We start from the raw sequence: 56,795 nt of genomic DNA, 5'->3' as shown, positions 1-56,795 counted from the left end.
CCTCGCGCAGGACTATCCAAGTCCTCCCGCGGAACGTTGAACGGGCCGGTACCGCTTCACTGGTACCGGCCCTTCAACGCGTCTGGGGTCCACTGTGGACACTTCAGGCTTCGAGCGCCCACCGCACGTAGCGCATCTTCGCGGTGAACCCGGCCCGCGCGAAAATCCCCGCCGCGCCAGTGGGGTTCGCCGAATCGACGACCAGGCTGGCTTGGTCGTACCCGTGCTCGGCGGCGGCACGCAACGCGGAACCGATCGCCGCGCTGGCGAGTCCGCGGTTCCGGTAGCCGGGAATCGTGCCGACCACCATGAAGTGCGCGTCGCGAATGCCGGTCGTCTCGGTGTCGGCTCCCAGGACAGGGTCAGCACGAGACTCACCGGAGCGCCGGTCTCCTTGTCCCGCAGCAGAAAACTGATCTCGGGCTGAAGCGTGTGGTTCGTGAACTTGTTCTGCCGCGCGTCCGCCGGCAACGGAGGCGCACCCCAATGGTCCACAAAGGACTCGTTGCGGACGAACCGGAAGTCCTCGTCGGTCCCCGCCGTCCGCTGTTCGAGCTGAAACCCGCGGGGAATCGCCGGTGCGCCGCCGCCGAGCAGATGCTCCATCCGCTGGAAATAGCGGGCCGGCGCGAACCCTTGCGAGCGGACAAGGTCCGGCACCCCGGCGATGTGCTCGGCTTTGTGGACATCGACCACGAGCTTCAGTGCCGGATGATGCACCGCGTGCAGGGTCTTCGCCGCGTCGATCCCCGCCTTCACCAGCGTCGTCCCGATCCCACGGCGGCGGTAGGCCGGATGGACCCCGCCGTCGAGCAAGACCCGATGGACTTCTTCCGCGAACGGCTTGTAGCGGATCTTCAGGTAGCCGACCATCTCGTCGCCGTCGAACACGGCGAGGCTGGCGCGTTCCAGATCGGCGTACGGGTCGATCAGCTCCTGCAGAGTGTCGTCCGCGGTGTAGTTCTCGCCGATCCGGTCGACCACCTCGATCGCGTTGAGCAGATCGGCCGAGGGCTGGGCGTCCGCCTTCGTGAGCGGCCGCCACGTGAGGTCATGCCTGCGCCGGACAGTAATCCGGCGTGCCCGGACTGTCGCCGGGTTTTCTAGAGCCGCCGCGACAACGGGATCCGCAGCGCCGCTTCGGTGCCCGGCACCCGGTTGCCCGCCTCGTCGGTCCGGACCTGGCGCAGCGAAAGCGATCCGCGCAGTTCCGATTCCACCAGCGTCCGCACGATCTGCAGCCCCAGCCCGTCGCTGCGCTCCAGAGAGAACCCGGACGGCAGGCCGCGGCCGTTGTCGCGGATCAGGATGTCCAGCCAGCGCGCCGACCGTTCCACGATCAGCTCGACCTTGCCCGGCCGGCCCTGCGGGAACGCGTGCTCGATCGCGTTCTGCACCAGTTCGGCGAGCACCATCACCAGCGGCGTCGCGATCTCGGCCACGACCACGCCGAACGACCCCTTGCGGGTCATGCCGACCTTCGATTCCGCGGTCGCGACCTCGCCGACCATCGGGAGCACGTTGTCGAGCAGTTTGTCCAGGTCCACGCGCTCGTCGACGGAGATCGACAGTGCCTCGTGCACCATCGCGATCGACGACACGCGCCGCACCGACTCGCCCAGCGCCAGCCGGGCCTCGTCGCTCGTCGTGCGGCGCGACTGCAACCGCAGCAGCGCGGCGACGGTCTGCAGGTTGTTCTTCACGCGGTGGTGGATCTCGCGGATCGTGGCGTCCTTCGACATCAGCGCGCGGTCGCGGCGCTTGACCTCGGTCACGTCGCGGACCAGCACCAACGCACCCGCCGGCTGTCCGGCCGGGCGCAGCGGCAGCGCACGGAACAGGACGACCGCGCCGCGTTTCGAGTCGGCCTCGGTGCGCGTGGACGGCTTGCCGTCGAGGGCCTCGAGGATCCGGTGCGACACCTCGGTGGCGTCGAACGGGTCGCGGATCAGCGACCGGGTGAGCGGGGCCAGCCGCTGCCCGACGAGGTCGGATTCGTGGCCCATCCGGTGGTAGGCGGACAGGCCGTTAGGGCTGGCGAACACGACGGTGCCGGCCTGGTCGAGCCGGACGAGGCCGTCGCCGACGCGCGGGCTGGTGTGCGTGTCGGTCTGGTTGCCGCCGGCGGGCGGGAAGGTGCCGTCCACGATCATCTGGCACAGGTCGCCCGCACTGCCGAGGTACGCGATCTCCAGCGGGCTCGGCACGCGCGGCGCGGCGAGGTTGGTCTCGCGGCTCAGCACGGCGATCACCTCGCCGCCGAAGCTCACCGGCACCGCTTCGCGGCGCATCGGCAGGTCGCGGTACCAATGCGGGTCTTCCTCGCGGCAGATCTTGACCTCGCGGATGGCCTTGGCCAGCTGCGGGTGCTCGTCCACGGTGAACCGGGTGCCGACGACGTCCTCGGGATGCGCGGTGGGCGCGGTGGTCGGCCGCGCGTGCGCGACGCACACGAAATCGCCGCCGTCGGGCTGGTGCTCCGCGGAAACCGGAACCCAGAGCAGGAAGTCGGCGAACGACAGGTCGGCCAGCAACTGCCACTCCGCGACGACGGTCTGCAGGTGGTCGGCCGCTTCGCCGGGGAGGCCGGTGTTCTCGGCGAGCAGGTCGGAAAGGGTCGACACGGCTACCGGCCGCCCTCGAATGCGGTGGGTTCGTTCATGCCTGCGCACCTCCTGAGTCCATCCAACCAGAGCGTAGGCGCGGGTGCCGCCGAGGAGCGCGGGGGCCGCATGACACACTGGAACGGTTGACCCGTTCCCGGCCGGTGTGTCGCACCCCGCCCCGGGACACTCAGCGGACACCCGAGGAGAGAACATGTCGAAGCGCGCCCGCAAGCGTCGCGACCGCAAGAAGAACGGCGCGAACCACGGCAAGAAGCCCAACGCCTGAGTCCGCGCCCGGACGTGACACGGCCCCCGCACCGGATCGGTACGGGGGCCGTTGTCGTGTGGTCAGTCGCGAGTGGTGCGCTGGTCCACGGTGATCTCGGTGCGCTCCACGGTGACGCCGCCCTGCGTGGCGACGGTCTGCCGGATGGACGCGCGCAGCCTGCTCTTCAGCTCCGCCGGGGCGAGGTCGCCGCCGCACTTGCGGGCCAGCAGGTGCTTGATCTGCTCGTCGATGCCGTATTCCTCGAGGCACGGCGGGCAGTCCTCGATGTGCCTGCGCAGTTCCGCGTCCCGCTCCGGACTGCATTCGCGGTCCAGCAGCAGGTAGATCTCGGCGAGGGCGTCCTCGCAGGGCATCTTCTCCGCGGGCGCGTCTTCCGAGCTCATCGCTTCGCCACCTCCTCGCGGGTCCCCCGGATGAAGCCGCGCTCGCGCGCGACGTCGGCCAGCAGGTCGCGCAGCTGGGCGCGGCCGCGGTGCAGCCTGGACATCACGGTGCCGATCGGAGTGTCCATGATCTCGGCGATCTCCTTGTACGCGAAGCCCTCGACGTCGGCGAGGTAGACCGCGAGCCGGAACTCCTCGGGCAGCTTCTGCAAAGCCGCCTTGACGTCGGTGTCCGGGAGATTGTCCATCGCCTCGACCTCGGCCGAGCGAAGGCCGGCGGAGGTGTGGCTTTCCGCGCGGGCGATCTGCCAGTCGCTGATCTCGTCCGTGGGCTGCTGCACCGGCTGCCGCTGACGCTTGCGGTAGCCGTTGATGTAGGTGTTGGTGAGGATGCGGTACATCCACGCCTTGAGGTTCGTGCCCGCCTTGAAGGACGCGAACGCCGCGTACGCCTTCAGGTAGGTTTCCTGGACCAGGTCCTCGGCGTCGGACGGGTTGCGGGTCATCCGCATCGCGGCCGCGTAGAGCTGGTCGAGCAGGGGCATCGCGTCGCGCTCGAAGCGCTCCGCGAGCTCCAGTTCGTCGGCCGCCGTCTCCGGCGCGGAGTTGGGGGTGCTCGGCAAACCGTTCCCTTCCCGTTCGGCGTCGATGCGCGTCTGCGCATACGGCAGCACCGAGTTTACGCGGGGGTTCGGGAAGCCGGTCCCGGGACGGCTCCTGCCGGGGCGGGGAGTGGCGAGCGTGGTGGTCACGCTGTCTACAACAGAGCGTGCCGACCGGGCATTCCCGGCGGGTTTCGTAGACTCGCCCGCATGGCGGGCAAGGGCACTCCGGCGACGGCGTTGCTGCAGAAGCAGAAGGTGGCGCACACCGTGCACACCTACGACCACGACCCCCGGGCGGAGTCGTTCGGCCTGGAAGCCGTGGAAGCGCTGGGCCTGGAGCCGGGACGGGTGTTCAAAACGCTGGTCGCGGACGTGGACGGGAAGCTCGTCGTCGGTGTGGTTCCGGTCACCGGCCAGCTGGACCTGAAAGCCCTCGCCGCGGCGGCCGGGGGCAAAAAAGCGAAGATGGCCGACCCGGCCGCTGCCCAGCGGGCAACCGGATACGTGCTCGGCGGGATCTCGCCGCTCGGCCACCGGAGCCGCCTGCCCGTCGTGCTGGACGGCTCGGCGCTGGATTATCCGACGATGTTCTGCTCCGGCGGCCGGCGCGGACTCGAGGTGGAACTGGACCCGGCCGAACTGGTCCGGCTGACCGGCGCGGTCGTGGCCGGGATCGCGGCGGGTTAAGCGGCCTCGGGTACTTCGAGGACGAAGAACAGGAAGCAGAGGAAGGCTTCCTTGTCTCCGAATTCCTCGGGGAACTTCTCGCGCGCGCCCTCTGCCGGGTACGGCTCGCTGATCACTGAGACACGGAACCCGGCCGTGGTGAACGCGTCGGTCATCGCGTGCAGCGGGCGATGCCAGTACGCGAGCACGCCCTTTTGTCCGTTGAAGGTGTACTCCTCGGACCAGCGTTCGACGGCGAAGTAGTTGCCCTCCGGGTGGGCCATTTTGTAAAGGATCGGGTGGTTCACGGCCAGGATCAGCCGTCCGCCGGGCCGGATGATCCGCCGCAGTTCGGCCAGCGGAGCGGTCCAGTCCTCCAGGTAGTGCAGCACGAGTGCCGAGATGACGTCGTCGAACACCTGGTCGGCGTAGGGCAGCGGCTGGCTGAGGTCGGCGACCCGGAGATCCGCGTCTTCGCCGAGTCTTTTCCGGGCCAGCCCGACCATGGTGGAGCTGAAGTCGAAGCCGCTCACGCGCGCGCCGCGGTCCCGCAGCGAGGCGAACAGCGGGCCGGCGCCGCAGCCCGCGTCGAGGATCCGTCTGCCCGCTACGTCTCCGGCGAGGTCCAGAATCGCGGGGCGGGTGTAGTAGGCGTTGATGAGACTGTGCTCGGTTTCGATCGCGTAGGCCTCGCCGAAAGTGTCGTAATCGTTGGCAGTCATGGAATCCACCCTGGCACGACCTCGGGTCAGGAGGCCGGTGCGCGCCAGTAGCGTTTCAGGACTTCCAGCTGAAGGGTGCACTCGACGGCGGTGACGTCGTCGCTGCCGGGGAAACCGCCGCTGACGAAATCGGCCAGGTCGTCTTCGCCGCGGAAGACGCCGTCGTAGACGAAGGTGGACGACGCCGCGGTGAGCGCGAGGAACCGCGTGGTCGGATGCGCGGCGATCGCGGCGCCGAGCCGGGCCGTCGCCGGCGGCGGACAGGAAATGCCGAGGACGGCCTCGATCCGGTACCCGAGCTTTCCCGGCTCGATCTCGACGCGAGGCCGCAGCAGCCCGGAACCGAACATCGCGGTCGCGACGCGCCGGGCCCGGGACTCGGAGATGTCGAGCACGCGAGCGACGTCCGAGTACGGCGTCCGCGCGTCATCGCGCAGGACCGCCGCGACTTCGCGCTCCAGCGGACCTAGCTCGGTGCCGGGTTCTTCCGCCGCTGCCCCCGCGTGCGAGGCGAGCGCTTCTTCCTGCTCGTTGGTCAACCTCCGCAGCCGCCACGCCGCGGAGCTGGTGAGCCTGCGCAAGGCCGACTCCGCGCGCACCGAACGGATGCCAGACACAGCGGGGATCTCGTCGAGCAACGCGCGGGCCGTCGCGGCGCGAGTCATCCCGTGGACCACGGCGTAAACCTCTCCACGCCCTGAAGCGAGCGCGACGTGCGTGGTGTCGTCGCGCCGCGCCAACGCCTTCGCGACTGCGCGCGCCCGGCCAGGCTCGGCACCGATCCACACATGCGCAGGCGGCCCCTCGGCGAGCAGCGACCAGTCGACCTCGCAGATGACGCGGAGCAGGCCGTCGTCCAGCATCCGGCTGTAGCGCCGCCCGATCGTGCGCGCCGAACTGTCCAGGACGCGGGCCAGCACGTCGAAGGGCGCGCGGGGCGCGTGCTGCAGCGCGGCCACCAGGTCGAGGTCGGTGTCGTCCAGTACGCCGTCGTCGGCCACCGAGCGTCCTCCTTCGGGTTCGTGCAGGCGCAGCCTACTCAAGCTGGATCCTGACTGAATCAGGCGTATTTCACATCTTGTTGCCGAAATACGGCGTCCCATGCCAGCTTGATGCATGAGACCCGCAGACCGATGGGGGTATCGAGCTTGACTCGGACGGAGAAAAGGTGACCGCATGACCGCCACGATCGCCTTGGGCTCAGTGACCGCGACCCGCGTCCTGGAGTACGAAGGAACCACCCGCCTGCCCGAAGCGATGTTCCCCGGCCTCGCCGAAGGAACGTGGCAGGCGCACGAATCCCGGTTGCCACCGGACTCCTGGGACCGCGAGTCCGGGCTGCTGCGCACCTGCGTGCAAACCTGGGTGCTGCGCAGCGGGGGCGCCACGATCCTGGTCGACACCGGGGCCGGCGACGGCAAGGACCGGCCCGGCACCCCGGCGTTTCACCAGCTGCGCACGGGGTTCCTCGACCGGCTGGCCGCGGCGGGCGTCGCGCCCGAGGAGGTCGACTTCGTCGTGAACACGCACCTGCACGCCGATCACGTCGGCTGGAACACGCGTCTCGACAACGGCGAGTGGCGCCCGACGTTCCCCAACGCGACCTACCTGCTGCCGCGCGCCGACTACGACTTCTGGGACCCGGCCGGCCCGCACCGGCCGAAACTGGCCCGCGCCAACGAAAACGTCTTCGCCGACAGCGTCGCCCCGGTCGTCCACAGTGGACAGGCCCGGTTGTGGGAGGACAGCTACGACATCGACGGCGACCTGCGGCTCGAACCGGCACCCGGCCACACTCCCGGGTCGTGCGTGCTGACCGTGCGTTCCTTCGCTGACCGGGCGCTGTTCGTCGGCGATCTGCTCCACCACCCGCTGCAAATCGCCGAACCCAGTCTCAGCAGCTGCTTCTGCGAAGACCCGGCACAGGCCGCGGCGACCCGGCACCGGCTGCTCGGCCGGGCCGCCGACGACCGCGCCCTGGTTTTCCCCGCACACGTCGGCGCAGCACCGGCCGCGGAAATCGTTCGCGACGGCTCGAAGTTCACCGTGACTCGATGGGGGTCCGACACATGACCGTGGTTTCCACCGCCTCCGGGCGAGTCCGGGGCACGGCGCGGAACGGGGTACACACCTTTCGCGCGATTCCTTACGCCGCACCGATGTCCGGTGCCGCGCGGTTCCAGGCACCGGCTCCGGCACCGAGCTGGGACGGCGTCCGCGACGCCACCCGGCCCGGCCCGACGGCACCGGCCGCGCGGCGCGATTTCGGCGGCATCGACCTGCGGCCGGTGCTGGGTTCGGGCTGGGTTCCCGGCGCGGACTACCTGTCGGTCACGGTCAGCACGCCCGACCCGGCGACCAGCGGGCTGCCGGTGCTGGTTTTCTTCCACGGCGGCGGGTTCACCGCGGGCACTGGGCAGGCCGAGCTCTACGACGGCGACACCTTCGCCCGCGACGGCGTCGTACTGGTCACCGTGCAGTACCGCCTCGGCGTCGCCGGATGGTTGCGGCTCCCGGACGCCCCGGCCAACCGCGGCCTGCTCGACGCGCTCGCGGCCCTGCGCTGGGTGGCCGGGAACATCGCGGCGTTCGGCGGCGACCCCGGCGACGTCACGGTGGCCGGACAGTCCGCCGGAGCCATGCTGGTCGACGCGCTGCTCGTCGCGCCCGGAGCCGCGGGCTTGTTCCGCCGGGCGATCAGCCAGAGCGGCAGCGGCGAGTGCGCTTTCCCCGTCGAGAAGGCCGACCTGATCACGCGGGCGACGGCCGACGCGCTCGGGGTGGCGCCCACCGCGGCCGCGCTGAGCGAACTGGACGACGAGCAGTTGGTCACCGCCCCGGCCGCGATGCCCGCAACGGCGATCGCCGGATTCCGCGATACATCACTGGGCAACAGCCCGTACAAGCCCGTCCTGGACGAGGAGACGCTGCCCGCCCAGCCCGCATCTGGCCCCACCGCCCCGGTCAGCCTCCTGATTGGCACCAACGCCGACGAGGCGAACCTCTACACCGCGAACCTCGACGAAGCCGGGCTCCATGCCGCGGCGGCCCGCCGATTCCCGGACCCCGCCGAGGCCATCGCCCGGGCCCGGGCGCACCGTCCCGGCGCGTCCCCAGCCGAACTGGCCGCGCACGTGATGACCGAGGCCTACACCGTGAGCAACCGGCTCCTCGCCGACGCGCACAGCCGGGCCGGGAATCCCATCCACGTCTACGAGTTCGCCTGGCCGCCGCCCGGCCCGGACCACCCGCTGGGGGCGTGCCACTGCGTCGAGCTGCCGTTCGTGTTCGACCACGCCGCTCTGCCGAACCTCTACGGCCAGTCGGGCCTGCTCGGCCGGGAACGACCGGATCCCGAGCTGGCCGCCCGCACCCACGCGGCCTGGGTCGCTTACGTCACGAACGGCGACCCGGGCTGGCCCGCTTACCGCCCGGACGCGCCCGCGATCATGCGCATCGCGCAAGACTGGTCCTTGAACACCTGATCCCGCACCGCCCACGCCCAGACTATCCGGCTCGATCGGCCGGAGCCGGCCCTCACCCCGAGTTGCCCACAGGCCAGCCAAGTTGTGGATAACTCCACAAAACCAGTCCTGAGCAGCAGAAACGCATCCTCGAACTATCCACAGCCAGCACCGTCACAGATGCGGCCGGACAACCCGTCCCAACCACTCGGCGGCGGCCCGCGCCACCGCGTCCAGATCACTGGACAACGTGTGGTCCCCCGCCACCACGACGATCTCGTGGTGCGGAGCAGCCGAAGGCCGCCCGAACGGATCCCGCTCTCCCTGGATGACCAGCGCGGGCACCTCGACCGCGTCCAGCTCCCCCTGCCGCGACTTTTCCGGCTTCCCCGGCGGATGTTCCGGGAAAGCCAAGCACAGCACCGCGACCGCCTGCCCGGCCGACGCCGTCCGGCAGGCCACCCTGGCGCCGGAAGAACGACCGCCGAACACCAGCGGAAGGTCGTCGAACCGAGCGGAAATCTCGTCCGCCACCGTCAGCCACGCCGTGTCCAGCTGCTTGGCCGGAGCCGGAGCCCGACGGCCGGCCACCCGGTACGGCTGTTCCACCAGCGCCACATGCATCCCAGCCGCCTTCGCCGCCTGCGCTACCGCCACGAGATCCTTCGCCCCGATGCCGCCGCCCGCGCCGTGGCCGAGCATGAGCACCGCGTCGCCGTCGGGCGCGCAATGCAGCTCGACTCGCGCGGGCCCGTGTTCGGTGTCGATCTCGAGCGTGGTCATGGCAGGTCGAACAGCGAGTCGACGGGCTGCCCGGTGTCCACCCGCCGCACCAGCTCGGGACCGTTGTTGCGGACGTTGTTCACCAGGCTCGACACCGGCCGCAGCTCCAGCGATTCGACGACCGAGGGCGGCGTCGGCACCATCAGTTCGTCCACTTCGGACCGGTCCGGGTCGAGCCAGCCCGCCCAGTTGTCGCGCGGCACGATCAGCGGCATCCGGTGGTGGACGTCGGTGAGCTGGCCCGCGGCGTCCGTCGTCAGGATCGAGAAGGTGATCAGCGGTTCGGCGTCGGCGTCGTCCTTCGGCCGCCAGGTTTCCCAGATTCCGCCGAACGCGAGCGATTTCCCGGAGGGATCCGTCATGTAGAACGGCTCCTTCTCCTTGCCCGTGCGCCGCCACTCGAACCAGCCGTCGGCGGGAACCAGGCAGCGCCGCGACGCCAGCGCGCGCTTGAACGCGGGCTTTTCCTTCGCGGTCTCCGCGCGGGTGTTGATCATCCGCGAACCCGCCGAGGGATCCTTGGCCCAGAACGGAACCAGGCCCCACCGCATGATCCGCAGAGAGCGTTCCGCCGGTTCGTCTTCGAGGACGAGCCCGTCGGCGTCGCGGGGATGCCGCTGCACCACGGTCACGACGTTCTTGGTCGGCGCGACGTTGTGGTCCGCCCGCGCCCGGCCCTCGGTCAGGTCGACCGCGGCGAACTCCTCGACCAGCTTCGCCGGGTCTTTCGTCGCGGCGTAACGGCCGCACATGCCAACCTCCTCGGGGTGCCTCGCGGCCATCGTCGCACGCAAACCAGGCCCGGCGCGACTGGCATGGGATCATTCGACCAGGCATGGAGCGACCGGGAGGACGTGGGCGGCTTGGGGCGAGGCGACTGGAGGCGGCTGGACGAATCCGACGTGCGGGTGCGTCCCGGCAAGGGCACCAGGCCACGCAGCAAGCGCAGGCCCGAGCACGCCGACGCGGTCACCGCGATGGTGATCGGCAAGGACCGCGGACGCTGGACGTGCGCGGTCGACTCCGACCCGGACCGCGTCGTGATGGCCATGCGGGCCCGCGAAATGGGCCGCGTGTCGGTGGTCGTCGGGGACATGGTCGGGCTGGTCGGCGACGTCTCCGGACGGCCGGACACGCTCGCCCGGATCGTCCGCGTCGACGACCGCACCAGCGTGCTGCGCCGCACCGCCGACGACACCGACCCGTACGAACGCGTGGTGGTCGCCAACGCCGCGCAGCTGCTGATCGTCACCTCGCTCGCCGATCCCCCGCCCCGGCCCGGCTTCATCGACCGCTGCCTCGTCGCGTGCTACGCGGGCGGCCTGGAACCCGTGCTGTGCCTGACGAAATCCGACCTCGCCAGCCCGGATTCGCTGCTCGCCGGCTACGCGGGCCTGGACGTCCCGGCCATCGTCACCCGGCACGACGAGGAACCCACGGGCCTGCGCGAACGCCTCGCCGGCCGGATCACCGCGCTCGTCGGGCATTCCGGAGTCGGCAAGTCGACATTGGTCAACCGCCTGGTGCCCGCCGCCGAACTCGCTACCGGCGACGTCAGCTCGGTCGGCAAGGGGCGGCACACCTCGGTGGCCGCGGTCGCGCTGCCGCTCGCGGGCGGGGGCTGGGTGGTCGACACCCCCGGCGTCCGGTCGTTCGGGCTCGCGCACGTAACCGCGGACGACATCGTGAACGCCTTCGAGGAGTTCGCCAAGGCCGCCGAGGAATGCCCGCCGAACTGCGGCCACCTCGGACCGCCCGAGGACCCGGACTGCGCGCTGGACGACGTGGTCGCCGACGGGAACGCCGGACCGGAGCGGCTGGCGTCGCTGCGCAGGCTGCTGGTGTCGCGAGCGGGCGGCGGCGGGGAAATTCGCGCCGAATCGTGACCTGGAAACGGTAACTTCGCGCGGCCGTCACCGATACGCAGGCGAGTGCCCCGGGCGGGGACGAACCGGAGCAAAATTCCTCCGTCCGGAGGGAACCTCTTCCCGCCGGACGGCGTCTCAGAAGCAACCTCGCGGAGTCACCCCGCCAGTGGCCCGCGCGCCGGACCGCAAGGACGCGGCCTTCCAGGCCGGCCGGCGACAACGCAGGGCAAAGACCGATTCCTTCCTAGGGGGAGAACCATGCGCAAGACCACGACGTTCGCTGTCGCCGCGGGTGCGGCGCTGGCGCTGGTGCTGACGGGCTGCGGCTCGAGCGCCGAGAACGGCACCGCGGTGCCGGCCGGGCAGCAGGCGAAGGACGGCGGGTCCGGCCTGGCGTCGCCGTTCAGCGACGCGCTCAAGCTGGCCGACGCGGCCAAGCAGGGCACGGAGAAGGCCAAGTCGGCGAAGATGTCGATGGACATGTCCATGGGCGGCCAGTCCATGCAGGCCGAGGGTTCGATGCGCTTCGACGGCGAGAACTCCGCCATGACGATGACCATGAACACGCCGCAGGGCACCACCGAGATGCGCTACGTCGACAAGACCCTCTACATGAAGGTCCCGGCCGCGCAGGCCACCCAGTTCGGCACCGACAAGCCGTGGCTGAAGATCTCGCCCGACGCCACCGACCCGATGTCGCAGTCGTTCAGCAAGGCCATGGCGCAGTCGACCCAGCAGAGCGACCCGACGCAGATCCTCGACCAGGTCTCCAAGACCGGCCAGATCACCGGGGCCGACCAGGTCGAGCTGAACGGCGAGAAGGTCAACCACTACAAGGTCGAGCTGGACGTCAGCAAGTCCATCGAGACCTACGCGAAGGGCCAGCCCGCCGAGGTCCAGGAGCAGATGAAGAAGATGCTCGCGGGCAAGAACATCAAGATCCCGGCCGAGATCTGGATCGACAAGGACCAGCTTCCGCTGCAGGTCACGATGGACCAGTCGGAGATGATGAAGTCGCTCGGCGCCTCGACCGGCTCGGGCGCCACGGGCGGCAAGATCACCGTCAAGTACACCGACTGGGGCAAGCCGGTCGACGTGGCCGCGCCGCCCGCCGACCAGGTCACCGACTTCGGCGAGGTCATGAAGAAGATGGGGCACTGATCCCCGGAGCTTTTCGCGGGCCCCGAGCCACTCCGGCTCGGGGCCCGTTTTTCGCGCGCTACTGCCGGTAGCACGCGTTCCCCCGAACGGGTCGGCCTCGCCCGCTGTGCTTGGCTGGAGGCACTTACGGCCGGTCAGAGAGGGTTTTCGGATGCACAGGACGGCCGTGGCAGGTGTCGCCGCGCTGCTGGCGATCGCCTCGGCGGGGTGTTCCAGCACGCCGGAACCACAGCGTTTCACCGACGCCCGCGCGCTCGCCGACGCCGCCTCGGCCGCGACCCTGGCCGGGCACACCGCGAAGTTCACCGCGGACGTCACCACCGGCACCGTGGTGTCCCACGGACAGGGCCAAGCGAAATTCGACCCGTCCGGAACGTCGCTGTCGATGACGACGGACTACGTCGGCGAACCGCTCGAACTGCGGCTTGTCGACAAAACGCTGTACGCGAAGGTCCCGGAAAGCGCGCGAGACCAGGTCAGCGACCACAAGGCGTGGGTGAAGGTGTCGCCGGACGGCACCGATCCGCTTTCACAGGTGCTGGGCGGCAGCCTGGCGCAACTGGCCGAGCAGAACGACCCGACGCGCACCCTGGCCCAGGTCCGCACGGCGGGGACGGTGGCCTCCAGCGAGCAGACCACCCTCGACGGAGCTTCGGCCGCGCACTACCACCTGACCGTCGACCTGGGGAAACTCGGTTCCGAACTGCCCGGCGGCCTTCCCGCCGAAGCACTGGCCCGGCTCGGCGACCGCGGCAAGACGGTCCCGTTCGACCTCTGGCTGGACCCGCAGCACCGGCCGATGCAACTCGTCCTCGACCTCACGCCGATCATGCAGGCCACCGGCCAGACCGGCGTCGCCACGGTCAAGGCGCACTACACGGACTGGAACACCCCGGTCACGGTCGACGCCCCCGCCCCAGCCGACATCGGCACCCTCACCGGCGGCTGATTCCGCCAGCCGCGGGATCGGCGTCGCCGGCCACCACGGCGGATCCCGCTAGACGCGCCTCAGCCGCGCCCATCGGGCCGCCGTAAGTCCCTGGTGCTGAATCGAAGTCCGTGAAGGAGCCCTTCCCGGACCGGCTAAAGCAGTTCGAGCAGGAAGGGCAACTCCTGCAACGCGTACCAGGCCAGCTCGTGGTCCTCGGCGTCGCCGAGGGCGAACTCGGCGTCCTCGTCGCCCAAATCCGCGGCGTCGATCACCGCCGCCGCGGCCGCCACCGCGTCTTCCGCTTCGGCCGAGTCCACGTGGATCGCCGCGATCTGGGACTTCGGCACCGGACCGGCGAGCCGCACGACGGCCGCGTCCAAGTCCGGCCGCAGCGTCGCGTCTTCGACGTCCACCGACACCACGGCTCGCCGCGGCTCGGCCTTTTCCTCGGCCGCGATCAGGCGCAGCGAAGCCCGGGCCGCGTCCAGCAATGCCGCGTATTCCAGTTCCTCGTCGGAACCGCTCGCGTACGCCTCGCGCAGAGCGGGCGTCAGCGCGAAACCGGTGCCGCTGCGAGCGCGGAACTCGCCGTTGGCCTCCAGGTCTCTCAGCATCGCGATCGTCGCAGGCAGATAAACCCTCACCAGTGCGCACCCTTCAGCTCTTCAAGCGCTTCTTCGATCATCCCGCCGAGCAGCCCGACGTCGAACGCGGCCTTGCGGTCGCCGTTGAGTCCGAAGTAGACCCCGCCGTGGTAGGAGGTGACCCCGATCGCCAGCGCCTGCGTGCGCATCAGCGGCATCACCGGGAACATCTCCACCAGTCTCGCCTCTCCGGCGTACACGGGCACCTGCGGCCCCGGCGAATTCGTGATCATCAGGTTGAAAATCCGTCCGGACAGCGATCCGCCGGCCCGCGCGCCGAGCGAATGCAGCGTCGCCGGTGCGAACCCGCTCACCTTCAGCAACCCGCGCGCGGCCACCGATCTTCCCGAGTTCAGGTGCTCGGCCATCGCGTGGCCGATGTGCTGCAGCCGCAGCACCGCGCTCGGCTCGCCGACCGGCAGGTCGATCAGGTACGCCGCGACCTCGTTGCCGACCAGCGCGGGCGTGGCGAACTCGGCGGTTTCGGCGTCGGTGACCGCCATCGGCACGAGCGCCCGCACGGTCTCGGTCGGCGTGAGGTTCTCCCCGCGCGACAGCAGCCATTCCCGCAGCGCACCGGTGATCGCGGCGAGGATCACGTCGTTGACCGTGCCGCCGTGGTCCGCGCGGATCTTGCGGAAATCCTCCAGCCGCGTGCGCACGACCGAGAACACGCGGCCGCCGGACACCCGGACGTTCAGCGGCCCGGGCGGAGCGGGCCGGGTGATCGTCGCCGCGACGCCACTGAGCGTCTCGACGGCCTTGCTCACCGTGGTCGCCGCGTCGCCGGCGACCGCGCGCACGTTTTCGATCAGCTCGCCGGGCCGTTGCACGGTCTCGCTCATCGCGTCGAGGACCAGCTGCGTGCGGCTCGGCTCGCGCCGCGGCACCCACCTGTCCTCGAACGGCTCGGGCGGTTCAGGGGTCTCGTCGAGGATCAGCTGGCCGAGGTCGATCGTGCCGACACCGTCCACAACGGACTGGTGCGTTTTCGTCACCATCGCGACCCGGTCGCCGGCCATCCCCTCGACGAAATACGCCTCCCAGAGCGGGCGTTCCGGCGCGAGCCGCCGCGACATCAGCCGCGCGACCAGGTCGAACAGCTGGTCGTCGCTGCCCGGCTGGGGCAGCGCGGAGCGGCGGACGTGGTAGTTCAGGTCGAAGTCGACGTCGTCCACCCACACCGGGCGCGCGAGGTGCCCCGGCACGGCGAGCACGCGCTGGCGGTAGCGGGGCAGGAACGCCAGCCGCGCGGCGACGAGGTCGAGCACCTGCTCGTAGGTGAATCCAGACGACGGCCGTTCGAAGATCGCCACGCCCCCGACGTGCATGGGCGTCGTCTGGTCCTCGACGTACAGGAACGAGGCGTCCAGCGCGGACAGGCGGTCGGGCATGAGCCGATCCTTACACAATGCGAGACTGGCCGGTGTGGGTGATGAGCTGGCGGGTTCGCCGAAAGACCGCTTCCTGACCGTCTACGGGCGCAAGCCCGTGCTGGAGGCGCTGGGCGATCCGGACCTGCGCGTGGACAAGGTGATCCTCGCCGACACCGCCCGCGGCCCCGCCGCCGCGGAGATCCAGCGCGCCGCTAAAGCCGCCGGGGTTCCGGTGCAGCGGGCGAGCGCGCATCGGGTGAAAGTGCTGGCCGGCAACGGAAAACAGGACCAGGGCGTACTGGCCGACGTCGTCGCGCCCCGGATGCGCGCCCTCGCCGCCGCCCTCGACGACCGCCGCCCGCCCGCCCGGCTGCTGCTCCTCGACGGCATCACCACCCCGGCCAACGTGGGCATGATCCTGCGCACCGCGACGGCCGCCGGGCTCGCTGGCGTGATCGTGCCGCGCCGGGGTGTCGCCGCACTGGACCCGATGGTGGTGAAGTCCTCCGCGGGTGTCGCCTTTCGCGCACCGATGCTGCGCTGCGGATCGGCCCGCGAGGCGGCGGAAATGCTGGTGGAGGCCGGGTACAGCCTGTTCGCGCTGGGTGCCTCGGCACCGACGTCGCTGTTCGACGTGGAGCTGCCGCAGCGGTCGGCGTTCGTGCTGGGCGGCGAAACCGAAGGCGTCGGCGAGGCGGTCGCTGAACTGGTGACGGAGTGGGTGTCGATCCCGATGCCCGGCGACGTCGAATCGCTGAACGTCTCCGCCGCGGCCGCGGTGCTGTCCTTCGAACTCGTGCGGCGCGGGGTCAGCTGAACAACGCCGCCAGTTCGTCGAGAGTTTCGGCGATGGTGCGGTGGTGCACGCCGACCATGCCCGCGGCGACGGCCCCGCGCACATTCCGCTCGGCGTCGTCCACGAACACACAGCGGGGCGCGGCCAGCCCGATCCGCTCGGCCGCGACGAGATAGATCTCGCGGTTCGGCTTGGCCACCCCGACCTCACCGGAGAAGACGAGCGCGTCAAAGTATCGCGCTAGCTCGGTTTTCATCTCTGGTGCGGCTCCTGGCGCGTTCGAGACCAGCGCGGTGCGCATGCCGTTCGCCCGGGCGTCGCGCAGGTACTCGTAGAGCAGCGCGGCGTCCTGGTCGGTGAGCACTCCGGCGTAGTCGACGAGCAAGCCTTTCAGCACTTCGCCAGCCTATCCGCTCTCGGTCGCGCAAGGTCTCCGCCGCGGCATCACCAGCGCGCTCACCGCCACCGCGACGAGGCCCCATTAGCGCATCCGAGAGATCCCGTGTGCGCCGTTCTGCCCTTTTCGCCGGATCAGGCACACAACGTCCCATCCTCCGGCCGCCGGGCGCACTAACCCGCGGGTGGACGTCCATGTTTCGGGGAGGGAACTCAATGACGAACCACAGCCTCCGGCCGCTGTCCGCTGTCCCGGAGGTCAAGGGCCGACGTACGCATCGCCGCACCGCGTGGCCGTCGCCGTACGACCTGCCGCCCGCTGGGCATCGGCTGCTGCGGCTCACAGACCCGCCCACAGGACGGCGGCTCACCCAGCGGCTCAACGCCATCCTCGAAGTCCTCGCGGGTCGGCGCGCGGCCGGGCAGATTCGCCCGCTCGTGGACGAGGCGTTGTTTTCCCGGCTCAGCAGTCAGGGACTGATGCCGGGCATCCGCCACCACGTCGCCGGGGATCTGCGGGTGTGCCGTCCGACCGAGACCGCGCTGGAAACCAGCACGATCATCCATTCCGGACCCCGCGTGCTGGCATTGGCGGCCCGGTTCGAGCGCACGCGGACGGGCTGGGTGTGCACGCGGTTTCACGTGCTCGCACCGCGCACCGAGGGGGTGCAGGCCGGACGGCCTTCGGTCGCCTAGCTGGGTTCAGGACAGCTGTCCTAACTCCTGGGACAGCCGTTCGGTGCGTTAACCGGCATTGAAGCCGATCAGCCGAGCGGGGCACCGCCGCCCGCGCAGGTCCACTGTGGACCCCAGACGACAGAACGGCAGCACGAGAAGTTCTCGTGCTGCCGTTCTCAGCCGTGCCGTCCACAGAGGACAGCATCAGGGACGCGTCAGCGACGCGGCCCCTTCTTGCCCTTCTTCGCCTGCGCCCGCTCAGCGGCCCGCCGCTCGCGACGGGTGCCGCCCGCGGCTCCGGCGTCCGAGTCGCTGGCACTGTCCGAATGGGACTCGACACCGCCGCCCTCGGACGGGCCGGACATGGTCAGTCCGGATTGGACACCGCCGCCGAGTCCCTTGCCGCGCAAGGCGGACGGGACCGAATCGGAGTCGGTGGCCGGGGGCTGCGGCGGGGCCGGGCGGGCGTGCTTGCCCTCGTTCTCGCTCTTGGCGCCGAAAGCCCCGGCCGCCGCCGCGGTGGCGGACGTGACGCCGCCCGGAAGCGCCGACGGTTCCGGCTGCTGCACGGTTTCCGGCTCGGCGCGCTCGACCTGCAGGTTGAACAGGAAGCCGACGGCCTCCTCCTTGAGCGAGTCGAGCATCGCGCGGAACATGTCGAAGCCCTCGCGCTGGTACTCGATCAGCGGGTCGCGCTGCGCGAGCGCCCGCATGCCGATGCCCTCCTTGAGATAGTCCATCTCGTAGAGGTGCTCGCGCCACTTGCGGTCCAGCACGGTGAGCATGACCTGGCGCTCGAGGCGGCGCATCGAGCCTTCCTCGCCGACCAGTTCGTCGATCTCGGCCTCGCGCTTGGCGTACGCCGCGAGCGCGTCGTCGACCAGCGCCTGGCTCAGGCTTTCCGCGTCGAGGTCGCCGTCTTCGATCAGGTCGTTCCAGTCGAGGCTCACCGGGTACAGCGTCTTCAGCGCGGTCCACAGCTGCTCGTGGTCCCAGTCCTCGGCGTAGCCCTGGGACGTGGCGCCCGCGACGTACGCCTTCACCACGTCGACGATCATGTGCTCGATCTGCTCGCGCAGGTCCTCGCCCTCGAGCACGCGGTGCCGCTCGGCGTAGATCACCTTGCGCTGCTCGTTCATGACCTCGTCGTACTTGAGGACGTTCTTGCGGGTCTCCATGTTGAGCTGCTCGACCTGGGTCTGCGCGCTCTTGATCGCCTTGGAGACCATCTTGTGCTCGATCGGCACGTCGTCCGGCAGCCGCATGGTCGTCATGATGCGTTCGACCAGCACCGCGTTGAACCGCCGCATCAGGTCGTCGCCCAGCGACAGGTAGAACCGCGATTCGCCGGGGTCGCCCTGTCGTCCGGAACGACCGCGCAGCTGGTTGTCGATGCGCCGCGACTCGTGCCGCTCGGTGCCGAGCACGTAGAGCCCGCCCGCCTCGCGGACCTCGTCGGCTTCGACGCGCGCCTCTTCCTTGATCTCCTCGAGCACCTTCGGCCACGCGGCCTCGTACTCCTCGGAGTTCTCGACCGGGTCGAGGCCGCGCTCGCGCAGCACCTCGTCGGCGATGATGTCCGGGTTGCCGCCGAGCACGATGTCGGTACCGCGGCCCGCCATGTTCGTGGCGACGGTGACCGCGCCCTTCCGGCCGGCGCGCGCGACGATCAGCGCTTCCTTGTCGTGGTACTTCGCGTTCAGCACCTCGTGCGGCACGCCCAGCTTGAGCAGCAGCTTCGACAGGTGCTCGGACTTCTCCACGCTCGTGGTGCCGACCAGCACCGGCTGGCCCTTTTCGTGCCGCTCGGCGATGTCCTCGGCGACCGCCTCGAACTTGGCCTGCTCGTTCTTGTAGATCAGGTCGGCGCGGTCGGCGCGGATCATCGGCCGGTTCGTCGGGATCGGCACCACGCCGAGCTTGTAGGTCTGGTGGAACTCGGCCGCCTCGGTCTCGGCGGTACCGGTCATGCCGGCCAGCTTCTTGTAGAGCCGGAAGTAGTTCTGCAGCGTGATCGTGGCGAGCGTCTGGTTCTCCGCCTTGATCTCGACGCCTTCCTTGGCCTCGATCGCCTGGTGCATGCCCTCGTTGTAACGGCGGCCGACGAGGATGCGCCCGGTGAACTCGTCGACGATCATGACCTCGCCGTCGCGGACGATGTAGTCCTTGTCCTTGTGGTAGAGCTCCTTGACCTTCAGCGCGTTGTTCAAGTAGCCGACCAGCGGGGTGTTCGCCGCCTCGTAGAGGTTCTCGATGCCGAGCTGGTCCTCGACGAACCGGACGCCCTTCTCGGTGACCGCGACGGTGCGCTTGCGGACGTCGACCTCGTAGTGGTACTTCGAGTTGATCAGGTTGGCCTTCTCGACCCGCTCGCGCGTGCCCATGGTGGTGGTGTCGATGCCCTGCATCAGCGGCGCGAGCCGGGCGAACTCGACGTACCACCGCGACGACTGGTCCGCGGGGCCGGAGATGATCAGCGGGGTGCGCGCCTCGTCGATGAGGATCGAGTCGACCTCGTCGACGATCGCGAAGTTGTGCCCGCGCTGCACGCATTCGTCGAGCGACCAGGTCATGTTGTCGCGCAGGTAGTCGAAGCCGAACTCGTTGTTCGTGCCGTAGGTGACGTCGGCGTTGTAGTGCTTGCGGCGCTCCTGCGGGTCCTGCTCCGCGACGATGACGCCGACCTCGAGGCCGAGGAAGCGGTGGATGCGGCCCATCCACTCCGCGTCGCGCTTGGCGAGGTAGTCGTTCGTGGTGACGACGTGCACGCCGTCCCCGGGGATGGCGTTCAGATAGGCCGCGAGGACACAGGTCAGCGTCTTGCCCTCGCCGGTCTTCATCTCGGCGACCTGGCCGAGGTGCAGCGCGGCCCCGCCCATGAGCTGGACGTCGTACGGCCGCTGGCCGAGCACCCGGTGCGCGGCTTCCCTCGCGACGGCGAACGCCTCCGGCAGGAGCTCGTCCAGGGATTCGCCCTTGCCGTACCGCTCGCGGAACTCGTCGGTCTTGGCCCGCAGTTCGGCGTCCGACAGGTCCTTCACGTCGTCTTCGAGGGTGTTGATGTGATCGGCGATGTTGCGCAGCCGCTTCACCATCTTGCCCTCGCCCGCGCGGAGCAGGCGGTTCAGCACCATCCGGTCGACCTCACTAGCTGATCATGATCGCGCCCAGGCCGTTCCCGGGCAGTAAATCGCCACGGCTGGCGCCCGTGTGCGCCGCCGCCGTCTCCCCCATCGTAGGGAACGCGGACTGGTCCGCGCACGCACGTCGTCGCAGAAGGTCACGGGAGGTTTCCACAGGTCCCGACGAAGGTCGTGCCGCGAGTCGCGCTCCGGGCACGGCGGCGGCCCACACGCGAACGCGTGCGGGCCGCCGGTGGAGTCGTTCCGGAGGGGTCAGCCCAGCCGGATCACGCCGTAGTCGAAGCCCTTTCGCCGGTAGACGACACTCGGCCGGCCGGCCTCGGAGTCGTTGAACAAGTAGAAGTCGTGGCCGACCAGCTCCATCTCGTAGAGAGCCTGGTCCACCGTCATGGGATCGGCGTCGTGTTGCTTCTCGCGGACGACGCGGCCGGGCTGATGGCCCAGGTCCTCGTCTTCCCAGCGCCCCTGCCGGGGAATGTCGCCCGCACTCGTCGCCGCGAAACCGTTCGCCATGGATTCGGTCGCGTCGGGTGCGTCCAGGACGGCCGTGCCCATGGCGGGCCCGGCGACGGCATCGGATCCGCCTGCCATCGACGTCGCCTCGGCGACGGACTCGGGACGGCTGCGTCCGTAATGCACACGCCTGCGGTCGTGTGTCCGCCGGAGCCGGTTTTCCAGCTTGGTGACGGCGGAGTCGAGCGCTGCGTAGAAGTCGGCTGCGCTCGCTTCGGCGCGAACAGCCGGACCGCGGCCCTTCCCGGTGATCTCGACGCGCTGGCAGCTCTTGGCCTGCCTGCGGTTGGGCTCGTGGAAGAGCTCCACGTCGTAGCGGATGACCTTCTTGTCGTAGCGCTCAAGGCGGGCCAGCTTTTCGCTGACAAGCGCCCGGTAATGCTCGGGCACCTCCACGTTGCGGCCCTTAACGACGATGTCCATACACGACCTCCCTCGCTGAGGAAACTGCGAGCTGTTGTGTGTTCTCACGGCACCGGTGCCGCAGCGGCTGCTGCACGGATTCGGCGGGCTGAAAAGAATTCGGCGACCGGATCACGACGTCTCGTGGCGGAAGCTCGAACGCGAACTCAGCGGGCCGCCGGCGCCAGGGACATGGGCTGCACACCTCCCTGCCTGCGGGTTTTGCTGATAGCGGAGCACGTTAGCTTCATCACGCCGTCCGCAACAGCCCCCGAGCCGGGGGATGTCACGATCCGGGAACTCGTCACGGCGCGCAGTGAATCATGCGTGCGCAGCCCGGAACCGCCGCTCGGAAGGCCGAGCGCGCGCGCCCAAGTTTCACGCGGACGGCTCAACCCAGCGGCACCTCGGACGCCGAGGGTGACCGGCCCGCCCGGCACAGCCGCCACCTCGGTGGACTGCCCCGACGCTGGGGTGATTCCGGCCTCGACCCTCATGTCCGGACAACGGGCGACGACGGCGGGAGGTTCCCTCTTGACATCACTCGTGTAGGTGACACCTGGCGGTAGTGGGCGGTGGAGCGTGATTGCCTCCCTGGCAAGAATGCGGGCGGAATTCTTCGGGCGGACGGTTCGGGGAATCGTTCCGTTTTCGGCTCAGGGCGCGGCGGAGGACCGGTTTCCGCGCCGCCGGATTTGGGTTTCCGGCGGCCGCCGGGTCTTGGCACGGCGGCGGATTCGCGGCGGGCGGACCGGACCAGGGCGGGTTCAGGTTTCGGACGTGGGGACAGGCTCCCTTCAGACTGTCGCCAGCAAGGCGAGTACCGCCACCACCGGCACACCCGCGTTTTTCAACGCCGTGACGCATGCGGCGGACGTGGCGCCTGTGGTGATCACGTCGTCCACCACCACGACCCGGGCGTCCGGCGGCGGACGACCGGCCGCGGCGAACCGCAGGCGGCCTTCCAGATTGGCCACGCGTTCCGCCCGGCTCAGGCCGACCGCGTCCCGTCCGCCCTTCACCACCAGGGCAGGCGCGACATACGCCCCCGTCAGCCGAGCTGCTTCCGAAGCGATCCGCTGGACGTGCGGGCCTCCGCGCACCCGCGAAGCGGTCCGTCGGCTCGGTGCCGGGACGAGGCACCACGGACTGGCGCGAGGACCGCCGGAAGGCAACGCCGTCAGCCCAGCCGCCAGCACGCGGCCCAAAAACGGGACTACGTCGCGACGTCGACGTTCCTTGCAGGCGATCAAGGTTCGCTGGGCGACCCCCGCGTAACGCGCCAAGGCATAGGCCGGAGCCAACCCGGCCAGCGGCGCGCGGAATACCGCAGTGGGGGACCCCCACGTCGTGGAGCATGCGGCGCACACGGGCGCGCCGCGGGTGTCACAGCCCGCGCAGTAGGTCGGCAGGAGCAGGTTCACCAGCAGTCTCAGGAACATGACTCCGAGTGTGCACCCGACCACCGACAGTTTCGGGCCGCGCGAACCCCGGAGTCCAGGAATCATCCCGGATAGAACGGATCCGCGTTCTGCATCGAGTGCGCCTGCGGCCGCCAGACTTCGCCCAGTTCGGTCGCCGTCCACAGCCCACCGGCGTCCGCGACCACGATCGGCCGGCTCGGAGCCGCCGCGACCGCACGCACCGGCGCGGTGAGGTTCGAGCTGTTGTAAGCGTCCATCCGCCTGCCGTCCACCGACAGCCGCTGAACCGGCTGTGAGGGCGAAGACGTCGCGGCGACGAGAGTGTCCGGCGTCGAACCCCAGTCCACATCCGAGACGTCCGAAAGGACGCCCGGCTGCAGCACCCGAGGCTCGCGCAAGGTGACCGTGTCTCCGCTGCGCACCACCGACGCCACGACCAGCTGGCCGTTCACCGTCGCGGCCACGCGAGCGCCGTCCCGGGAAAGCCGCAGGACGCCGATCGGCCCCAACGCCAGCAGGTCGTTCGCGTTGACGCTCTGGCGCAGCCAATGGCCGTTCGGGTCGAGCACCATCCGCGCGATGATCGAATGGTCGACGACCGTCCACACCTCGTTCGACGGCCCGGCTCCGGTCTGGGCCGGACGCCAGGTCGGACGGCTCAGCGAACCGCCGCCGAGGTCGACCGTCGGGAGGTCGCGGCCGAGATCGCCGATGCGCAGCCGCACGCGGTCGCCGTCCTGCTCGACCACCGCGAGGCGTTTGCCGTCGATCGACTGGGCCGCGCTCACCACCGCGTACGCGCCGTTGCCTGCCGCACCCGCGATCGGAGCGCCGTCGCCGAGCGAACGGATGCGCCCGCCGATCGTCATCAGTCCCTGCAGGTCCGAACTCGGCGACGAAGCGGCGTTGTACGCGGGCACGTCGCTGCTGCGCCAGTACTCGTGGCCCTGCACGAGCGGCGCGCCGTCGGCGAGCAGCCGGATCCGGGTGGACGTGACGGTCTGCATCGACAGCACGATCTGCGCGGCGATCAACGACCGCGTCTCGGGGCTGGCCCCGGCGAGCCCGGTCAGCTGCACGGTCAACGAGCCGTCGTCGTTGTTCTTGACGTTGTTTTCGAGCGACACCCCGTCGCCGAACAGGTTCTTCACCGCGCCGGTCAGCCCGGCGGACGGGCCCTGCAGGATCAGGTCCATCACGCGGCCCGGCATGCCCGACTGCGGTTTCGCCGGAACGTAGCGCAGGTCCGGCACGAAGGAGCCGGAGTCGGCCGAGTAGAAGCTCACCGAGACCGGGTTGTAGTTGCCGTCGAACTCGTCGTCGGTCACCAGCAGCACCGGCGGGGGCGGGCTGGAGATCCGCCATTGGCCGTCGGCCTGCTTGCGCACCTGGAAGGTCTGCTCGGCCGGGCCGCTGCCGGGGATGAACGCGGAGTCCGCGCTCAGGGTGCCGAGCACCGAACCGCGCACCGAAACCGTGCGGACGTTCGGGTCCGGCGCCGTCGACGACGGCGTGGGCGTCGCGGTGGGGCCCGTGCTGGCGGCGGTGTCGTAGACCGTGCTGAAGGTCTTGTCGATGATCGTGAACGAGCGGTTCGGCCGCCACGCGCCGCGCTGTTTGTCGTCGAGGAACGCCCGCGAGGCCGCGTTGCCCGACCGCGGATCGGCGTTGGCCTTGATGAACAGCCGCACGATGTCGAGGGGGTCGGCGTTGGCCGGCGGCTCCGGAGCGTCGTTGGCCTGCTGCGGGGCCTTTTCGGCGGACACCACGACCGGCAGCGATTCCTGCGGAACGTTCGCGCAGCTCACGAGCACCAGAGCGCAGGCGAGAAAGAGAAGCGCTCGCCTCACTGGCCGACCTCCTCCCGGTCCGGCCCCGGATCGGCGAGGATCGCCTCCGGCGCGGGATGCAGTTCGGCGACCGACGACGGCGAGAGCGTGATCTCCGAAACGGCGTCCGGCGGCGGCAGCACCAGCGGGCTGTCGGCGATCGGCACGCCCTGCCGGCGCGGCACCACGAGCCGGAAGCACGCGCCGTGTCCCGGTTCGCCCCACGCGTCGAGAACGCCGCCGTGCAGCCGCGCGTCCTCCTGGCTGATCGCGAGGCCGAGCCCGGTGCCGCCGGTGCGCCGGTTGCGCGACGGGTCGGCGCGCCAGAACCGGTTGAACACCAGTTCGGCCTCCCCCGCCCGCAGGCCGACGCCGTAGTCCCGGACGGTGATCGCGACCGCGGACTCGTTCACCGCCACCGTCAGCACCACCGGTTTGCCCTCGCTGTGGTCGACGGCGTTGGCCAGCAGGTTGCGCAGGATCCGTTCGATGCGCCGCGCGTCCACCTCGGCGGAGGCGTCCTCGTCCGGCAGCACCAGTTCGACCGCGCTGCCGGCGGTTCCGGCGAGCACCCGCACCTGCTCGACCGCACGCGTCGCGATCGGCCGCACGTCGATGTATTCGGCGGACAGCTCCTCGACGCCCGCGTCGAGCCGGCTGATCTCCAGCAGGTCGCCGAGCAGCGCCTCGAACCGGTCCAGCTCGTCGACCAGCAGTTCGGTCGAGCGGGCGAGGCCGGGCGGGAACTGTTCGCGGGACGCGTGCAGCACGTCGGCGGCCATCCGCACGGTGGTCAGCGGGGTGCGCAGCTCGTGCGACACGTCGGAGGTGAACCGGCGCTGCAGGCCGCCGAATTCCTCGAGCTGGCGGATCTGGTTCTGAATGCTGGCCGCCATGCTGTTGTAGGACACCGCGAGTTTGGCGAGGTCGTCCTCGCCCACGACGGCGAGCCGCTGGTCGAGGTCGCCGCCGGCGAACTGTTCGGCCGCCGCGACGGCTTGCCGGACCGGCCGCACCACCTGCCGGACCACCAGGTTCGTGATGCCGGCGAGCAGCAGCAACAACACGATGCCGGCGACGAACAAGGTGTTCTGCACGGTCGAGACGGTGGTCTGCTCGCTGGTGAGCGGGAAGAGCAAGTACAGCTGCAGCGGGCTGGCCGCGGTCGCGAGCGGAGTGCCGACGATCAGGTACGTGGTCCGTACGCCGTTCTCGTCGACTGTGTGCTCGAGCCGCGCGAGGTGGTCGGCCTCGACGAACTGGCGCAGCCGCTCCGGCACCGAGTTGAACGGCCCGACGTACACCGGGTCGGTGTCCGACTGACCGCGTCCGACGCTGGCCAGCACCGGTTCGAAGGTGCCCGCGGTGGAACCCGCGCGCGACGAGGAAGTGGTGGAGATCTTCTTGAGCGCGTTCTGCAACCGCGTGTGCAGCGCGTCCGCGGACTCGCCGCCGACGCCGACCAGTTCGCGCGCGGCGGTGTCGGCGAGCGCCTGGGTCTGCTCGACCGCGGCGCGGCGTTTGGTGTCCAGCAGCCGTTCGGTGATCTGGTTCTGCAGGACCATGCCCAGCACGAACACCACGGCCGAGGACAACGCGAGCGTCGAGATCGTGACGCGGAACTGCAGCGAGTGCTTCCACAACTCGTTGAACGCCACCGCGCGGCGGCGTGCGAAAACCACGCCCCGGGCCGAAAGCCGAGCCGCGGCGCGGGCGGCGGCGCGAAGCCGCCCCGCGAAACCGGTCATCGGCGGATCACGGCGGGCCGGCCTTGTACCCGACCCCGCGCACCGTCAGCACCACCTCCGGGTGCTCCGGGTCCTTCTCCACCTTCGAGCGAAGGCGCTGGACGTGCACGTTCACCAGCCGGGTGTCGGCCGCGTGCCGGTAGCCCCACACCTGTTCGAGCAGCACCTCGCGGGTGAACACCTGGCGCGGCTTGCGGGCCAGCGCCACGAGCAGGTCGAATTCGAGCGGGGTCAGCGGGATCGCCTTGCCGTCGCGGGTGACCTCGTGTCCGGGAACGTCGATCGCGAGATCGCCGATGGTGAGCGATTCGGCGGGCTCGGCCTCGGTGCGGCGCATCCGGGCGCGCACGCGGGCGACCAGTTCCTTCGGCTTGAACGGCTTGACCACGTAGTCGTCGGCGCCGGACTCGAGCCCCAGCACGATGTCCACGGTGTCGCTCTTGGCGGTGAGCATGACGATGGGCACGCCGGACTCGGCGCGGATCGCCTTGCACACGTCGATGCCGTTCATGCCGGGCAGCATGAGGTCGAGCAGGACCAGGTCCGGTTTCAGCTCCCGGAGCGCGGGAAGCGCGCGCGAACCGTCCGCGACCACCGCGGTGTCGAACCCCTCGCCGCGGAGCACGATGGTGAGCATCTCCGCGAGCGCCGGGTCGTCGTCGACCACCAAGACACGTGCCTTCATGACCACATGTTCGCACTACCGCCCGCACCCGTGCGCACGACCCGCGCGTTTGACCACCGGAAAGATCAAGATCACCGGCCCGGTTGGGCCATCCGGACGCGTCCGGCGCCCCGGTCGCGGGCGGATTCCCCCGCTCAGCCGAACAGATCGCAGCCGAGCGGTTACTGTTGCGCTATGCGGAACCAGGACTCGGGAAACGCAACGGGAAGCGCGGTGCAGTCCGTCGACCGGGCGATCAACGTCCTGGAGCTGCTGGCCCGCAACGGCGAAACCGGCATCACCGAGATCGCGGGCGAGCTGGGCGTGCACAAGTCCACCGCGTCCCGGCTGCTGAGCGTGCTGGAGGCGCACGGGCTGGTCGAGCAGCTGGGCGAACGCGGCAAGTACGCGATCGGGTTCGGCGTGGTCCGGCTGGCCGGCGCCGCGACCGGCCGCATGGACCTCGCGAAGCTCGGCAGGCAGACCTGCCAGGCGCTCGCCGAGGAACTGGGCGAGACGGTCAACATCGCGATCGCCGACGACGGGGTCGCGATCAACATCAGCCAGGCCCGCGGGTCGGCGGCGATCACCACGCAGAACTGGACCGGGCAGCGCACGCCGCTGCACGCCACGTCCAGCGGCAAGGTCCTGCTGGCGGCGATGGACGAGGCCGAGCGGAAGCGGATGCTCGCGCACGAGCTGGAGCAGTACACGCCGCGCACCACGGTCGACCGGGACGAGCTGGCGGCCGAACTGGACCGCGTCGCCGAGGACGGTTACGCGGCCTCCTTCGAGGAGCTGGAACTGGGCATGCACGCGGTCGCGGTGCCGGTGCGCGGGCCCGGCGGCGAGGTCGTCGCGGCGATGAGCGCGTCCGGTCCGTCCTACCGGCTGTCCAAACAGCGGATCCGGCAGATCGTCGCGCCGATGGCCGAGGCGGCCCGGGAACTTTCCGCTCAGCTCGGCTACTTCTCCGCGTGAACCCGGCGGCCGCGGCGGCTCTCTTGACAGCGCGCCCGCGATCCCGCAATTTGTGAGTTGCAGCAGACGGAACATCGATCTCCATCCGCAACGCGTCCGATCCCCGGCGGGGGCGTTCCGGCATGCCTGTCTCGTCCCGAGCCGGGCCGTCCGCGACGGCCGGCAGGCAGGAGGTACCTCGCGATGGCGGTGCGACCGCGGGTCGTTGTGCTCGGCGCCGGACTCCTCGGTTGCGCGGTCGCCGACGAGCTGACCGAACGAGGCTGGACGGACGTCACCGTCCTCGAACCGGAACCGGCGATCGCCTCGCCCGGGCCGGGACTGCTCTTCCGCACGCACGCCGACCGCACGGCGTCCGAGTTCGCGAAGTACACCGCGGAGAAGTACAGCGGGCTGACCGTCGACGGCGGCTGGTGCTTCCAGCCGGTCGGGAGCCTCGAACTGGCGACCACTCCCGAGCAGCTTTCCCGGCTGCGGCAACGGCTGGGCTGGGCGACATCGTCCGGCGTGCGCGGCTATCTGCGCGAACCGGGCGAATGCGCTCAGCTGCACCCGCTGCTCGACTCCGCGAAGGTGTCCGGCGGCCTGCACGTCCCCGGCGACGGGCTGGTCAAACCGCTCCGCGCGGCACACGCCCAAGCTCGCCGCGCGACGGAGCGAGGCGCGAAATTCCTTACTGGGCAAGAGATTGTGGAGATCGTGCGCACGGCGGGCCGGGTGACCGCGGTGGCGACCGCGACCGACCGGTTCCGTGCCGACGTGGTCGTCTCCTGCGCTGGAGTACGCGGACCGCGGTTCGGGCGGCTGGTCGACCTCGCCGTGCCGGTGGTGCCGATCGCCGTCGAGCACGCGCTGACCACGCCGCTGGCGCGTCTCGCCGGGGACAACGACCCGTTCACCGAGGCGGACAAGCCGATCTTGCGCGGGGCCGGGCTGGCGCTGCGCGAGCACATCGACCGGCTGGGCATCAGCGCGCTGGGTCCGGTCGACACCGACGCCGCGTTCGCTCCGGCGGGCTTCGAGGAGTCGTGGACGGCCGCGCTCGGCTTGGTACCCGCACTCGCCGACGCGAAGGTCGAGGAGGGCGTCCGGCACCTGGTCCCGGGTACGCCGGACGGGTTGCCGCTGCTGGGCGAGCATCCCGATCTCGACGGGTTCTGGATCGCCGAGGCGGTGGACTGCGCGTGGTCCGCCGGGGTCGCCCGGGAGCTGGCGCGCTGGCTCATCGAGGGGCAGGCGCACCTCGACCTGCACTCCGTCGACCTTGCCCGGTTCGATCGGCTGCAGCTCGCACCCGGCCGGGTGCGGGAGCGGAGCTTGGCGGCGGCGGGCCATCCGCGGCCAGCGCCGGAACTGCTGCGGACCACTCCCTGCTACGAGCGCGAAGTCGCGCTGGGCGCGGAGTTTCGCGAAGAAGACGGTTGGGCGCGGCCTCAGCGGTACACCGATGCCCGTGCGGAGGCCGTCGCGGCTCGGAGCCGGGTGGCGTTGTTCGACCTGACCCCGAGGCGACGGCTGGAGATCACCGGCCGCGGCGCGCTGCCGTTCCTGCAGACGATGACCACGAACCAGCTCGACCGGCCGCCCGGCTCGGTCACCACCACGTTGCTGCTCGGCGAAGACGGCGGCGTCCGCAGCGATCTCACCGTCGCCCGGCTCGGCGCGGAGCAGTTCCACGTCGCCGCGCATCACCACCGGGACGTCGCCTGGCTGCGCCGTCACCTGCCCGGCGACGGCTCGGTCCAGCTGCGCGAAACGACCGGCGGCACCTGCTGTCTCGGTTTGTGGGGACCGCTCGCCGAGCAGGTGCTGCCCGAACTGTCCACATCGGACTCCCGCGTTCGGCGGACGTATGTCGGCGACGTGCCGGTGACCGTGCTGCGCGTGTCCGACGTGGGCGAATCCGGCTGGGAGCTGCACACTGGCGCGGATCTCGGCCGGTCGCTGTGGGACACGCTCTGGTCGGCCGGGCAGCCGTACGGGATCGTCGCGGCCGGCGAAGACGCGCTGCGCAGCCTCCGGATGGAGGAAGGGCACCGAAGCTGCGGCATCGACGTGACCACCGAGCACGACCCGTACGAGGCCGGTCTCGGGTTCGCGGTGCGGATGGACAAGGGCTACTTCCTCGGCCGGGACACGCTTCTCCACCTTTCTCCAGCGACGGCGCGCCGGAAACTGGTGTGCTTGACCGTCGACAACTCGCGTTCCGTAATGCAGGGCCGGGAACCGGTGTACGTCGACGGCCGCCCCTCGGGATACGTCACGAGCGGGGCGTACGGCTACACCATCGACAAAAACCTGGCCTACGCGTGGCTTCCCGTCGCGGACGCCCGGCCGCGCACGCCAGTGGAAATCGAGCACTTCGGGAAACGGCTCGCGGCGCGGGTGGCCGCCGAGCCGTTGAGGGGCAGTGAATGACGCACTACGACGTGATCGTGATCGGTCTCGGCGGAATGGGCAGCGCGGCCGCCTACCGGCTGGCGCGACGGGGCCAGAAGGTGCTCGGGATCGACCAGTTCGCTCCGGTGCACAACCTCGGTTCGAGCCACGGCGGTTCGCGGATCACGCGGCAGGCGTACCTCGAAGGCCCGGATTACGTGCCGCTGCTGCTGCGCGCGCACGAGATGTGGGACGAACTCGAACGCGACTCCGGGCGGTCGCTGTTCACCCGCTGCGGTGCGGTGATGGGCGGACCGCCGGAATCGCGCACGATCGCGGGCAGCACGCTTTCCGCGGAGAAGTTCGACATCCCGCACGAAATCCTGGACCCGGCCGAGATCCGGCGCCGGTTCCCCACCATCACCCCGGCCGAGGACGAGGTGGCGTTGTGGGAACCGGGCGCCGGTTTCGTGTCGCCCGAAGGAAGCGTCGCCGCGCACCTGCGGCTCGCCGCGCGCCACGGTGCCGAACTGCACCACGAAGAGCAGGTATTCACGTGGACCAGCACGGAATCCGGCGTGCGCGTCGGCACCGCTTCGAGCTACTACACCGCCGAGCGGCTCGTGCTGTGCCCCGGCGCGTGGGCACCCGTGCTGCTCGCTGACCTAGGCGTCGGCTTCGAGGTGCGCCGCCAGGTCCAGTACTGGTTCGAACCAACGGACGTGCGGCCGTTCGCCGAGCATCCCGTCTACCTGTGGGAAACCGCTGAAGGCGACCAGTTCTACGGATTCCCCGCGCACACCGCACAAGGCGTCAAAGTCGCCATGCACCTTGGCGGCACGCCGTGCACCGCCGACACTGTCGACCGGCGGATCCACGACGACGAGGTACGCGAGGTCGCGGCCGTTGTCGGCTCCCGGATGCCGACGCTCCCGGCGACCTTTCGCCGCGCGGCGACCTGCCTCTACACCAACACCCCGGACGAGCATTTCGTGATCGCCCCGCACCCGAGGCATCCGCGCGTGGTGGTGGCGTGCGGATTTTCCGGGCACGGCTTCAAATTCGTGCCGGTGGTCGGCGAGATTCTCGCCGACCTGGTGGTGGACGGGGAGACGCGGCACCCGATCTCGCTGTTCGATCCGGCGAGGTTCTCGTGAGTGTTCATCGCGGTGAGAACCGCGATGAACACTCACGAGGCGAAGTAGTGCTCCTCAGCCAGATCCTCAAGCAGGCCAGGGTGTTCCGGCTTCCAGTCGAGCAGCTCGCGCGTGCGCGCGGCGGAGGTCGGGGCGTCTGCCTGCACCATCGGCGCGAGGAACCCGAAGTGCGTGGGGGCTTCCTCCGGCGTGATGGACTTCGCCGGGACACCAAGCCGCGCACCGATCGTCTCGGCGATCTGCCGGAGCGAGATGGCTTCGTCGCCGACCGCGTGCAGCATCGATCCGGCCGGAGCTTTCTCCAGCGCCAGCCGGTACAGGCGGGCCGCGTCGAGCGTGTGGCCCGCGGCCCAGCGGCTGGCCCCGTCGCCGACGTACGGCGAAACCCCGGCCGAGCGGGCCAACTGGATCATGGTCGGGACGAACCCGTGCTTGTCGAGCGAGCTGTGCACCGACGGCGGCAGCCGCACGACTGACGACCGGACGCCGCGTTGGGCGAGCCCGAGCACGTAGTTCTCCGCGTCGACTCGCGGGCCGCCGGGAAGGCGGTCCTCCTCGGTCGCGGTGCGGCCGAGCCCGGTGAGCATCAGGGTTCCGGAGGTCGAGACCAGTGGCTTGCCGGTGCCGGCGAGAGTTTCGCCAAGAGCCTCCAGCGCGGCGAAGTCCGCTTCGACCGCGCCGGCGAACTCGCCGCTGGCCATCAGGTCGTGTTTGAACGCCAGATGCACGACGCCGTCCGCCTCGGCGGCCGCTTCGCGCAGACCGTCGAGATCGTCGAGGTCGCCGCGCCGCACCTGCGCGCCGCGTTCGGCGAGCACCGCGGCGGAGGCGTCCGACCGGGCGAGACCGACCACCTCGTGTCCGGCGGAGAGCAGTTCGGGAACGAGAGCGGAGCCGACGTGGCCGCTGCCCCCGGTGACGAAAACCCGCATGGGATGTTCCTTCCACAGTTGATGACACCTGGTGACATCACCATACGCCGGATGTCATCTGGTGTCATCACCTAGACTGGACGGCATGGGCCGCTGGGAACCGAACGCACGCCAACGCCTGGCCGAGGCCGCGCTCGACCTGTTCGCCGAACGCGGCTACGACCAGACCACGGTCGCCGAAATCGCCGAACGCGCCGGGCTCACGAAACGCACTTTCTTCCGCTATTTCGCCGACAAGCGAGAAGTGCTGTTCGGCGGGCAGGAGGAACTGGCCCGGCTGTTCTCCGAAGGCATCGCCGCGACCCCAGCGGACGCCACGCCGTTCGAAGCGGTCGGCGGGGCACTGGATGCCGTCGCGGCGATTTTCACCGGCGAGCGGCTGGCTCAGGCCCGAGCCCGGCAGGCGGTCGTGGCGGCGAACAGCGAACTGCTCGAACGCGAATTGCTCAAGCGCGCCAAGATGGTCCAGGCCATGCACGACGCGCTCGCCGCACACGGGATCAGCGAGCCGACCGCCCGCGTCGCGGCGGAATTGGGCTGCCTCGCGTTCGGGACGACGTTCTTCCGCTGGGTCGACGCCGGAAATCGGCGGGAGTTCGGCGCGCTCGCGGCCGAAGCGCTCGACGAATTGCGCACCGCGACCGCGGCCCTGGGCTAAGCGAGCAGGGATTTCGCCAGCGTCGGCAGATCGACGCCGGCCACGCCGTCCAGCACCTGCCACGGCGCGAGCCACGAAGCCGCGGCCAGTTCGTCGTACACCGCGGCACAACGCTGCTGCAGCGAATCGTCCGACTCGAACGCGTCCCGCGCCCTGGCCGTGTCCGATTCCGCCCGGCGCACTGCCCGCTCGGCGGCGACCTCCGGGCTCACCCGCAGCAGCAGATGGGCGTCCGGCCGCGGCAACCCGAACCGCGTCACCTCGAGGTCCCAAACCCACTGCACCACAGCGCCATCCGCGTGCTCGCGCAGGCGCGCGGCGGCGTACGCGACGTTCGAGGCGACGTAGCGATCCAGCAGGACCACGTCGTTGGCCGCGAGCAGCCCGCGGATCTCGTCGGCCGCACCGGCGCGGTCGAGGGCGTAGAGCATCGCCATCCCGTACACCGAGTCGGCGAGATCGCCGTGTCCTCGATGCAGCGCTTCCCGCACCAGATCGGCGTGCACGCTGCGGCCGTAACGGGGGAAGGCGAGACTGCCGACGCTCGCGCCGGTGTCTTCCAGCGCAGCGGTCAGCCCCTCGGACAGCGTGCGCTTGCCCGCGCCGTCCAGACCTTCGATTACGACCAGTCGCCCCACACCGTCGAAGATACTGGGTGGCGTGCTCAGGCCGTCTCGCGGCGCGCGCGGACGTAGCCGAAGTACCCCGCCGGCACCGCGACCAGCAGCCCGGCGAGGCAGAACAGCGGAATCCATTCGTCGCCGTGCGGCTGAGCGGGCGTGCTCTGGCCGTCCCTCGGCATCACCTCGCCGCGCGGCACGATCGTGAGGTGGGCGTTGCCGGTGTCGGCGGGCTGCGCCGCGCCCGCGCCCGGAGCCGACACCGGCAACGCCAGGCCCGTGAACGCCACGAGAAACACCAAGCGTCCGACGTGCCTTCGGCAAGTGGCCGAGGACCACCGGACCTGCCCGGCAGTGCTCCCCACGTGATTCGGTTTCCCCAGACCCACGACGCACCTCCCGCCTAGACGTGGCCAGTGGTGGTCACAACGGTGAACCGGCCGATCACTCCGAGCAAGATGCCCGTCCGGCGACGAGGGTGTTCCGGGTCGGCGGTGGAACACGGAACGGTTACCCTTCCGTGGCCAAGCACACCAAACGGGGGCCGGACCCGTTACCGCGCGCTGCTAACGTGAACGTTCCGCGGCATTCACGCCCAGCGCACGGGCGGCGTTGAAGGGACAGCGGTGGCACGAGACGGGGATGGCCCACTGATCATGGAACCTGGCCGGCGCGGTGCGGGTGAACTGCCGCCCGAGCTCGGCGAAGCACTGCGATCCGGAGAATTCCACCACGCGCTGCGGCTCGCGATCGCGCATCGCGGCCTGTCGCTCGCCCGGCTGCGGGCACACCTCGCGCTCCGTGGCGTCCACATCGGACAGTCGACGCTGAGCTACTGGCAGCGCGGGCTGCGCCAGCCGGAGGTGCCGAAGGCGCTGCCGGCGGTCCGCGCGCTGGAGTCGGTGCTGCAACTGCCCGCGGACGCGCTCGTGGTGCTGATCGGCCCGCGCACCGCGCGCCCGCGCGGGCACCAGGCCGCGGCGTCGTTCCACGACCTGCGCTCGGGCGAGATGGGCGCGATCGTCGAGCAGCTGATGAGCGACCTCGGCGCGGCGCCGGCGTCGCGGCAGTCCAACTCCGACCTGGAAATGCTGTCGGTGCACGACCAGATCACCATCGACGAGCAGAAACACCAGGTGAAATTCCGGACCCGGCTGGTCACCCGCGCACGGCGGCACGGCCCGGACCGGTACGTGGCGGTCTACAACGGCGATCCCGGCTGCCGGATCGACGACGTCGAGCTGATCACCGCGGAAGGCTGCCGCGTCGGCCGGATCCGCCGGCATCCGGCGCGCGAGACGATGGCGACGGAGCTGCTTTTCGACCGGAAGCTCGCCGAGGGCGAGATCCACGTTTTCTGCTTCGAAATCCACGACAATTCCGCCGTGACGTTCCCCGGGTACTACCGGATGCTGCGCGACCAGTGCGCGAGCTATCTGCTGCAACTGCAATTCGCGCCGACCGCGATGCCCGCCCGGATCACCCGCGAGGTCCGCGCCCGCGACGACGCGCTGCCGGTCGAGGCGGAGGAATTGCCGTGCGACACCGGCGGCGTGACGAGCGGGTATTTCCGCGACACCGGCCCGGGGCTGGCCGGCATCGCGGTGGAATGGAACTGAGCTTTATCCGTCCACCCGCTGCGGCGTGCCCTTGGTGATCCGCACGAGTTCGTCGAACGTCGTCGGGAAGACGGCGTTCGGCGTTCCCGCGGCGGCCCACACCTGGCTGTACTGCCGCAACGCCTCGTCGACGACCGTCTCCAGCGGAGCCGGATGCCCGACCGGCGACACCCCGCCGATCACCTGCCCGGTGGCCGCGCGCACCTCGTCCGGCTTGGCCCGGCGGATCCGGCCGCGCCCGAGTCGCGCGGCGAGGGCCTCGACGTCCACCCGGTGCGCGCCACTGGTCAAGACCAGCAGCGGGGCGTCGTCGGCCAGGAACACCAGACTGTTCGCGATCGCGCCGACCGGACAGCCCAGCGCGTCCGCCGCCTCGGCCGCCGTCCGCGTGGACTGCGGGAGCGTCCGCGCCCGGCCCTCGACCCCCGCCTCGTCGAGCGCGTCCTGCACGTTCTGCACTGCCGACATCTGCACACCTCCAACTGTTCTGTAAACAGAACACTAGACTAGGCCGGGTGTCCACGTCACCCGCCCCGGACGGCCGCGCCCTCGCCGCGGCGGTCGGCACCCGCATCCGGACGCTGCGCACCCGCGCGGGCGTCGGCCTGACCGCGCTCGCCACCGACAGCGGCCTCGGCAAGGGAACGCTGTCAGAACTGGAAAACGGCCGCCGCAACCCGACTCTGGACACGCTGTTCGCCATCGCCACCGCACTGTCGATCCCGTTGAGCGACCTGCTCTTCGGAGACGACGGCGTAGCCGAAGCACACGGCGACAGCGTGGCCGCGACCCTGCTCGGCCGCTGGGAGGACCCCGACGGCGTCACCGAGGTGTACCGGCTGACGATCCACGAGCGGGTCCAGGTATCGCACCCGCACAGCCCCGGGGTCCGGGAAGTGCTGACGGTACTGACCGGAACGGCGGAGGTCGGCCCGGTTGACGCACCGGTGACGGTTTCCGCGGCGGGGACGCATACGTTCATCGCGGAAACGGACCATGTGTATCGCGGAATCGGCGGACCGGCTAGTGCGGTGTTGACGATGCGGTATCCGCATTAGCGGACGAGGAGCCCGTTGGCTTTCGCCGCCTCGGCCTGACGCGCGTCACGCGTCACGACAGTAATCGGCTGGCCGCCGGTCAGTTCGGCAGTTTCCCTCATTACGACAGCCAGATGAAGAGCATCCAGAGTGCGAATCGGATAGTTCTCGGCAACCAGTCGCTGCGCCGCCGAAAAAACCCGCTCCGGCCGGAAAGGGATCAGCACGAGCGCACCCTCCGGAGACGCGAGCCGGTCGAAATGCTCGAGGACGATCCGGGCGTCGGGGATCCGGCCAGCACGCTTCGCCGCAGTGAGCGCACTGGTGAACTCGATTCGGGTCAGTTCACTGCTGAACACCAGATCCGGCCCCTCGAGCAGCAGTTCACGCATTTCACGGTGACCAGGCTCGTCTTTGAGGTACGCGGTAGCCAACGCGCTGGTGTCAGCGTAGTAACACTCGGTCACCATTCACCCCGAGTCCAGTCGAGATACTCGCCAACGGTCGCTCCCCAGCCGCTGGAGAACTCTTCGATTTCGTCCAGCGACGCCACCCGGGCTGGAGGCTCGACATACGCGGCCTTGCCCTCGGCGATCAACCGGCGTTTCCACTCGGCTCGTGACTCGCCCTTCTGGACGACCCCTCGGAGGGCCTCGGTGACCAGGTCGTTCATGCTGCGCCCCTCAGCCTCGGCCCTGGCCTTCAGCCGAGCGTGCAGCTCGTCGTCGACGCGAGTGATCAATTGCTTCACTTCACCATGATAACACGCCACCCGTTAGAGTTATCACGTGTTTTCTTTTGCAGACAAAAACCGCCCCGAAAAGCATTTCGGGGCGGCTTCCGGGTCAGCGATCAGTAACGGTAATGCTCCGACTTGAACGGGCCCTCGACGTCCACGTCGATGTATTCCGCCTGTTCCTTCGACAGCTTCGTCAGCTCGCCGCCCAGTGCTTCCAGGTGGATGCGGGCGACCTTTTCGTCCAGCTTCTTCGGGAGGCGGTAGACCTCCTTGTCGTACTCCTCGGTCTTGGTGAAGAGTTCGACCTGCGCGATGACCTGGTTCGCGAAGCTGTTCGACATCACGAAGCTCGGGTGCCCGGTCGCGTTGCCGAGGTTCAGCAGCCGGCCCTCGGACAGCACGAGGATGCTCTTGCCGTCCGGGAACACCCACTCGTCGACCTGCGGCTTGATGTTCACGCGCCGGATGCCGGGGTAGCGGGCGAGACCCGCCATGTCGAGTTCGTTGTCGAAGTGGCCGATGTTGCCGACGATCGCCTGGTGCTTCATCCGCGCCATGTGCTCGACCATCACCACATTCTTGTTGCCGGTGGTGGTCACGTAGATGTCGCCCTCGTCCAGCACCGACTCCAGGCGCTTGACCTCGTAGCCGTCCATCATCGCCTGCAGCGCGCAGATCGGGTCGATCTCGGTGATGATCACCCGCGCGCCCTGGCCGCGCAGCGATTCGGCCGCGCCCTTGCCGACGTCGCCGTAGCCGCAGACCACCGCGACCTTGCCGCCGATCAGCACGTCGGTGCCGCGGTTGATGCCGTCGATCAGCGAGTGCCGGATGCCGTAGCGGTTGTCGAACTTCGACTTCGTCACCGAGTCGTTGACGTTGATCGCCGGGAACAGCAGCTCGCCCGCGGCCGCCAGCTGGTACAGCCGCAGCACGCCGGTGGTGGTTTCCTCGGTGACGCCCTTGACGCCCTGCCCGATGGCGGTCCACTTGCCCTTGTCCGCCGCGACCGACGCGCGCAGCAGCTCCAGGAAGACCTTCCACTCCTCGGGGTCCTCGTCGTCGGCGGGCGGAACCACGCCCGCCTTCTCGTACTCGGTGCCCTTGTGCACCAGCATGGTGGCGTCGCCGCCGTCGTCGAGGATCATGTTCGGGCCTTCGCCCTCCCACGTGAGCATCCGCTCAGTGCACCACCAGTACTCCTCGAGCGTTTCGCCCTTCCACGCGAACACCGGGACGCCCTTGGGCTCCTCGGGCGTGCCGTGCGGGCCGACGACGACCGCGGCCGCGGCGTGGTCCTGGGTGGAGAAAATGTTGCACGAGGCCCAGCGCACCTCCGCGCCGAGCGCCACCAGCGTCTCGATCAGCACCGCGGTCTGCACGGTCATGTGCAGCGAACCCGCGATCCGCGCCCCGCGCAGCGGGTAGACCTCAGCGTATTCGCGGCGCAGCGCCATCAGCCCCGGCATCTCGTGCTCGGCGAGGCGGATCTCCTTCCGGCCGAACTCGGCGGCGTCGAGATCGGCGACGGCGAATTCGATGCCGCCCCGGGTGTCGTGCCGCTTGACAACGCTTTCGGGGGTCATAGTGCGGTTCCTCCAAGGTTTGATGGCACCTGAACAGTACCGTTGTCGGCTCGACCCTGACTCGAACGGATGAGGAGAGAATCACCGTGCCCGCCCCGCTCCCCGGCCCTGACACCCGCATCGTCGAAATGAGGGTGTCCGGACTCGTGGGCACGAGCGGCGAGACGCTCCTCGACACGGTCCAGACCGTCGACGTCGCCGGCGACGGACTCGGCCGCGTGGTACGCCCGGCCGACCGGCTGCGGCGTCCGGCTCCCGGTCCGGTGGTGCCCGCGCTCGGCCGGTCGATTCCGCGCACCGTCGAAGGCTACCTGTGGAGCGGCATGACGTCCGGCGGCGTCGCGAAGGCCGCCTGGGCGCTGCTGTTCCCTTTCTCACTGGCCAACGTCGCGTTCTGGATGCTGCCGCCGGTGCACCGCGGCCGCTGGCTCGGCGGCCTGTGCCGCGGCCTGCTGCGGATCGCCGCCGTGCTGCTCACCATGCTGCTGGTCAGCCAGGTCGCGGCAGCGGTACTGGACCTCGTCGCGACACAATGTCTCGCCCCCGGGCGCGCCTGCCTCGCCTGGGTGACCCCCGAACTGCGCAACGGGCCGCTGCGGATCGGCGTCGGCGTGGCAGTGCTCCTGGCGCTGGTCTACGCCCTGCACCGGATCTCGTCCACGAACTGGCGGGTGCGCCCGCCCGCGCATCCCGGCCGCAAAGGCGTCCCGATGCGGTTGCGCGCCGATCCGGAAGCTCCCGGAATGTCCGCGACACACGCGGTTGCCGCGCTCGCCTGCATCTCCCTGCTCTTGCTGGGCGGACCATTCCACGTGCCCACGAAAATCCCGCAATTGATCGCGTGGATCTGCACCCTCGCCCTGGTTCTCGCGGTTTTGGCCGGAGGCGCGATCGGCAGCGACGCTGGTGCCGTCGCACGCCGGAGCCTGATCACTTTCGCGACGCTGCTGGTCATCTTCGCCACTGTGCTGGCCAACCCGGTCGGCAACCGGCTCCCCGGCGTCGACACCACCGTCGAAGGCCTCGGCGGCGCCTTGCTCGTAGTCACCCTGCTGTTCGCGCTCGCGCTGATCCCGTCGGCTCTGCTGGCCCGTCCAACCTGGCGCGACCGCCCGCGCCGGCTCCGCCCGTGGCTGGGCGGCTGGGCAGCGGCCCCGGTACTCGCACTGGCCGGCCTGCTCGGCGGCGGTTTCGGCGCCGGGCTGGCGATCGCCATCCGAAAACTGCTCCGCGCGGACAAACTCGCCCTGCCCACGACGTACGACCTGGTCACCGTCCTGTGGGGCGGCGGGCTCGGTCTGATGGCCCTGCTCGCCATCGCCGGGTACGCCATCGCCGTCCCGCTGCGCCGCCGCCGGCGCGGCATCCCGCCGATCGTCGAACTGATGGAACACGACGAACAGCAAGAACAAGACGCCGCGCGAGCGTGGGCACGCTCAGCCTGGGAACGCCGTCACCTGCACCACCTGGCTGTGATCGTCTCCCTGGGGCTCTGCGTCGGTGCGATCGCACTGCTCGTCGTGCGGTTCGGCTTCAACCTGCAGCCAGGCTGGTTCACCACGGCCTCGGCGATCGGTGTGTTCGCCCTGGGCGCGCTGGCCGCGGGACTGCTGCGAGTGGTCTACTCCGCCGCCCGCTCCCCCCAGCGAAGCCGGCACCTGGGCGCGCTGGCTGACCTTGTGTCCTTCTGGCCGCGCGCCGCCCACCCCGGGGTACCGCCTTGCTACGCCCTCAAGGTCGTCCCCGAACTGGCGTCGCGAGTCAAGGAACACCTCGCCGAGCCGGGTACCCGAGTGGTCCTGTCCGGTCTGAACCTGGGCAGCATCCTCACCGTGCTCACGGCGGCTCAACTGTGCGCCGAGCTCCCGCCAGACGAACGCGACCGAGTCGGCCTGCTCACCGCCGGATCCCCGCTGCAATGGGGTTACCAACGCGCTTTCCCCGCGGTCCTGCCGCAAGACTCGCTGGCCGACCTGTTCTCCTCGCTGGACGGCCGCTGGCGCGCACTGTGCCGAGGCACCGACATCTTCGGCGGCGGCGTCACCACCTGGCGCCACCAGACAAGCGGTGGCCACCTGCTCGGCGAGGGCTATCTCCCGGAAGGCAAATGGGGAGCCCTGGAAGCGACCCCAGACGACGCGGGGGTCCTGGTCCTGGGCGGCGACCACTGGGTCCCCGACCCGCTGCGAGCCCCTGACGGCCGCCGCCGCTGGGCCCCCGGAGTCCTCAAACACACCGAATACCTGGCCGATCCGGAGTGGGACAACGCCGTAGCGATGGCCGCGGGCCTGGGCCGCCCCAACGGCCGCGCCCGGACGCTGGGCGAACAAGGCTCCCTGTTCGGCGACCTTCCCCGCCCCCGCTGACGACGCCGGGTCTTCGGAAGAAGATTCCTTCCGAAGACCCGGCACGGACTAGCTGATCAGTTGGTCCCGCGGCGACGCAGCTTCAGCAGCGCGAGCAGACCGCCGCCAGCGACGATCAGCACGCCGGCGACCCAGAACAACCAGGCGTTGTCGAATCCGGTGTTGGCCAGGCCGCCGCCGGTGCCGTTCTGGTTGCCCGCCGGGACCACGGCCGGAGCGCTGGTCGTGGCGGGAGCGGAGGTCGCGCCGGCCGGGGCCGGGGAGGTCGCCGGAGCGCCCGGCGTGGTGCTCGGCGCCTCGGAAGTCGGCTGTCCCGGAGTCGTGGTCGGGGTCTCCGAAACCGGAGGCTTGGTCGGCGCGGTCTTGGTTCCGCAGGCGAACCAGTGGCTGATCGTCGGCAGCTGCTCGCCGCGGTTGATCGGCGAGCGCAGCTTCTCCCACGGCGGCGTGGCCGACATGCCTCGGCTGCCCGGCACGTACACGTTGAAACCGGGGCCGCCCTTGACCACGATCGCGGTGACCGTGACGCCCTCGCCCACTGCCGTGACGTTCAGGTACTGGTCCTTCTCCGTGCCGCCGGTGACGGTGAGGTCGCCCTCGCCGAGCAGGTCGCCGGCCACCTTCGCCTCGGCACAGGTGGTCGCGTTGCCCTCGACCGGCTTCGCCCGGCTGTCGTCCGTGGTGCAGGCGAGCGCAGAGGTCGCGGTGCCGAGCAGAGCGAGACCGGCCACGGCGGCGACGGTGAAACCGGCACGCAGTCTGGTGCTGATGGGCATGGAGTTACTCCTCAGAGGAAAATCCGAACGGGGGATAACACACGCGGAGAACTGCGACCCTCCGTAGGAACCCCGACCACTGTTCGTGCGAATTACCCGAGAGTGATTAACCCGTCAGAGGGAAGACGACGCGGAGAGTATCGCACCCGCAGTTGCCTGATCACCCTGGGTTCGAGTCGCCGCCCGAACCGAAATCGGCGAGTTGCGGACTCGTGACCACGCACGCGAAACGGCCCGCCGCCCAACCTGGGCGACGGGCCGTTGAACAGCGAAAACAGGTCAGTCGGCGACGGGCGGCGCGGGATCGGCGACCACCCCGCCCTGGTCGACACCCGACTGCCGCTTCCCGAGCAGCGAGTGCCGCCGGCTGTAGGCGAAGTAGATGACCACGCCGACCACCATCCAGACGACGAACCGCAGCCAGGTCAGCACGGTCAGGTTCAGCATCAGCCACAGGCAGGCCAGGATCGCCAGCGGCGCGATGATCCACACGCCCGGCACCCGGAACGCACGCGTCAGGTCCGGGCGGGTCTTGCGCAGCACCAGCACGCCCGCGGACACGAGGATGAACGCGAACAGCGTGCCGACGTTGACCATTTCCTCGAGCTTGTCGGCCGGGAAGAACGTCGCGCCCGCCGCGACCAGTGCGCCGACCACGAGGGTCGCGCGCTTCGGCGTCCCGCGGTCGCTCGTCTTGGCCAGCGAACGCGGCATGAGACCGTCGCGGGACATCGCGAAGATGATCCGCACCTGGCCGAGCATCAGGACCATGACGACGGTGGTGAGTCCGGCCAGCGCGCCGACGGAGATGATGTTCGCGGCCCAGTCGACGCCATTTGCGGAGAACGCGGTGGCGAGCGTCTTGTGGCTGCCGTCGCCCGCCTTGGTCGACAGATCGGTGTAGGGCACCATGCCGACGACCACGAGCGACACCGCCACGTACAGCACGGTCACGATCGCCAGCGAGCCGAAAATGCCGCGCGGCACGGCCTTCTGCGGGTTGCGGGTCTCCTCCGCGGTGGTCGCGACGATGTCGAACCCGATGAACGCGAAGAACACGATCGACGCGCCGGCCAGCAGGCCGAAGATGCCGAAGGAGCTGCTGGCGCCGCCCGCGATGAGCGAGAACAGCGACTGGTCGACGCCGCTCGACCCGGATCCGGCGGACTTGCCCTCGGGAACGAACGGCGTGTAGTTGCTGGCCTTGACGTAGAAGATGCCGAGAATGACCACGAACAACACGACGGCGACCTTGATGCCGGTGATCACCATCGAGAAGCGCGACGACAGCTTCGTTCCGAGCACCAGCAGCGTCACCAGCGCGGCCACGACGAGGAGCGCGCCCCAGTCGATGCCGAAGCCGCCGCCGAGATCGATCGACGTCTTGGTGCCCTTGCCGAAGATGTACTCCAGCACCGTCTGCAGATAAGACGACCAGCCCTTGGCGACCGCGGCGGCGCCGACGGCCAGCTCCAGGATCAGGTCCCAGCCGATGATCCACGCCATGAACTCGCCGAAGGTGGCGTAGGAAAACGTGTACGCGCTGCCCGCGACCGGGACGGTGGAAGCGAATTCGGCGTAGCACAACGCGGCGAGCGCACAGGCGATAGCCGCGATCACGAACGCGACGGACACGGACGGACCGGCGTAGTCGCCCGCTGTGCGCGCGGTGAGCGTGAAGATGCCGGCGCCGATGACCACCGCGACGCCGAAGACCGTGAGGTCCCAAGCGCTCAGGTTCCTGCGGAGTTTCGTCTCCGGTTCATCGGTGTCCGAAATGGACTGCTCGATTGACTTCGTGCGCCACAAACCAGTGCCGGGCAACGTTGACCTCCTGCGGTGACCTTCGTGGGGACCGGGCGCCACCCTAGCGTGTCAGTTGGGCGCCAGCTGTCCGGACAGCTCAGCGGGTCTCGCGGTCGAGGTCGGGCTCCAGGTAAATCAGCGTCGCGACGGGGACCTTCGCACGCACGCGAGCCTCGGCGTCGTCGATCGCGGTGGCGATCGCGGCGGTGTCGAGACCGGGCACGAGCGCGAGCTTCGCGGCGACGAGCAGTTCGTCCGGGCCGAGGTACTGGGTGCGGATGTGGATGACGCGCTCGACCTTGCCGGCGGCCAGTTCGTCCACAATGGTCGCGAGGTCCGTGTCGGTCGCGCCCTCGCCGATCAGCAGGCTCTTCATCTCGACGATCAGGATGATCGCGATCACGCCGAGCAGCACGCCGATGAAGACGGTGCCGATGCCGTCGAACACCGGGTCACCGGTAAGCACCGACAGCCCGACGCCGAGCAACGCGAACACGAGGCCGAGCAGCGCGCCGGAGTCCTCCAGCAGCACGACCGGCAGCTCGGGTTCCTTGGCCTGCCGGATGAACCGCCACCAGCTCGCGTTGCCCTTGATCTTGCGCGATTCGCCCATCGCGGTGAAGAAGCTGTAGCCCTCGAGACAGATCGCGACGAGGAGAATGACCACCGCGACGACCGGCGTCTCCAGCGGCTGCGGCTCGATGATCTTGTGAATGCCCTCGTAGAGAGCGAACGCCGCACCGAGCGTGAACAGCATGAGCGCGACGATGAACGAGTAGAAGTACCGGTCGCGGCCGAACCCGAACGGATGCTCCCGGGTGGCGCGCCGTTTGGACGTCTTCTGCCCGAGCAGCAGCAACCCCTGGTTCGACGTGTCAGCCAGCGAGTGCACCGCCTCCGCGAGCATCGACGACGACCCGGTGACCAGGAAGCCGACGAACTTGGCCACCGCGATCCCGGCATTGGCGGCGAGCGCCGCGATGATCGCCTTGGTACCCCCGCCAGCTGACACTTCCCGCTCCCCTGCTCCGCGCCCGAATTGCCCGGAGGGAGCCTAGAGGAGCCTTGGCGCCGGGAAGCGCTGGGTCCGGAAACCAGCCGGTCAGATCACAAGTCGCAAGCCCCGGCAGTGGCCCGGAACAGTTGCGAGCGCGCTCCGCCCAACGGACGCACCCGCACCGCCGGATCCGCTGCGGGCAGCCACACCGACTGTCCCCGCCGCAGTTCCACCTGTTCGCCGTCCGAGGCGACCACCAGCAGGTCTCCTTCGGTGCACAACAAAATCTGCGGCCCGGCCGAGTCGACCTCCAGCTCGGCGTCGTCTCCGGCCGCCCATTCCATTCGCGACAGTTCGAATTCCGGGGCGTCCGTGTGGTACACCGCCATCCGCTGGCCGGCGCATTCTCCGTGCTGCACCGGCATTTCGCCGCACGCGAAGTCGACCACGCGCAGCAGTTCGGGCACGTCCACGTGCTTCGGGGTGAGGCCGCAGCGCAGGATGTTGTCCGAGTTCGCCAGGATTTCCACCGCGGTGCCGTGCAGGTACAGGTGCAGGTTCCCGGCGGGCAGGTAGATCGCCTCTCCGGCACGCAGAGTCAGGCGGTTGAGCAACAGCGCGGCCAGCACGCCGGCGTCGCGCGGGTGCGCCTCGCCGAGTTCCAGGATCGTGCGGCATTCGGTCGCGAACTCGCCGTGGTCCTGGACGTGCCGGACGCACGCGTCGAGCACTTCCGGCAGCAGTTCGTCGAGCGAGGACTGCGGCAGCGTGATCCAGGTGGTGAACAGCGCGCGCAGACCGGCCGGGTCCGGTTGGGCTTCGAGCAGGCCGGTGTACTTGCCCAGCCCGGGCGTCTCGATCGCCTTGAGCAGCTTGACCGTCCGGTGCGGGTCGCGGAACCCGGCCAGCGCGTGGAACTCCGTCAGCGCGCAGACCAGCTCCGGCTTCGCCGTCGGGTCCGGGTAGTTGCGGTTCGCGGCGTCGCGCGGGATGCCCAGCTTCTCCTCGCGGGCGTGGCCTTCCGCGGCCTGCGCCGCCGACGGGTGGGCCTGCATCGACAGCGGTTCTTCCGCGGCGAGGATCTTCAGCAGGAACGGCAGCCGGTTGCCCCAGCGCCGTGCACACTCTTCGCCGAGCTGGCCGACCGGATCGGCGTCGACGAGTTCGAGCAGGCTCAGTTCGGTGCCGTCCGGGCCGAGCACGTGCGACGGGTCCCCTGGGTGCGCTCCCATCCACAGCTCGGCCTCGGGGTGCGGCGCCGGCACCGGACGTCCCTGCAGCTGCGGGATGGCCGTTCGCGATCCCCAGGCGTAGGGCCGTACGGCGTTGCGCAACAGCTCCACTGTCAACTCCCAATCCTTCCCGTCGGCGCTGGGCCGACGCACGCGGCGGCGGAACCGCCTGCCCGCGTTCCCCCCTGCTCCCTCAGGCGGAGGCCGGTTCGTATCTCCCGGCCCCGCCGATGCTGCCCGCCGCCAGCCCCAGGTACACCGCGGCCAGCTCGAACCGCAGCGCCAGCACCGCGGCGCGGACGATCTCGTCGGCCTCGATCTCCTCGGCGGGCGCGATCAGGTCCGCGCCGGGCAGGTACTCCTCGGCTTGGTACCGGGCCGCCTCGGTGGCCGGACCGGTCCGCACCGACAGCAGCAGCACCCGCGTCGCGACTCCACCAGGGGAGTCGTCCGGATCGGCGAAAATGTCTCGCTCCGCGCCGCCTGATTGGGCTGCCCGGCGCAAGGCCGGGCGGGCCAGCGCCTGCCGGTAGTCCTCCACGTCGCACACCAGCGCGGCATACGCGGCGAAGGCGTGCGCCGCGTGCTCGCCGACCGCCACCGCGACCGGGTCGAGCCCCCACAGCAACGGCACCCGGTCCGCGACCCGCAGCGCGAGCGCCTTCGCCGGGTTGGCGAACGACTCGCGTGCCAGGTAGTCCTTCTCCGCTTCGAGGTCGAGCTGGTCGGCGAGCTCCTGCACGTCGGCGACCAGCAGGCCGAGCGCGTTCGCGGTGAGCAGCCCGGCGGCCAGCCCGCGCGGGAACGCCAGCTCCGGCGGCACCGGCACGCGCGGCGCGAGCAGGACGCCCTTGCCCGCGACCGCCGCCGCGACCGGCCCCTCCGCCGGCGCGGACAGCACCACCGACGCGCCGAACCGGGCGGCGCGCTCCAGCGAAGCGGCCAGCTCGCGGTCTCCCGCGTCGTCGGTGTGCGCGAACACCACGTCCAGCGCGCCGATCCAGGCCGGAACCGATTCGGCCACCACGACCGGCACCGGGCACGACGGCGCGAGCAACGCGGCCAGCAGCCGGGTGAGCGTGCGGCTCACCCCTGGCCGGTCGATGAGCACGAGCGAACGCGGACGCCCGACGTCCAGCCGTTCGCTCAGCTCCAGTTCGGCCGCTGCCTCGGCGGTGGCTCGCACCTGCGCGCCGGCCATCGCGGCGGCGCGCAGCAACCCCGCGCGGTCGGCATCGGCCAGCCGCGCGGAGTCGTCGAGCAGGGAATCGTCAAGCATGGTCAAGCACTGTCGCCGTGATCAGCGTCGGGCCCGGCCGAGCCGGGCAGCGTCGCCTCGTCGAGCAGCAGCACCGGGATCCCGTCGCGGACCGGGTACACCCGGCCGCATTCGGTGCAGGTCAGCGCGTCGGCCTCGGCGTCGTCCGGCGTGCCGGGACGCAGCGGCGCGTGATCCGGCGACGGGCACGCGAGGATCTCCAGCAGCTGTGCGTCAAGCGTGATGGCCATGGTTCCTCCATACCACGCGTCGTTGGGGTGTTGAGGGCGCCTTCCGGACACAATCCGGCGCCAGCCGGTCAGGCCCGGACAATGGCCAGCACCTCGGCGGTGAGCGCCTCGACCGCGGCCCGGTCGGCGGCCTCCACGTTGAGCCGCAGCAGCGGTTCGGTGTTGGAGGGGCGCAGGTTGAACCACGCGCCGCCGGGCAGCTGCACGGTGAGCCCGTCCAGCTCGTCGATCTCGACGCCGGGCTTGTCCGCGTAGGCGTCCTTCACCGCGATCATCCGCGCGACCTGGTCGCTGACCGTCGAGTTGATCTCGCCGGACGCCGCGTAGCGCGAGAAGTCCTGGGTGAGCGCGGACAGCGGGCCGTTCTGCTCGCCGAGCGCGGCGAGCACGTGCAGCGCGGCCAGCATGCCGGTGTCGGCGCGCCAGAAGTCGCGGAAGTAGTAGTGCGCGGAGTGCTCGCCGCCGAAAATCGCCCCGGTACGAGCCATCTCGGCCTTGATGAACGAGTGCCCGACCCGCGTGCGCACCGGATTGCCGCCGTGTTCGGCGACGATCTCCGGCACGCCCTTCGACGTGATCAGGTTGTGGATGATCGTGCCGCCCGGCTCCTTGGCCAGCTCGCGCACCGCGACCAGCGCGGTGATCGCGCTCGGCGACACCGGCTCGCCGCGCTCGTCCACGACGAAGCAGCGGTCCGCGTCGCCGTCGAACGCCAGCCCGGCGTCCGCGCCGACCTCGCGCACCTTGGCCTGCAGGTCGACGATGTTCGCCGGGTCGAGCGGGTTGGCCTCGTGGTTCGGGAAGGTGCCGTCGAGCTCGAAGTACATCGGCACGATCTCGATCGGCAGGCCCTCGAAAACGGTCAGGACGGTGTGCCCGCCCATGCCGTTGCCCGCGTCGACCACGATCTTGAGCGGCCGGGAGCCGGAGAGGTCGACGAGGTTGCGCAGGTAGGCGGCGTAATCGCCGAGGACGTCGCGCTCGGAGACGGTGCCGCGCTGGCCGTCGAAGGCGGGAACGCCCTGCTCGACGGTGTCGCGGATCTCCGCGAGGCCGGTGTCCTGTCCGACCGGCGAGGCTCCGGCGCGGCACATCTTGATGCCGTTGTACTTCGCGGGGTTGTGGCTCGCGGTGAACATCGCGCCCGGCAGGTTGAGCGAACCGGAGGCGAAGTAGAGCTGGTCGGTGCTGGCCAGGCCGATCGACACCACGTCGAGGCCCTGAGAGGTCACCCCGTCGGCGAACGCCTCGGCCAGACCCGGCGACGAATCGCGCATGTCGTGGCCGATCACCACAGCCGGTGCCTCGGGTTTGATGAGCAGCGCGAACGCGGCCCCGAAGTCCCGGACGAGGGCGGCGTCGAGCTGGTCGCCGACCACGCCGCGAATGTCGTAGGCCTTCACGATGCCCGAAAGGTCTGGCACGCCTTCTCCCCGCCGCTAGTTCCGTGGCGACGCCCCTCGCGCCGCGGGCGAAAGCCTACCGGGCGGGAGGACAGCTCAGGCGCGCCCCGGGAGGACGCGCAGATGGCCGCGCCTGCCGGAGGGCCCTTCGGGCTCGGGCTGCACGGCCGGGACGTCGGAGCGGCCGGCCTCGCGGACCGCCTCGGCCAGCGCGGTCAGCTCGTCGGCGGACTGTTCCGGAGCGGCGAAGGCCCCCTCGTGGCGGACGACTTCCCAGCCCTTCGGGACGGTCAGCCGCAGCGCGTGGGCCTCGCAGAGATCGTAGGAATGCGGTTCGGAAGCGGTGGCCAGCGGTCCGACGACCGCGGTCGAGTCCTGGTAGGCATACGTGAGCGTGGCGACAGCGGGTTCGAGGCAACCCGTTCGCGAACATTTCCGTACGCTCCGCACGATCGGAAACGATAGCGCGTCGCCGCGAGCGAAGTACCGGCGACACGCGCGTCGTCCTGGCGACCGCATAGACTTGGGCGGTGGCGACGGCTCGTGACTACCGACAACGGCAGCGAATGCGGCGGGACCGGCATGGCCGGGGCCTGCGCGGGACGCTCTATCCGGCGTCCCTGCCCGCGGCCGCGAGCCGGGCGGAACGCTTCGACGCGCTGGTGCTGGACGCTCTGGAGCCGATCGAAGCGCGCTGGCGGCACGAGCTGACGAAACTGGACGTCGCAGTAGACGACGTACCCGAAGTCCCCCTGGACGGCCGAGCCCCGGCAGACGGCGTACTCCACGACGGCGCAGTCCCGCTGTCACGCCTGGTCCCGGCAGGAGTCGACCGATCCGGCCTGCCCACCCGAGCCCGCATCGTGCTGTACCGGCGCCCCCTGGAAGCACGCGCGAAAGACCCCTCAGAACTAGCAGACCTAGTACACGACGTCCTGGTAGAACAAGTCGCCGGCTACCTAGGCGTAGAACCAGACGTCATCGAAGGCGACTGACCCACACACGCACAACGAGGCACCCACACCTCCCCCGCACCCCGATACGAAGCCTCCCTGCGGTCTGGGGGTGCTTGTCAAGGCATCTTTCCCGCCTTGACAAGCACCCCCAGACCGTCAGCACAATCAAGCTTCGGGGTGCCCCACGCGAGGACCGGGCGCAATGTCGCCGCCAGGCGACGAGCCGCCCGCGACTACCCCACCCGCCTCCGAGACGGAATCGCAGTCAAAGCCGTAAACAACACCGCCGCCAACTGCACCAAAAGCAACAATCCCCGCTCAGTCCCCGGGAAAGTCACCGAGACCTCCGAAGGCTGCGCAGGCACCGACACCGCCACCTGATGCCCCCACGCAGGCACGATCGGCACGGCCTTCCCGTTCACACTCGCCTGCCACCCAGCCTCCTGCTCCGCGGCCAGCACCAGCAACCGCCCAGTCGGCCCTTCCGACGCCCGCACCCGCACATCCGGCAACTGCGCGGTCACCGGCGAAATCCCCGGATTCGTCCCCGGCGCGCCCCCGCCGGTCACCGCCTGTTTGGCCAGCTCCGGCGAGATCAACGCCACCTGTCCGGACTTAGGCAGCAACCGCAACGTCGGACGCCCGTCCGACATCGGCGCCGCCACCGCGGCAAGGTCGCTGGCCGCCGCGGCAAAAGCCCGCGCGTCCGTCCCGACCGGCAACACCACGTACTGGACCCCAGACGCCGCGGCAGCCGCGTAAACCCGCTTGAGCGCCGCGACATCCCCTTGCCCGAGCCCGCGCCGCCACTCGGTCAGCCGCTCCGGCGTGCCCTTGACCGGCGCGAGCTCGTCGTCGCCGAAGAGCGCCAGCCGGCCACCGGTCTGCCGCACCTGCGCGGAACTGACGTCCAGCACCGACCGCCCCGTCGCAGCGACATCCGCGGCCACCTCAGGCGCGAGCTGTGGACGCGGCCGTGCAGTCAGCGGTCCCTCCGAACCAGTCGCGAGCGCACCGGCAGCCAGTGCGGCCACCACCACAACGCCAGCCACGGCCAGCACCTTCGGCAACCACGCCGCGGGCATCGCCGAACCGCCGCGCTGCCAGGTAGCCAGCACTGCCCACAGCAGCCCGGCTCCGACCACGAGCAACGGAACCCCGGCGTACCCGGACGCAGGCGCACCGCCCTGCATCGGCGTCAGCTGCACCTGCCGGACCAGGACCACGCCGACCAGGCCGAGCACCGCGAGTGCCAGCCCGCCGACGACCTGTTTCCGCGGCCGGACCACGAGCGCGACGAGCGTCGCCGCGAGCACCACCACCCCGGTCGGCCAGGCCCCCGGACCGCCCGGCGTGAGGCCCGCGAGATCCGTCGTGGACGCGGGCGCGGCCGGACCGCCGAGGCCTTGCAGCAGCAGTTCCGGATGCCGCAAGAGCACGGTCGGCCACGGCAGCAGCAGCACCAGCGGCAACAGCACCACGATCCCGACCGACGCGACGCGGCGAGCCAGGCCCGAGGGCGCGGGCAGCACCACGAATCCGACCAGCAGGCCGACGAGCGCGAGCCCGTGCGCGAGCGGCGAGAACGCGCCGAGCAACGCGACGCCGAACGCGGACAGCGCCGAGACATGCAGCCACCGCGTGCCCGGCCGGGTCAGCAACCGGACGATGCCCGCGATCACGAGCGGCAGCACGAGGTGCACCACAACCACATCGAGCCGCCCCTGCGCGACCGACGCGGTAGCAGCGGGCAGCAACGCGTACACCGCGGCGACAGCGGCGCGCACCCAGCGGCGCACCGCGAGCTTGCGGGTGGCGACGTAGGCGCTGAGCGCGGCGAGCGGGATGTCGCCGATGAGCAGGATCGCCACGAGCGCGGCCGGACCGCCGATCGGAGCGAAGATCGCGCCGATCGTGCCAAGCACCGGCAGCGTCGCGGGGGCGGGCGCACCGGTGCCGCCGGCGATCGAGTGCCACGGCGACAGGTACGTCGACCAGATCTCGCTCAGCCCGCCGACCGGCAGCAGCTGGCCGCCCCACAGGTCGAGGCCGAGCCGGCCGCGGTTGAGCACCAAGGCCAGCGCCGTCAGCACGACGACCAGCACCACCGGCGGCGCGAAGATGGTCGCGGCGAGCACGCGTCGCCGGTTGACCTCCACGAACACCAGATCCGGTTCCGGCGCCGCCGGTTCCGGGCGAGGCGCCGGAGACGGGTGGTCCGAGACCTCTTCGACCGGTTCAGTGTCCTCTTCGGACACCGGAGCTTCCGGCAGCGTGACCGCGACGACCGTGCCCGGCCGGCGCAGCCCCCGGCCTCGAGTGCTCAGGCCGCGCAGCGCGCCTGCGGGCAACGCGTCCGGACCGACGGGCCGCGCGCCGGACGCGGCGAGCGCCTCCGGCGGGATCCATGCGGACTCCTGCTCGACGCTCTCCGGCACCGTCCCGAGCGCGACGTCGCTCTGCACGCCGCGCCGGACGAGCCCGACCACCCCGGCGCTGATCGCGTTGCGCAGCCTCGTGATCCGGCTCGTGAAGAGCCCGCGGACAGTTCCCGGCCGCGGCTGATCGCGCCGCCAGGCCCGCGCCGCGCGGAGATTTCCCTTGCCCCCGCACACGTATCCGAGCGCGGCCAGTTCCGCCCCGGCTTCGGTCGTGCGCCGCAGGACGAAGAACACGAACGCGCGCAGCACCAGCATGACCGGCAGCCGGACGAGCCCGAACCAGAACGACGGCGGCGAGCAGTTCACGAGAAAGACGCGCACGCCGTGCGAACGGTTGAGCGCGGCGAGCGGACGGCCGGCGGCGTCCGGGGTGCGTTGTCCGGTGGACAGCGCGCGAGCGTGCCGGACGCGCGCGGCGGGCACGGACAGCACGAGCGAGCCGGCCGCGTTGGCACGCCAGCCGAAGTCGAGATCCTCGCGCAGCAACGGGAAGTCCTCGTCGTAGCCGCCGAGGGTTTCCCAGAGTTCCCGCTGCACCAACGATCCCGCGCTCGGCACGGCGAGAACCTCGCTGGGTTCGCCGTCCGGCGCGGCCATCTGCTGGCGGTGCCCGGAGGCGTCGGTGGACAGCCCGGCCTCGACGATCAGCCGCGGATCGGTCCAGTCGGTGCCGAGCGGGCCGAGCACTTTCGCGGACGGGTTTTCCTCCGCGGCGCGGAGGAGCTGGGCGAGACAGTCGGCTTCGGGAGCGCAGTCGTCGTGCAGGATCCACAGCCACGATCCCGGATCGCCCCACCGATCGACCGCGTGCGCGACGGCCGCGGCGACCGCTTCCGCGAACCCGGTTTCACTCGGCAGAGTGACAACTCCGGACAGCACGGGTTCCTCGGCGGCCGCGCCCGGCTGCGCTGCGTCGGCGAGCAGTTTCGGGGTACGGTCTGTTGACCCGGTGTCCACGGCGAGCACGTGCCGCGGACGGACTGTGCTGCGCCGCAACGCGGAAAGCGCCAGCGGCAGCCATTCCTCGCCGTCGTGACAGACCACAATGGCCAGAACGGGCAACGTCCGCACAGCGGGCGGAACGACGGTGCGAGGCAAGAACGGCTCCTGCTCGGACGGGACGATAGGTGCGGTCACCCTACGGCCTGCACCGTCGCGCCGGCACCGGCCCACGCCGCGCGTCCGGCGGATCCCACCGCGTGGACCGGCCCAGGATCAGTCCCGGCCGATCGGGCAGGCACAAGCGAAATACCGCGAGCGCGCTCCAGCGGGAACCGGCGGCACCCGGTCCGGCCGCGAGATCCCCGGCACGCCGAGGTTTCCGCGGCAGAAGACGAAGATCACAAAGAGAACCACGGCACAGCACCGATTTTCCGACGCCGTGACGGCACTTCCGCCCTCACCGCATCGCCGAACCGGGCCGCGCGAATCCGTCGAATGTGCCCGGCGCCACCCCGGCGAGGACTCCCCATCCCGCCCGCGTCGCACCGGCCGCATCGCTCGCTCGCCGGCGCGGCAACGACTGCCGTGGCGGCGGGACGCACCCCCGGCCCACGGAGACCGGGGGGCCGAAACCCTTTAAACCGCGCGTTTCTTCAGCTTGCGACGTTCCCGTTCGGACAGTCCGCCCCAGATGCCGAAGCGCTCGTCGTGCGCCAGCGCATACTCGAGACAGTCGTCCTTGACCTCGCAGCCAAGGCAAATCCGCTTGGCCTCGCGGGTCGAGCCGCCCTTCTCGGGGAAGAACGCCTCCGGGTCGGTCTGCGCGCACAGGGCGCGCTCCTGCCAGTCCTGCTCCTCGGGGACGTCGAAAAGGTCGGTCAGATCCCCGAGCTGCTGCTCCGGGTTCTCTCCCCAACCCACGACGTGCCCCCATTCCCTGTTGTCCGCTTCCAACCGCACGTCCGCCTCCTCGCTCCTACGCACTCCCCAGGCTGGCGGTGGTGAAACGACACCCGCTGCCCCCTCCGACAGCGAATGACATCACTGTGATTACACCTGTGTAGGTCGGCCAGGTCAAGCCGAGTAGCGAGTTCGGGGGATCTCCGTGCCCGGGTGCGCAAGGGGACACGCCGAAGACTTCACACCGGGCATACGGAAGACTGGTGGGGTGCAGAGATCAGCAGTGCGCCCGAGCCCGATCTTCCTCGGCATCCTCGCCGTCGCCGTCGCCGGTGGTTTCCTGGCTGCATACGGTGATTCCACGACTCTTCTCAGTTCCCGCGACCCGATGTTCATCGCGGGCGTCGTGCTGCTCGTCCTGGGCGGCTGGATGGCTTCGCTGACGCTCCACGAGTTCGGGCACGCCTTCGTCGCCTTCCGCGGCGGGGATCACGAGATCGCTCACAAGGGGTACCTCTCGCTGGACGTCCGGCGCTACGCCGACCCCGTCCTGTCCTTTGTGCTTCCGCTGATCTTCCTGCTGATCGGCGGCATCCCGCTGCCCGGCGGCGCGGTGTGGATCAACCGCGGCTCGCTGCGGAACCGCGCGACCGCGTCGTGGACGTCACTGGCCGGCCCGCTCGCCAACCTCGCCGTCGGAGCCGCGCTGTGCCTGGCGACGATGCTGATCCCGATGGCGACCGGTCTTTTCTACGCGATGTCGTACCTCGCGCTGCTGCAGGTGATGACGTTCCTGATCAACATTCTGCCGGTGCCGGGGCTGGACGGCTGGGGTGCGCTGGAGCCGTACCTCTCCCCGCAGGCGCGGGCGTTCGGCGCGCGAGTGCGGCCGTGGGCGCCGCTGGCGCTGTTCGCGCTGTTCTTCCTCTTCCGGCCGTTGTCCGATCTGCTCTGGACGATCGCCGAGGGCATCTACGAGCCGCTCGGCGGCAACGCGACCGCGTCCGCCATCGGGCAGAAGGCGTTCCTCTTCTGGCGGTGACCGCTCAGGCCCACTGCCGGTGGGCCATGAGCCACGCGTGCGCGCGCTTGTACACCTTTTTGAGCCCGGAGCGCTCGCCGAGATAGTCGCCCGCCGCGCCGACCACCGGCAGCATCCCGAGTGCCCGGTGGATCCACCGGCCGCGCGGGCGCTTCTCGAGTTCGCCGGTGATCCCCCACAGCGACTTGCCGAGGTGCCAGAGCGTCCGCGCGACGGCTTTCGCCGTGACCTTGCCGTGCTTGCGGTGGGATTCGTCGAGTTCCTCGGTGAGCCGCGCGGTCTCACTGTCCTCTGCGGACTTCGCGGACTTGTCGTGCCCGGCTCCCGCCGCGAGGTCGGCGTCGATGTCGCGTTCGAACAGCACCGAGGCGATCAGCCGGACGCGGCTGCCGACGTCGGTCACGCCGTACTCCCCCGCGATCGCGCACAGCACCAGTCCCTGCGACGCGGCGCCGAGGGTGTCCTGCACCGGCAGCCGGTCGGCGAGCGCGCCGCCGAGTCCGGGAATCGACGTCAGCAACGAGGTGAGCCTGCCGACGCGATTGACCCACCAGCTCGCGCGCTGGTCGATGTCCATCGCCGCCCACCCCGCGGTGCCCGGCACCTTCACCGTCGTCAGCGCGTGGAGCATCTTCTTCTTGAAGCCGGCGTCGGCGAATTCGTCCTCGCCGCGCCGGGCACGCGCCTGCAAGCCGAATGGGTCCGCCTCGCGCAACGCGTCGAGCATCGGGGCGCAGGCGCGGACGAACGGGCGCAGAATCGCCACGACCTGACGGTCCGAAATGGCCTCAGCCACTCATCCCTCCCTTCGCCGCGGCCCGGCCGAGCCCGCCGCCGAGGACGAGCGCGGCGGGCAGCGCGCTCGCGCCGAGCAGAAGCAGCGCACGCCAGTCCTGGACGAGCACGACGTCGCCGCCCGGGCCGAACAGACCGACGCCGAACACGACGAGTACCCATACCAGCAACGGCACGAACGACAGCCCCGGCCGCACGAGCTTCCCCGCGGTCAGCACAAGCCACGGCGTGGTGACCGCCCCGACCACCGCGGTGATCGGCAGCGGCACCTCCCCGAGCGGGCCGACCCGGAGCGGGAGGAAGAACAGTTCGAGCAGCGCCAGCACGACCGCGTCGAGCGCCAGCAGCACCAGCATCAGCCACTGGTCGCGAGTGAGCGGGGCGGACACGGTCACCACCCGCCGAAGAGATCGGTCTCGGCGCCGCTGCCGTCGCCGTGGGCGAGCACGAAGTACTCGGCCGACGGGATCGGCTGCGCGATGCTGTTGGTCAGCGCGAAGTGCGGAACCGCGCCGTCGACCACGGTCAGCTGGGTTTCGTGCGCGCGCAGAGCCGCCAGCTTCGCCTGCCGGTGCGCGGAGATGTCGACCACAGTGGTGATCTTGCCGTCCGGAGTGGACGGAAGCTCGCCGTCGGCGGCCACCCGGAACGGTGATGTCCCGTCGGCGCGCAGTTCGGCGAGCCCGACGGTGAGCGCGGCCTCGGACTGGACCACGTGGAAGACCCGCTCGACCGACGGGGCGTCCGGAGCCGCCGCCATGGTGATCTCGTGCGCGCGGATGTGGTCGGGATGGCCGTAGCCGCCGAAGGAGTCATAGGTGACGACGACCT

The 56,795-nt window shown here is 70.2% G+C and carries 54 protein-coding genes and 2 pseudogenes; 18 read left to right on the top strand and 38 right to left on the bottom strand.

Annotation, left to right across the window (positions count from 1 at the left end; all coding sequences use genetic code 11):
• Window positions 1–103: 103 nt before the first annotated feature.
• From H5411_RS47745 to H5411_RS23575, 3 genes and pseudogenes are all read right to left on the bottom strand, one after another.
• The gene (locus H5411_RS47745) at window positions 104–310 is read right to left on the bottom strand and encodes a GNAT family N-acetyltransferase (protein WP_246369153.1); all 207 of its coding nucleotides are present in this window, start codon (window positions 308–310) and stop codon (window positions 104–106) included.
• A gap of 464 nt (window positions 311–774) precedes the next feature.
• Window positions 775–873 (bottom strand): annotated as a pseudogene (locus H5411_RS47740) (GNAT family N-acetyltransferase); the annotation flags it as partial.
• Window positions 874–1,103: 230 nt separating this feature from the next.
• Complete coding sequence (locus H5411_RS23575) at window positions 1,104–2,624, bottom strand: sensor histidine kinase (RefSeq protein ID WP_183124998.1); 1,521 nt, start codon at window positions 2,622–2,624, stop codon at window positions 1,104–1,106.
• 193 nt (window positions 2,625–2,817) lie between these two features.
• Here H5411_RS23575 and H5411_RS49360 point away from each other — a divergent pair, with 193 nt between their 5' ends.
• On the top strand, window positions 2,818–2,892 hold the full coding sequence (locus H5411_RS49360) for a 50S ribosomal protein bL37 (protein WP_098515123.1): 75 nt from the start codon (window positions 2,818–2,820) through the stop codon (window positions 2,890–2,892).
• A gap of 62 nt (window positions 2,893–2,954) precedes the next feature.
• Here the strand turns inward: H5411_RS49360 and rsrA are convergent, their stop codons facing one another.
• A complete protein-coding gene (gene rsrA / locus H5411_RS23570) occupies window positions 2,955–3,278 on the bottom strand; it encodes a mycothiol system anti-sigma-R factor (protein ID WP_101437845.1) in 324 nt (107 codons plus the stop codon).
• Complete coding sequence (locus H5411_RS23565; RefSeq protein WP_183125018.1) at window positions 3,275–3,901, bottom strand: sigma-70 family RNA polymerase sigma factor; 627 nt, start codon at window positions 3,899–3,901, stop codon at window positions 3,275–3,277. Before H5411_RS23565 ends, rsrA begins: the two co-directional genes overlap by 4 nt.
• Window positions 3,902–4,090: 189 nt before the next feature.
• Here H5411_RS23565 and ybaK point away from each other — a divergent pair, with 189 nt between their 5' ends.
• A complete protein-coding gene (ybaK, locus tag H5411_RS23560) occupies window positions 4,091–4,570 on the top strand; it encodes a Cys-tRNA(Pro) deacylase (protein WP_009082959.1) in 480 nt (159 codons plus the stop codon).
• Here the strand turns inward: ybaK and H5411_RS23555 are convergent.
• Both H5411_RS23555 and H5411_RS23550 read right to left on the bottom strand, forming a co-directional pair.
• Window positions 4,567–5,271 carry a class I SAM-dependent methyltransferase gene (locus H5411_RS23555; RefSeq protein WP_183124997.1) on the bottom strand — a complete coding sequence of 235 codons (705 nt, stop codon included), beginning with the start codon at window positions 5,269–5,271 and terminating at the stop codon, window positions 4,567–4,569. The two genes, ybaK and H5411_RS23555, sit on opposite strands and share 4 nt — an antisense overlap.
• Window positions 5,272–5,297: 26 nt before the next feature.
• Entirely contained in the window at window positions 5,298–6,314 is a 1,017-nt protein-coding gene (locus tag H5411_RS23550) for an Lrp/AsnC family transcriptional regulator (protein ID WP_246369145.1), read from the bottom strand.
• 133 nt (window positions 6,315–6,447) lie between these two features.
• On the opposite strand from H5411_RS23550, the gene H5411_RS23545 reads away from it, so the two are divergent.
• A complete protein-coding gene (locus tag H5411_RS23545) occupies window positions 6,448–7,344 on the top strand; it encodes an MBL fold metallo-hydrolase (protein ID WP_183124996.1) in 897 nt (298 codons plus the stop codon).
• On the top strand, window positions 7,326–8,756 hold the full coding sequence (locus H5411_RS23540) for a carboxylesterase/lipase family protein (protein WP_183124995.1): 1,431 nt from the start codon (window positions 7,326–7,328) through the stop codon (window positions 8,754–8,756). The genes H5411_RS23545 and H5411_RS23540 overlap by 19 nt, the downstream gene beginning before the upstream one ends.
• 153 nt (window positions 8,757–8,909) lie before the next feature.
• Here the strand turns inward: H5411_RS23540 and H5411_RS23535 are convergent, their stop codons facing one another.
• Both H5411_RS23535 and H5411_RS23530 read right to left on the bottom strand, forming a co-directional pair.
• Window positions 8,910–9,518: an alpha/beta hydrolase family protein gene (locus H5411_RS23535; protein ID WP_183124994.1), complete on the bottom strand. Its 609-nt coding sequence runs from the start codon at window positions 9,516–9,518 to the stop codon at window positions 8,910–8,912.
• Complete coding sequence (locus H5411_RS23530) at window positions 9,515–10,270, bottom strand: SOS response-associated peptidase (RefSeq protein ID WP_101437839.1); 756 nt, start codon at window positions 10,268–10,270, stop codon at window positions 9,515–9,517. The genes H5411_RS23535 and H5411_RS23530 overlap by 4 nt, the downstream gene beginning before the upstream one ends.
• Before the next feature lie 111 nt (window positions 10,271–10,381).
• On the opposite strand from H5411_RS23530, the gene rsgA reads away from it, so the two are divergent.
• The 3 genes from rsgA to H5411_RS23515 all read left to right on the top strand — a co-directional run bounded on the left by rsgA (window position 10,382) and on the right by H5411_RS23515 (window position 13,496).
• A complete protein-coding gene (gene rsgA / locus H5411_RS23525) occupies window positions 10,382–11,404 on the top strand; it encodes a ribosome small subunit-dependent GTPase A (RefSeq protein WP_183125017.1) in 1,023 nt (340 codons plus the stop codon).
• Between the two features lie 240 nt (window positions 11,405–11,644).
• Complete coding sequence (locus H5411_RS23520) at window positions 11,645–12,547, top strand: SCO4651 family lipoprotein (RefSeq protein ID WP_101437838.1); 903 nt, start codon at window positions 11,645–11,647, stop codon at window positions 12,545–12,547.
• Window positions 12,548–12,698: 151 nt separating this feature from the next.
• On the top strand, window positions 12,699–13,496 hold the full coding sequence (locus H5411_RS23515) for an SCO4651 family lipoprotein (protein WP_101437837.1): 798 nt from the start codon (window positions 12,699–12,701) through the stop codon (window positions 13,494–13,496).
• A gap of 134 nt (window positions 13,497–13,630) precedes the next feature.
• On the opposite strand, the gene H5411_RS23510 is transcribed toward H5411_RS23515, so the two are convergent.
• Together H5411_RS23510 and H5411_RS23505 are read right to left on the bottom strand one after the other, a co-directional pair.
• On the bottom strand, window positions 13,631–14,122 hold the full coding sequence (locus tag H5411_RS23510) for a DUF6912 family protein (protein ID WP_101437836.1): 492 nt from the start codon (window positions 14,120–14,122) through the stop codon (window positions 13,631–13,633).
• Window positions 14,119–15,516 carry a WS/DGAT/MGAT family O-acyltransferase gene (locus tag H5411_RS23505; protein ID WP_101437835.1) on the bottom strand — a complete coding sequence of 466 codons (1,398 nt, stop codon included), beginning with the start codon at window positions 15,514–15,516 and terminating at the stop codon, window positions 14,119–14,121. The genes H5411_RS23510 and H5411_RS23505 overlap by 4 nt, the downstream gene beginning before the upstream one ends.
• A gap of 34 nt (window positions 15,517–15,550) precedes the next feature.
• Here H5411_RS23505 and H5411_RS23500 point away from each other — a divergent pair, with 34 nt between their 5' ends.
• Window positions 15,551–16,315, top strand: a complete 765-nt coding sequence (locus tag H5411_RS23500) for a TrmH family RNA methyltransferase (protein WP_101437834.1) — start codon at window positions 15,551–15,553, stop codon at window positions 16,313–16,315.
• On the opposite strand, the gene H5411_RS23495 is transcribed toward H5411_RS23500, so the two are convergent.
• Complete coding sequence (locus H5411_RS23495; RefSeq protein ID WP_101437833.1) at window positions 16,308–16,691, bottom strand: HAD-IA family hydrolase; 384 nt, start codon at window positions 16,689–16,691, stop codon at window positions 16,308–16,310. The two genes, H5411_RS23500 and H5411_RS23495, sit on opposite strands and share 8 nt — an antisense overlap.
• Before the next feature lie 215 nt (window positions 16,692–16,906).
• On the opposite strand from H5411_RS23495, the gene H5411_RS23490 reads away from it, so the two are divergent.
• A complete protein-coding gene (locus H5411_RS23490) occupies window positions 16,907–17,386 on the top strand; it encodes an Rv3235 family protein (RefSeq protein ID WP_208637427.1) in 480 nt (159 codons plus the stop codon).
• Window positions 17,387–17,946: 560 nt separating this feature from the next.
• Here H5411_RS23490 and secA read toward each other — a convergent pair.
• From secA to mtrA, 6 genes and pseudogenes are all read right to left on the bottom strand, one after another.
• Window positions 17,947–20,502, bottom strand: a pseudogene (secA, locus tag H5411_RS23485) (preprotein translocase subunit SecA); the annotation flags it as partial.
• 261 nt (window positions 20,503–20,763) lie between these two features.
• A complete protein-coding gene (hpf, locus tag H5411_RS23480) occupies window positions 20,764–21,447 on the bottom strand; it encodes a ribosome hibernation-promoting factor, HPF/YfiA family (RefSeq protein WP_101437830.1) in 684 nt (227 codons plus the stop codon).
• Window positions 21,448–22,223: 776 nt separating this feature from the next.
• The gene (locus tag H5411_RS23475) at window positions 22,224–22,868 is read right to left on the bottom strand and encodes a ComF family protein (protein ID WP_183124993.1); all 645 of its coding nucleotides are present in this window, start codon (window positions 22,866–22,868) and stop codon (window positions 22,224–22,226) included.
• 62 nt (window positions 22,869–22,930) lie between these two features.
• Window positions 22,931–24,700, bottom strand: coding sequence for an LpqB family beta-propeller domain-containing protein (locus H5411_RS23470; RefSeq protein WP_183124992.1), 1,770 nt, complete (start codon window positions 24,698–24,700; stop codon window positions 22,931–22,933).
• Window positions 24,697–26,427 (bottom strand): MtrAB system histidine kinase MtrB, encoded by a 1,731-nt coding sequence (gene mtrB, locus H5411_RS23465; RefSeq protein ID WP_183124991.1) that lies wholly within the window; start codon window positions 26,425–26,427, stop codon window positions 24,697–24,699. The genes H5411_RS23470 and mtrB overlap by 4 nt, the downstream gene beginning before the upstream one ends.
• A 7-nt stretch (window positions 26,428–26,434) precedes the next feature.
• Window positions 26,435–27,112 carry an MtrAB system response regulator MtrA gene (gene mtrA / locus H5411_RS23460; RefSeq protein WP_037355684.1) on the bottom strand — a complete coding sequence of 226 codons (678 nt, stop codon included), beginning with the start codon at window positions 27,110–27,112 and terminating at the stop codon, window positions 26,435–26,437.
• Between the two features lie 174 nt (window positions 27,113–27,286).
• Between mtrA and H5411_RS23455 the strand changes: the two genes are divergently transcribed.
• The 3 genes from H5411_RS23455 to solA all read left to right on the top strand — a co-directional run bounded on the left by H5411_RS23455 (window position 27,287) and on the right by solA (window position 31,608).
• On the top strand, window positions 27,287–28,072 hold the full coding sequence (locus H5411_RS23455) for an IclR family transcriptional regulator (RefSeq protein WP_183124990.1): 786 nt from the start codon (window positions 27,287–27,289) through the stop codon (window positions 28,070–28,072).
• 183 nt (window positions 28,073–28,255) lie between these two features.
• Entirely contained in the window at window positions 28,256–30,490 is a 2,235-nt protein-coding gene (locus H5411_RS23450; protein ID WP_183124989.1) for an FAD-dependent oxidoreductase, read from the top strand.
• Window positions 30,487–31,608 carry an N-methyl-L-tryptophan oxidase gene (gene solA, locus H5411_RS23445; protein ID WP_183124988.1) on the top strand — a complete coding sequence of 374 codons (1,122 nt, stop codon included), beginning with the start codon at window positions 30,487–30,489 and terminating at the stop codon, window positions 31,606–31,608. The genes H5411_RS23450 and solA overlap by 4 nt, the downstream gene beginning before the upstream one ends.
• 32 nt (window positions 31,609–31,640) lie before the next feature.
• Here the strand turns inward: solA and H5411_RS23440 are convergent, their stop codons facing one another.
• A complete protein-coding gene (locus tag H5411_RS23440) occupies window positions 31,641–32,540 on the bottom strand; it encodes an SDR family oxidoreductase (RefSeq protein ID WP_183124987.1) in 900 nt (299 codons plus the stop codon).
• A gap of 85 nt (window positions 32,541–32,625) precedes the next feature.
• Between H5411_RS23440 and H5411_RS23435 the strand changes: the two genes are divergently transcribed.
• On the top strand, window positions 32,626–33,198 hold the full coding sequence (locus tag H5411_RS23435; RefSeq protein ID WP_183124986.1) for a TetR family transcriptional regulator: 573 nt from the start codon (window positions 32,626–32,628) through the stop codon (window positions 33,196–33,198).
• Here the strand turns inward: H5411_RS23435 and H5411_RS23430 are convergent.
• Window positions 33,195–33,836: a dTMP kinase gene (locus H5411_RS23430; RefSeq protein WP_183124985.1), complete on the bottom strand. Its 642-nt coding sequence runs from the start codon at window positions 33,834–33,836 to the stop codon at window positions 33,195–33,197. The two genes, H5411_RS23435 and H5411_RS23430, sit on opposite strands and share 4 nt — an antisense overlap.
• Window positions 33,837–33,862: 26 nt before the next feature.
• Complete coding sequence (locus H5411_RS23425; protein ID WP_312878565.1) at window positions 33,863–34,108, bottom strand: hypothetical protein; 246 nt, start codon at window positions 34,106–34,108, stop codon at window positions 33,863–33,865.
• Window positions 34,109–34,474: 366 nt separating this feature from the next.
• Between H5411_RS23425 and H5411_RS23420 the strand changes: the two genes are divergently transcribed.
• A complete protein-coding gene (locus tag H5411_RS23420) occupies window positions 34,475–35,437 on the top strand; it encodes a hypothetical protein (RefSeq protein WP_220817345.1) in 963 nt (320 codons plus the stop codon).
• 3 nt (window positions 35,438–35,440) lie between these two features.
• On the opposite strand, the gene H5411_RS23415 is transcribed toward H5411_RS23420, so the two are convergent.
• Window positions 35,441–35,905, bottom strand: a complete 465-nt coding sequence (locus H5411_RS23415) for a YbaK/EbsC family protein (protein WP_183124983.1) — start codon at window positions 35,903–35,905, stop codon at window positions 35,441–35,443.
• Between the two features lie 47 nt (window positions 35,906–35,952).
• On the opposite strand from H5411_RS23415, the gene H5411_RS23410 reads away from it, so the two are divergent.
• Complete coding sequence (locus H5411_RS23410; protein WP_183124982.1) at window positions 35,953–36,495, top strand: helix-turn-helix domain-containing protein; 543 nt, start codon at window positions 35,953–35,955, stop codon at window positions 36,493–36,495.
• Here the strand turns inward: H5411_RS23410 and H5411_RS23405 are convergent.
• The 3 genes from H5411_RS23405 to ahcY form a co-directional block, all read right to left on the bottom strand.
• Window positions 36,492–36,944 carry a type II toxin-antitoxin system VapC family toxin gene (locus tag H5411_RS23405; protein ID WP_101437818.1) on the bottom strand — a complete coding sequence of 151 codons (453 nt, stop codon included), beginning with the start codon at window positions 36,942–36,944 and terminating at the stop codon, window positions 36,492–36,494. The two genes, H5411_RS23410 and H5411_RS23405, sit on opposite strands and share 4 nt — an antisense overlap.
• On the bottom strand, window positions 36,938–37,225 hold the full coding sequence (locus H5411_RS23400; protein WP_167442010.1) for a FitA-like ribbon-helix-helix domain-containing protein: 288 nt from the start codon (window positions 37,223–37,225) through the stop codon (window positions 36,938–36,940). The genes H5411_RS23405 and H5411_RS23400 overlap by 7 nt, the downstream gene beginning before the upstream one ends.
• 101 nt (window positions 37,226–37,326) lie before the next feature.
• A complete protein-coding gene (ahcY, locus tag H5411_RS23395) occupies window positions 37,327–38,799 on the bottom strand; it encodes an adenosylhomocysteinase (protein WP_101437816.1) in 1,473 nt (490 codons plus the stop codon).
• A gap of 128 nt (window positions 38,800–38,927) precedes the next feature.
• Between ahcY and H5411_RS23390 the strand changes: the two genes are divergently transcribed.
• Window positions 38,928–41,165, top strand: coding sequence for a hypothetical protein (locus tag H5411_RS23390; RefSeq protein WP_183125016.1), 2,238 nt, complete (start codon window positions 38,928–38,930; stop codon window positions 41,163–41,165).
• 56 nt (window positions 41,166–41,221) lie between these two features.
• On the opposite strand, the gene H5411_RS23385 is transcribed toward H5411_RS23390, so the two are convergent.
• From H5411_RS23385 to H5411_RS23350, 8 genes are all read right to left on the bottom strand, one after another.
• Window positions 41,222–41,941, bottom strand: coding sequence for a hypothetical protein (locus H5411_RS23385; RefSeq protein WP_183124981.1), 720 nt, complete (start codon window positions 41,939–41,941; stop codon window positions 41,222–41,224).
• A gap of 279 nt (window positions 41,942–42,220) precedes the next feature.
• Window positions 42,221–43,765, bottom strand: a complete 1,545-nt coding sequence (locus H5411_RS23380) for an amino acid permease (protein WP_101437814.1) — start codon at window positions 43,763–43,765, stop codon at window positions 42,221–42,223.
• A gap of 79 nt (window positions 43,766–43,844) precedes the next feature.
• On the bottom strand, window positions 43,845–44,759 hold the full coding sequence (locus H5411_RS23375; RefSeq protein WP_183124980.1) for a cation diffusion facilitator family transporter: 915 nt from the start codon (window positions 44,757–44,759) through the stop codon (window positions 43,845–43,847).
• Between the two features lie 95 nt (window positions 44,760–44,854).
• Window positions 44,855–46,087 (bottom strand): mannose-6-phosphate isomerase, class I, encoded by a 1,233-nt coding sequence (manA, locus tag H5411_RS23370; RefSeq protein ID WP_101437812.1) that lies wholly within the window; start codon window positions 46,085–46,087, stop codon window positions 44,855–44,857.
• A gap of 82 nt (window positions 46,088–46,169) precedes the next feature.
• Entirely contained in the window at window positions 46,170–47,255 is a 1,086-nt protein-coding gene (locus H5411_RS23365; protein WP_101437811.1) for a hypothetical protein, read from the bottom strand.
• Between the two features lie 2 nt (window positions 47,256–47,257).
• Window positions 47,258–47,485, bottom strand: coding sequence for a Trm112 family protein (locus tag H5411_RS23360; RefSeq protein ID WP_101437810.1), 228 nt, complete (start codon window positions 47,483–47,485; stop codon window positions 47,258–47,260).
• 68 nt (window positions 47,486–47,553) lie between these two features.
• Window positions 47,554–48,909 (bottom strand): phosphomannomutase/phosphoglucomutase, encoded by a 1,356-nt coding sequence (locus H5411_RS23355; protein WP_183124979.1) that lies wholly within the window; start codon window positions 48,907–48,909, stop codon window positions 47,554–47,556.
• A 75-nt stretch (window positions 48,910–48,984) separates the two neighbouring features.
• Window positions 48,985–49,338: a DUF3499 domain-containing protein gene (locus H5411_RS23350; protein ID WP_101437808.1), complete on the bottom strand. Its 354-nt coding sequence runs from the start codon at window positions 49,336–49,338 to the stop codon at window positions 48,985–48,987.
• 116 nt (window positions 49,339–49,454) lie between these two features.
• Between H5411_RS23350 and H5411_RS23345 the strand changes: the two genes are divergently transcribed.
• Window positions 49,455–49,883 (top strand): metallopeptidase family protein, encoded by a 429-nt coding sequence (locus tag H5411_RS23345; RefSeq protein WP_101437807.1) that lies wholly within the window; start codon window positions 49,455–49,457, stop codon window positions 49,881–49,883.
• A gap of 194 nt (window positions 49,884–50,077) precedes the next feature.
• On the opposite strand, the gene H5411_RS23340 is transcribed toward H5411_RS23345, so the two are convergent.
• Window positions 50,078–53,383 (bottom strand): glycosyltransferase family 2 protein, encoded by a 3,306-nt coding sequence (locus H5411_RS23340; RefSeq protein ID WP_183124978.1) that lies wholly within the window; start codon window positions 53,381–53,383, stop codon window positions 50,078–50,080.
• 480 nt (window positions 53,384–53,863) lie between these two features.
• Window positions 53,864–54,187 (bottom strand): WhiB family transcriptional regulator, encoded by a 324-nt coding sequence (locus tag H5411_RS23335; protein WP_037355639.1) that lies wholly within the window; start codon window positions 54,185–54,187, stop codon window positions 53,864–53,866.
• A gap of 223 nt (window positions 54,188–54,410) precedes the next feature.
• Between H5411_RS23335 and H5411_RS23330 the strand changes: the two genes are divergently transcribed.
• Complete coding sequence (locus tag H5411_RS23330; RefSeq protein ID WP_101437805.1) at window positions 54,411–55,169, top strand: site-2 protease family protein; 759 nt, start codon at window positions 54,411–54,413, stop codon at window positions 55,167–55,169.
• Between the two features lie 4 nt (window positions 55,170–55,173).
• Here H5411_RS23330 and H5411_RS23325 read toward each other — a convergent pair whose 3' ends face one another.
• The 3 genes from H5411_RS23325 to H5411_RS23315 all read right to left on the bottom strand — a co-directional run.
• The gene (locus H5411_RS23325; protein WP_101437804.1) at window positions 55,174–55,965 is read right to left on the bottom strand and encodes a hypothetical protein; all 792 of its coding nucleotides are present in this window, start codon (window positions 55,963–55,965) and stop codon (window positions 55,174–55,176) included.
• Window positions 55,958–56,359: a hypothetical protein gene (locus H5411_RS23320; RefSeq protein WP_101441079.1), complete on the bottom strand. Its 402-nt coding sequence runs from the start codon at window positions 56,357–56,359 to the stop codon at window positions 55,958–55,960. Before H5411_RS23320 ends, H5411_RS23325 begins: the two co-directional genes overlap by 8 nt.
• The coding region (locus H5411_RS23315; protein ID WP_463672090.1) for a PIG-L family deacetylase at window positions 56,356–56,795 on the bottom strand (440 nt) is incomplete at its 5' end. The genes H5411_RS23320 and H5411_RS23315, both read right to left, overlap by 4 nt.

The sequence above is a fragment of the Amycolatopsis echigonensis genome (assembly GCF_014174495.1).
GTDB classification, from domain to species: Bacteria; Actinomycetota; Actinomycetes; order Mycobacteriales; family Pseudonocardiaceae; genus Amycolatopsis; species Amycolatopsis echigonensis.
This window is presented reverse-complemented; position numbering and strand designations above follow the sequence as displayed.

Bases quoted from the DNA above. Each gene is read 5' to 3' on its own strand.
- H5411_RS23505 (WP_101437835.1), bottom strand. From the start codon at position 15,516: ATGCCCGACCGCCTGTCCGCGCTGGACGCCTCGTTCCTGTACGTCGAG.
- H5411_RS47745 (WP_246369153.1), bottom strand. From the start codon at position 310: ATGGTGGTCGGCACGATTCCCGGCTACCGGAACCGCGGACTCGCCAGC.
- H5411_RS23385 (WP_183124981.1), bottom strand. From the start codon at position 41,941: ATGCCCATCAGCACCAGACTGCGTGCCGGTTTCACCGTCGCCGCCGTG.
- H5411_RS23530 (WP_101437839.1), bottom strand. From the start codon at position 10,270: ATGTGCGGCCGTTACGCCGCGACGAAAGACCCGGCGAAGCTGGTCGAG.
- H5411_RS23345 (WP_101437807.1), top strand. From the start codon at position 49,455: ATGCGGCGGGACCGGCATGGCCGGGGCCTGCGCGGGACGCTCTATCCG.
- hpf (WP_101437830.1), bottom strand. From the start codon at position 21,447: ATGGACATCGTCGTTAAGGGCCGCAACGTGGAGGTGCCCGAGCATTAC.
- ahcY (WP_101437816.1), bottom strand. From the start codon at position 38,799: ATGACCCCCGAAAGCGTTGTCAAGCGGCACGACACCCGGGGCGGCATC.
- H5411_RS23515 (WP_101437837.1), top strand. From the start codon at position 12,699: ATGCACAGGACGGCCGTGGCAGGTGTCGCCGCGCTGCTGGCGATCGCC.
- mtrA (WP_037355684.1), bottom strand. From the start codon at position 27,112: ATGAAGGCACGTGTCTTGGTGGTCGACGACGACCCGGCGCTCGCGGAG.
- H5411_RS23405 (WP_101437818.1), bottom strand. From the start codon at position 36,944: ATGGTGACCGAGTGTTACTACGCTGACACCAGCGCGTTGGCTACCGCG.
- H5411_RS23435 (WP_183124986.1), top strand. From the start codon at position 32,626: ATGGGCCGCTGGGAACCGAACGCACGCCAACGCCTGGCCGAGGCCGCG.
- mtrB (WP_183124991.1), bottom strand. From the start codon at position 26,427: ATGACCGGTTTCGCGGGGCGGCTTCGCGCCGCCGCCCGCGCCGCGGCT.
- H5411_RS23390 (WP_183125016.1), top strand. From the start codon at position 38,928: ATGAGGGTGTCCGGACTCGTGGGCACGAGCGGCGAGACGCTCCTCGAC.
- H5411_RS23420 (WP_220817345.1), top strand. From the start codon at position 34,475: ATGGAACCTGGCCGGCGCGGTGCGGGTGAACTGCCGCCCGAGCTCGGC.
- H5411_RS23520 (WP_101437838.1), top strand. From the start codon at position 11,645: ATGCGCAAGACCACGACGTTCGCTGTCGCCGCGGGTGCGGCGCTGGCG.
- rsrA (WP_101437845.1), bottom strand. From the start codon at position 3,278: ATGAGCTCGGAAGACGCGCCCGCGGAGAAGATGCCCTGCGAGGACGCC.
- H5411_RS23540 (WP_183124995.1), top strand. From the start codon at position 7,326: ATGGGGGTCCGACACATGACCGTGGTTTCCACCGCCTCCGGGCGAGTC.
- H5411_RS23545 (WP_183124996.1), top strand. From the start codon at position 6,448: ATGACCGCCACGATCGCCTTGGGCTCAGTGACCGCGACCCGCGTCCTG.
- H5411_RS23475 (WP_183124993.1), bottom strand. From the start codon at position 22,868: ATGTTCCTGAGACTGCTGGTGAACCTGCTCCTGCCGACCTACTGCGCG.
- H5411_RS23360 (WP_101437810.1), bottom strand. From the start codon at position 47,485: ATGGCCATCACGCTTGACGCACAGCTGCTGGAGATCCTCGCGTGCCCG.
- H5411_RS23415 (WP_183124983.1), bottom strand. From the start codon at position 35,905: ATGTCGGCAGTGCAGAACGTGCAGGACGCGCTCGACGAGGCGGGGGTC.
- solA (WP_183124988.1), top strand. From the start codon at position 30,487: ATGACGCACTACGACGTGATCGTGATCGGTCTCGGCGGAATGGGCAGC.
- H5411_RS23555 (WP_183124997.1), bottom strand. From the start codon at position 5,271: ATGACTGCCAACGATTACGACACTTTCGGCGAGGCCTACGCGATCGAA.
- H5411_RS23450 (WP_183124989.1), top strand. From the start codon at position 28,256: ATGGCGGTGCGACCGCGGGTCGTTGTGCTCGGCGCCGGACTCCTCGGT.
- H5411_RS23365 (WP_101437811.1), bottom strand. From the start codon at position 47,255: ATGCTTGACGATTCCCTGCTCGACGACTCCGCGCGGCTGGCCGATGCC.
- H5411_RS23535 (WP_183124994.1), bottom strand. From the start codon at position 9,518: ATGACCACGCTCGAGATCGACACCGAACACGGGCCCGCGCGAGTCGAG.
- H5411_RS23455 (WP_183124990.1), top strand. From the start codon at position 27,287: ATGCGGAACCAGGACTCGGGAAACGCAACGGGAAGCGCGGTGCAGTCC.
- H5411_RS23440 (WP_183124987.1), bottom strand. From the start codon at position 32,540: ATGCGGGTTTTCGTCACCGGGGGCAGCGGCCACGTCGGCTCCGCTCTC.
- ybaK (WP_009082959.1), top strand. From the start codon at position 4,091: ATGGCGGGCAAGGGCACTCCGGCGACGGCGTTGCTGCAGAAGCAGAAG.
- H5411_RS23490 (WP_208637427.1), top strand. From the start codon at position 16,907: ATGACGAACCACAGCCTCCGGCCGCTGTCCGCTGTCCCGGAGGTCAAG.